General features: G+C 70.5%; 54 protein-coding genes, 1 pseudogene and 1 riboswitch (2 of these 56 cut by a window edge). Of the genes and pseudogenes, 27 read left to right on the plus strand and 28 right to left on the minus strand.

Annotation, left to right across the window (positions count from 1 at the left end):
• Positions 1–72, plus strand: the 3' end of a protein-coding gene (gene pssA, locus HCA44_RS10135) for a CDP-diacylglycerol--serine O-phosphatidyltransferase (RefSeq protein ID WP_346764662.1). 807 nt of this gene lie to the left of the window's left edge; only the last 72 of its 879 coding nucleotides appear in the window; its start codon lies beyond the left edge, outside the window; its stop codon occupies positions 70–72.
• A 54-nt stretch (positions 73–126) separates the two neighbouring features.
• Entirely contained in the window at positions 127–2,328 is a 2,202-nt protein-coding gene (locus tag HCA44_RS10140; RefSeq protein ID WP_169648435.1) for an AAA family ATPase, read from the plus strand.
• 308 nt (positions 2,329–2,636) lie between these two features.
• Here HCA44_RS10140 and HCA44_RS10145 read toward each other — a convergent pair whose 3' ends face one another.
• Positions 2,637–3,311: a TetR family transcriptional regulator gene (locus HCA44_RS10145; protein ID WP_169648436.1), complete on the minus strand. Its 675-nt coding sequence runs from the start codon at positions 3,309–3,311 to the stop codon at positions 2,637–2,639.
• A gap of 110 nt (positions 3,312–3,421) precedes the next feature.
• Here HCA44_RS10145 and HCA44_RS10150 point away from each other — a divergent pair, with 110 nt between their 5' ends.
• Both HCA44_RS10150 and HCA44_RS10155 read left to right on the plus strand, forming a co-directional pair.
• Positions 3,422–4,345 (plus strand): oxygenase MpaB family protein, encoded by a 924-nt coding sequence (locus HCA44_RS10150; RefSeq protein ID WP_169648437.1) that lies wholly within the window; start codon positions 3,422–3,424, stop codon positions 4,343–4,345.
• 49 nt (positions 4,346–4,394) lie between these two features.
• Positions 4,395–5,783, plus strand: a complete 1,389-nt coding sequence (locus HCA44_RS10155; RefSeq protein WP_169648438.1) for a hypothetical protein — start codon at positions 4,395–4,397, stop codon at positions 5,781–5,783.
• Here HCA44_RS10155 and HCA44_RS10160 read toward each other — a convergent pair.
• On the minus strand, positions 5,736–6,146 hold the full coding sequence (locus HCA44_RS10160) for an NUDIX domain-containing protein (RefSeq protein ID WP_169648439.1): 411 nt from the start codon (positions 6,144–6,146) through the stop codon (positions 5,736–5,738). The genes HCA44_RS10155 and HCA44_RS10160 overlap by 48 nt on opposite strands.
• A gap of 234 nt (positions 6,147–6,380) precedes the next feature.
• On the opposite strand from HCA44_RS10160, the gene HCA44_RS10165 reads away from it, so the two are divergent.
• The 6 genes from HCA44_RS10165 to mnhG are packed head-to-tail and all read left to right on the plus strand — an operon-like array spanning position 6,381 to position 12,621.
• The gene (locus tag HCA44_RS10165) at positions 6,381–9,212 is read left to right on the plus strand and encodes a Na+/H+ antiporter subunit A (RefSeq protein WP_169648440.1); all 2,832 of its coding nucleotides are present in this window, start codon (positions 6,381–6,383) and stop codon (positions 9,210–9,212) included.
• On the plus strand, positions 9,209–9,784 hold the full coding sequence (locus HCA44_RS10170) for a Na(+)/H(+) antiporter subunit C (RefSeq protein ID WP_169648441.1): 576 nt from the start codon (positions 9,209–9,211) through the stop codon (positions 9,782–9,784). The genes HCA44_RS10165 and HCA44_RS10170 overlap by 4 nt, the downstream gene beginning before the upstream one ends.
• Complete coding sequence (locus HCA44_RS10175) at positions 9,781–11,394, plus strand: Na+/H+ antiporter subunit D (protein ID WP_169648442.1); 1,614 nt, start codon at positions 9,781–9,783, stop codon at positions 11,392–11,394. The genes HCA44_RS10170 and HCA44_RS10175 overlap by 4 nt, the downstream gene beginning before the upstream one ends.
• A complete protein-coding gene (locus HCA44_RS10180) occupies positions 11,391–11,957 on the plus strand; it encodes a Na+/H+ antiporter subunit E (protein WP_169648443.1) in 567 nt (188 codons plus the stop codon). Before HCA44_RS10175 ends, HCA44_RS10180 begins: the two co-directional genes overlap by 4 nt.
• Positions 11,954–12,280 carry a monovalent cation/H+ antiporter complex subunit F gene (locus tag HCA44_RS10185; RefSeq protein ID WP_169648444.1) on the plus strand — a complete coding sequence of 109 codons (327 nt, stop codon included), beginning with the start codon at positions 11,954–11,956 and terminating at the stop codon, positions 12,278–12,280. Before HCA44_RS10180 ends, HCA44_RS10185 begins: the two co-directional genes overlap by 4 nt.
• Positions 12,277–12,621, plus strand: coding sequence for a monovalent cation/H(+) antiporter subunit G (mnhG, locus tag HCA44_RS10190; RefSeq protein WP_169648445.1), 345 nt, complete (start codon positions 12,277–12,279; stop codon positions 12,619–12,621). The genes HCA44_RS10185 and mnhG overlap by 4 nt, the downstream gene beginning before the upstream one ends.
• On the opposite strand, the gene HCA44_RS10195 is transcribed toward mnhG, so the two are convergent.
• From HCA44_RS10195 to HCA44_RS10215, 5 genes are all read right to left on the minus strand, one after another.
• The gene (locus tag HCA44_RS10195) at positions 12,584–13,930 is read right to left on the minus strand and encodes a DUF5933 domain-containing protein (RefSeq protein ID WP_346764663.1); all 1,347 of its coding nucleotides are present in this window, start codon (positions 13,928–13,930) and stop codon (positions 12,584–12,586) included. The genes mnhG and HCA44_RS10195 overlap by 38 nt on opposite strands.
• A 67-nt stretch (positions 13,931–13,997) precedes the next feature.
• Complete coding sequence (locus tag HCA44_RS10200) at positions 13,998–15,119, minus strand: glutamate--cysteine ligase (protein ID WP_169648446.1); 1,122 nt, start codon at positions 15,117–15,119, stop codon at positions 13,998–14,000.
• Between the two features lie 99 nt (positions 15,120–15,218).
• Entirely contained in the window at positions 15,219–15,923 is a 705-nt protein-coding gene (locus HCA44_RS10205) for a superoxide dismutase family protein (RefSeq protein WP_169648447.1), read from the minus strand.
• A 177-nt stretch (positions 15,924–16,100) separates the two neighbouring features.
• Complete coding sequence (locus tag HCA44_RS10210) at positions 16,101–16,649, minus strand: LytR C-terminal domain-containing protein (protein ID WP_346764664.1); 549 nt, start codon at positions 16,647–16,649, stop codon at positions 16,101–16,103.
• Between the two features lie 60 nt (positions 16,650–16,709).
• The gene (locus HCA44_RS10215) at positions 16,710–17,024 is read right to left on the minus strand and encodes a DUF3263 domain-containing protein (protein ID WP_169648448.1); all 315 of its coding nucleotides are present in this window, start codon (positions 17,022–17,024) and stop codon (positions 16,710–16,712) included.
• Positions 17,025–17,211: 187 nt separating this feature from the next.
• Here HCA44_RS10215 and HCA44_RS10220 point away from each other — a divergent pair, with 187 nt between their 5' ends.
• From HCA44_RS10220 to HCA44_RS10230, 3 genes are read left to right on the plus strand one after another with little or no spacing between them, the layout of a single operon-like run.
• Positions 17,212–17,805, plus strand: coding sequence for a peptide deformylase (locus tag HCA44_RS10220; protein ID WP_169648449.1), 594 nt, complete (start codon positions 17,212–17,214; stop codon positions 17,803–17,805).
• Between the two features lie 60 nt (positions 17,806–17,865).
• Positions 17,866–18,840, plus strand: coding sequence for a GNAT family N-acetyltransferase (locus tag HCA44_RS10225; RefSeq protein ID WP_169648450.1), 975 nt, complete (start codon positions 17,866–17,868; stop codon positions 18,838–18,840).
• A gap of 44 nt (positions 18,841–18,884) precedes the next feature.
• Entirely contained in the window at positions 18,885–19,685 is an 801-nt protein-coding gene (locus tag HCA44_RS10230; RefSeq protein ID WP_169648451.1) for an exodeoxyribonuclease III, read from the plus strand.
• Positions 19,686–19,704: 19 nt separating this feature from the next.
• Here the strand turns inward: HCA44_RS10230 and HCA44_RS10235 are convergent, their stop codons facing one another.
• On the minus strand, positions 19,705–20,085 hold the full coding sequence (locus tag HCA44_RS10235; RefSeq protein ID WP_169648452.1) for a GNAT family N-acetyltransferase: 381 nt from the start codon (positions 20,083–20,085) through the stop codon (positions 19,705–19,707).
• A gap of 172 nt (positions 20,086–20,257) precedes the next feature.
• Here HCA44_RS10235 and thiD point away from each other — a divergent pair, with 172 nt between their 5' ends.
• The gene (gene thiD / locus HCA44_RS10240; protein ID WP_169648453.1) at positions 20,258–21,100 is read left to right on the plus strand and encodes a bifunctional hydroxymethylpyrimidine kinase/phosphomethylpyrimidine kinase; all 843 of its coding nucleotides are present in this window, start codon (positions 20,258–20,260) and stop codon (positions 21,098–21,100) included.
• 3 nt (positions 21,101–21,103) lie between these two features.
• Here the strand turns inward: thiD and HCA44_RS10245 are convergent, their stop codons facing one another.
• The 7 genes from HCA44_RS10245 to thiO all read right to left on the minus strand — a co-directional run bounded on the left by HCA44_RS10245 (position 21,104) and on the right by thiO (position 27,438).
• Positions 21,104–21,829: an adenylate/guanylate cyclase domain-containing protein gene (locus tag HCA44_RS10245; RefSeq protein ID WP_169648624.1), complete on the minus strand. Its 726-nt coding sequence runs from the start codon at positions 21,827–21,829 to the stop codon at positions 21,104–21,106.
• A 123-nt stretch (positions 21,830–21,952) separates the two neighbouring features.
• Positions 21,953–23,407 (minus strand): M28 family peptidase, encoded by a 1,455-nt coding sequence (locus HCA44_RS10250; RefSeq protein ID WP_169648454.1) that lies wholly within the window; start codon positions 23,405–23,407, stop codon positions 21,953–21,955.
• A 49-nt stretch (positions 23,408–23,456) separates the two neighbouring features.
• Positions 23,457–24,251, minus strand: coding sequence for an ABC transporter permease (locus tag HCA44_RS10255; protein ID WP_169648455.1), 795 nt, complete (start codon positions 24,249–24,251; stop codon positions 23,457–23,459).
• Entirely contained in the window at positions 24,251–25,195 is a 945-nt protein-coding gene (locus HCA44_RS10260) for an ATP-binding cassette domain-containing protein (protein WP_169648456.1), read from the minus strand. Before HCA44_RS10260 ends, HCA44_RS10255 begins: the two co-directional genes overlap by 1 nt.
• Positions 25,196–25,339: 144 nt before the next feature.
• Positions 25,340–26,077 carry a thiazole synthase gene (locus HCA44_RS10265; protein WP_346764677.1) on the minus strand — a complete coding sequence of 246 codons (738 nt, stop codon included), beginning with the start codon at positions 26,075–26,077 and terminating at the stop codon, positions 25,340–25,342.
• Positions 26,078–26,114: 37 nt separating this feature from the next.
• Positions 26,115–26,339, minus strand: a complete 225-nt coding sequence (thiS, locus tag HCA44_RS10270) for a sulfur carrier protein ThiS (protein WP_169648457.1) — start codon at positions 26,337–26,339, stop codon at positions 26,115–26,117.
• A gap of 4 nt (positions 26,340–26,343) precedes the next feature.
• Complete coding sequence (gene thiO, locus HCA44_RS10275; RefSeq protein ID WP_169648458.1) at positions 26,344–27,438, minus strand: glycine oxidase ThiO; 1,095 nt, start codon at positions 27,436–27,438, stop codon at positions 26,344–26,346.
• A riboswitch (TPP riboswitch) is annotated at positions 27,439–27,550 on the minus strand.
• 24 nt (positions 27,551–27,574) lie between these two features.
• Here thiO and thiE point away from each other — a divergent pair.
• Positions 27,575–28,276 carry a thiamine phosphate synthase gene (gene thiE / locus HCA44_RS10280; RefSeq protein WP_169648459.1) on the plus strand — a complete coding sequence of 234 codons (702 nt, stop codon included), beginning with the start codon at positions 27,575–27,577 and terminating at the stop codon, positions 28,274–28,276.
• A gap of 9 nt (positions 28,277–28,285) precedes the next feature.
• Here thiE and HCA44_RS10285 read toward each other — a convergent pair whose 3' ends face one another.
• The gene (locus HCA44_RS10285) at positions 28,286–29,014 is read right to left on the minus strand and encodes an NUDIX hydrolase (protein ID WP_169648460.1); all 729 of its coding nucleotides are present in this window, start codon (positions 29,012–29,014) and stop codon (positions 28,286–28,288) included.
• Positions 29,015–29,208: 194 nt separating this feature from the next.
• On the opposite strand from HCA44_RS10285, the gene HCA44_RS21005 reads away from it, so the two are divergent.
• From HCA44_RS21005 to HCA44_RS10305, 5 genes and pseudogenes are all read left to right on the plus strand, one after another.
• The gene (locus HCA44_RS21005; RefSeq protein ID WP_346764665.1) at positions 29,209–30,555 is read left to right on the plus strand and encodes a hypothetical protein; all 1,347 of its coding nucleotides are present in this window, start codon (positions 29,209–29,211) and stop codon (positions 30,553–30,555) included.
• A complete protein-coding gene (locus tag HCA44_RS21010; protein ID WP_346764666.1) occupies positions 30,552–31,556 on the plus strand; it encodes a glutamate ABC transporter substrate-binding protein in 1,005 nt (334 codons plus the stop codon). Before HCA44_RS21005 ends, HCA44_RS21010 begins: the two co-directional genes overlap by 4 nt.
• The gene (locus HCA44_RS10295) at positions 31,553–33,895 is read left to right on the plus strand and encodes a serine/threonine-protein kinase (protein ID WP_169648462.1); all 2,343 of its coding nucleotides are present in this window, start codon (positions 31,553–31,555) and stop codon (positions 33,893–33,895) included. The genes HCA44_RS21010 and HCA44_RS10295 overlap by 4 nt, the downstream gene beginning before the upstream one ends.
• 105 nt (positions 33,896–34,000) lie before the next feature.
• Entirely contained in the window at positions 34,001–35,872 is a 1,872-nt protein-coding gene (locus HCA44_RS10300) for a hypothetical protein (RefSeq protein WP_169648463.1), read from the plus strand.
• A pseudogene (locus tag HCA44_RS10305) lies at positions 35,869–36,909 on the plus strand (acyltransferase); the annotation flags it as partial. The gene HCA44_RS10300 and the pseudogene HCA44_RS10305, both read left to right, overlap by 4 nt.
• A 72-nt stretch (positions 36,910–36,981) precedes the next feature.
• Here the strand turns inward: HCA44_RS10305 and HCA44_RS10310 are convergent.
• The 4 genes from HCA44_RS10310 to HCA44_RS10325 all read right to left on the minus strand — a co-directional run bounded on the left by HCA44_RS10310 (position 36,982) and on the right by HCA44_RS10325 (position 42,103).
• The gene (locus tag HCA44_RS10310; protein ID WP_169648464.1) at positions 36,982–38,175 is read right to left on the minus strand and encodes an acetate kinase; all 1,194 of its coding nucleotides are present in this window, start codon (positions 38,173–38,175) and stop codon (positions 36,982–36,984) included.
• The gene (gene pta, locus HCA44_RS10315; RefSeq protein WP_169648465.1) at positions 38,172–40,274 is read right to left on the minus strand and encodes a phosphate acetyltransferase; all 2,103 of its coding nucleotides are present in this window, start codon (positions 40,272–40,274) and stop codon (positions 38,172–38,174) included. The genes HCA44_RS10310 and pta overlap by 4 nt, the downstream gene beginning before the upstream one ends.
• A 60-nt stretch (positions 40,275–40,334) precedes the next feature.
• A complete protein-coding gene (gene fgd / locus HCA44_RS10320) occupies positions 40,335–41,348 on the minus strand; it encodes a glucose-6-phosphate dehydrogenase (coenzyme-F420) (RefSeq protein WP_169648466.1) in 1,014 nt (337 codons plus the stop codon).
• A 410-nt stretch (positions 41,349–41,758) separates the two neighbouring features.
• Complete coding sequence (locus HCA44_RS10325) at positions 41,759–42,103, minus strand: DUF202 domain-containing protein (RefSeq protein ID WP_169648467.1); 345 nt, start codon at positions 42,101–42,103, stop codon at positions 41,759–41,761.
• Positions 42,104–42,199: 96 nt separating this feature from the next.
• On the opposite strand from HCA44_RS10325, the gene HCA44_RS10330 reads away from it, so the two are divergent.
• From HCA44_RS10330 to HCA44_RS10345, 4 genes are all read left to right on the plus strand, one after another.
• Positions 42,200–42,967: a sulfite exporter TauE/SafE family protein gene (locus HCA44_RS10330; RefSeq protein WP_169648468.1), complete on the plus strand. Its 768-nt coding sequence runs from the start codon at positions 42,200–42,202 to the stop codon at positions 42,965–42,967.
• Positions 42,968–43,067: 100 nt separating this feature from the next.
• Positions 43,068–43,514 (plus strand): DUF6325 family protein, encoded by a 447-nt coding sequence (locus tag HCA44_RS10335; RefSeq protein WP_169648469.1) that lies wholly within the window; start codon positions 43,068–43,070, stop codon positions 43,512–43,514.
• A gap of 32 nt (positions 43,515–43,546) precedes the next feature.
• A complete protein-coding gene (locus tag HCA44_RS10340) occupies positions 43,547–43,843 on the plus strand; it encodes an SHOCT domain-containing protein (protein ID WP_346764667.1) in 297 nt (98 codons plus the stop codon).
• A gap of 121 nt (positions 43,844–43,964) precedes the next feature.
• Positions 43,965–44,729: an HAD-IIA family hydrolase gene (locus HCA44_RS10345; protein WP_169648626.1), complete on the plus strand. Its 765-nt coding sequence runs from the start codon at positions 43,965–43,967 to the stop codon at positions 44,727–44,729.
• Positions 44,730–44,735: 6 nt separating this feature from the next.
• Here the strand turns inward: HCA44_RS10345 and HCA44_RS10350 are convergent, their stop codons facing one another.
• The 3 genes from HCA44_RS10350 to HCA44_RS10360 are packed head-to-tail and all read right to left on the minus strand — an operon-like array spanning position 44,736 to position 46,911.
• Positions 44,736–45,959: an O-succinylhomoserine sulfhydrylase gene (locus tag HCA44_RS10350; protein ID WP_169648471.1), complete on the minus strand. Its 1,224-nt coding sequence runs from the start codon at positions 45,957–45,959 to the stop codon at positions 44,736–44,738.
• Positions 45,960–46,017: 58 nt separating this feature from the next.
• Entirely contained in the window at positions 46,018–46,434 is a 417-nt protein-coding gene (locus tag HCA44_RS10355) for a rhodanese-like domain-containing protein (protein ID WP_169648472.1), read from the minus strand.
• Positions 46,435–46,476: 42 nt separating this feature from the next.
• Positions 46,477–46,911 (minus strand): hypothetical protein, encoded by a 435-nt coding sequence (locus HCA44_RS10360; protein ID WP_169648473.1) that lies wholly within the window; start codon positions 46,909–46,911, stop codon positions 46,477–46,479.
• 240 nt (positions 46,912–47,151) lie between these two features.
• Between HCA44_RS10360 and HCA44_RS10365 the strand changes: the two genes are divergently transcribed.
• On the plus strand, positions 47,152–48,573 hold the full coding sequence (locus tag HCA44_RS10365) for an FAD-dependent oxidoreductase (protein WP_169648474.1): 1,422 nt from the start codon (positions 47,152–47,154) through the stop codon (positions 48,571–48,573).
• A gap of 67 nt (positions 48,574–48,640) precedes the next feature.
• Here HCA44_RS10365 and HCA44_RS10370 read toward each other — a convergent pair whose 3' ends face one another.
• From HCA44_RS10370 to HCA44_RS10390, 5 genes are all read right to left on the minus strand, one after another.
• Positions 48,641–49,975: an HNH endonuclease signature motif containing protein gene (locus tag HCA44_RS10370; RefSeq protein WP_169648475.1), complete on the minus strand. Its 1,335-nt coding sequence runs from the start codon at positions 49,973–49,975 to the stop codon at positions 48,641–48,643.
• A gap of 274 nt (positions 49,976–50,249) precedes the next feature.
• A complete protein-coding gene (locus HCA44_RS10375) occupies positions 50,250–51,596 on the minus strand; it encodes a bifunctional adenosylcobinamide kinase/adenosylcobinamide-phosphate guanylyltransferase (protein ID WP_169648476.1) in 1,347 nt (448 codons plus the stop codon).
• Positions 51,596–52,384 carry an ABC transporter ATP-binding protein gene (locus HCA44_RS10380; protein ID WP_169648477.1) on the minus strand — a complete coding sequence of 263 codons (789 nt, stop codon included), beginning with the start codon at positions 52,382–52,384 and terminating at the stop codon, positions 51,596–51,598. The genes HCA44_RS10375 and HCA44_RS10380 overlap by 1 nt, the downstream gene beginning before the upstream one ends.
• Positions 52,381–53,409 carry an iron ABC transporter permease gene (locus tag HCA44_RS10385; RefSeq protein WP_169648478.1) on the minus strand — a complete coding sequence of 343 codons (1,029 nt, stop codon included), beginning with the start codon at positions 53,407–53,409 and terminating at the stop codon, positions 52,381–52,383. Before HCA44_RS10385 ends, HCA44_RS10380 begins: the two co-directional genes overlap by 4 nt.
• On the minus strand, positions 53,406–54,407 hold the full coding sequence (locus HCA44_RS10390; RefSeq protein ID WP_169648479.1) for an ABC transporter substrate-binding protein: 1,002 nt from the start codon (positions 54,405–54,407) through the stop codon (positions 53,406–53,408). Before HCA44_RS10390 ends, HCA44_RS10385 begins: the two co-directional genes overlap by 4 nt.
• 130 nt (positions 54,408–54,537) lie before the next feature.
• Between HCA44_RS10390 and HCA44_RS10395 the strand changes: the two genes are divergently transcribed.
• Together HCA44_RS10395 and HCA44_RS10400 are read left to right on the plus strand one after the other, a co-directional pair.
• Positions 54,538–55,371, plus strand: a complete 834-nt coding sequence (locus tag HCA44_RS10395) for an amidohydrolase family protein (RefSeq protein WP_169648627.1) — start codon at positions 54,538–54,540, stop codon at positions 55,369–55,371.
• Positions 55,368–56,198 carry the 5' portion of an NAD(P)/FAD-dependent oxidoreductase gene (locus HCA44_RS10400; RefSeq protein WP_169648480.1) on the plus strand. 642 nt of this gene lie beyond the right edge of the window, so 831 of the gene's 1,473 nt are visible here — the first part of the coding sequence; the start codon lies at positions 55,368–55,370; its stop codon lies off the right edge, out of view. The genes HCA44_RS10395 and HCA44_RS10400 overlap by 4 nt, the downstream gene beginning before the upstream one ends.

Below are 56,198 nucleotides of genomic sequence, written 5' to 3' on the forward strand. Positions count from 1 at the left end.
GGCGCACGGTCGGCGTCGCGTATGGGCCTTCGCCGGCCGTCGGCTCGCACGTTCTCCCGCGGCCGCCGCTGACTCCGCGACGCAGCCGTCCGTAGCGAGCCCCGGCACCGCCGTACTGTGGGGACCGTGACCTCCGCCGAACTCGCGCTGACCGTCCGGCTCAACACCTCTGCGGCCGATGCCCGCCGCGGCATCGCCCGCCTGCACCCCGAGGCGGTCGCCGCGCTCGGGCTACGCGAATGGGACGCGATCGGCCTCGTCGGGGCACGGCGCACCGCGTCGGTCGCGGGCTTGGCGCCCGCGGGCTCACCCACCGGCACGATCCTGCTCGACGACGTGACCATGTCGAATGCGGGCCTCACCGAGAACGCGACGGTGCTCGTGACCGCGACCTCGGTGCAGGGCGCGCGCACGGTCGCGGTGCGCGGATCGTCCCTCGCGGAGAACTCGATCGACGGCCCGACGCTGCGCAAGGCTCTGCTCGGCAAGGTCCTCACCGTCGGCGACGCCGTGTCGTTGCTCCCGCGCGACCTCGGGCCGGGCACGAGCACGGTCGGCACGAGCCGCGACCTGTCCCGCACCTTCGGGGTGTCGTGGACGTCGGAACTGCTGACCGTCGCCGCCGTCGACCCCGCGGGCACGGTGAGCGTGCAGCCGAACACCGCCGTCGAATGGGGATCGGGCGTCACGCCCGGCGCCGACTCACCGCCGTCCCCGGCAGCGCCCGCCCCGACACCGGTCGCCGAGCGGCCGGTCCGGCACACCACGACGCCCGGCACCCCGGCACTCGACGACCTCGTCGGAGTCGCCGGGCAGGCCGCGAAACTCACCGAGTGGCTCGGACTCGCCCTCGACGAACCCGAACTGCTGCACCGCCTCGGCGCGTCGACACGGCTCGGCGTCCTGGTCACCGGCCCCGCAGGCGTCGGCAAGATGACCTTCGTGCGGGCCGTCGTCGCGGGCCGCCCGCTCGTCGAACTCGACGGCCCCACCGTCGGCGCGACCGAGGCGAGCGATCGGCAGGGCCGGGTCCGTGCCGCCGTCGACGCGGTCGCGGACGGCGGCGGCATCCTCGTCGTCTCCGACGTCGACGCGCTGCTCCCGGAGACACCCGAACCGGTCGCGTCGCTGATCCTCGACGAACTACGCCGCGCCGTCGCATCCCCCGGCGTGGCGTTCGTCGCCACCGCGGCGCACCCGGAATCCGTGGACGCGCGGCTGCGCGACCCGCACCTGTGCGACCGCGAACTCGCGATCCCGCTGCCTGACGGCAACACGCGTCGCGCCCTGCTCGACTCGTTCGTGCGGCACGTCCCCACCGACAACCTCGATCTCGCCGCGATCGCGTCGCGCGCACCGGGATTCGTTGCGGCCGATCTCGCGGCTCTGTGCCGCGAGGCCGCGCTGCGCGCCGCATCGCGCAGCCGAACCGGCAGTTCCGAACCCGTGCTCACCCAGCAGGACCTCGAAGGCGCACTGTCGGTGATCCGGCCGCTGTCCCGTTCGGGCACCGAGGAACTCGCCGTCGGCAGCGTCACGCTCGACGACGTCGGCGACATGCACGAGACCAAACAGGCTCTCACCGAGGCCGTGCTGTGGCCGCTGCAGCATCCGGACTCGTTCGCACGACTCGGCGTCGAACCGCCACGCGGTGTCCTCCTGTACGGGCCGCCCGGCTGCGGCAAGACCTACCTCGTGCGGGCCCTCGCGAGCAGCGGGCACCTGAGCGTGCACGCCGTGAAAGGCGCCGAGCTGATGGACAAGTGGGTCGGCGCGTCGGAGAAGGCGGTACGCGAGCTGTTCCAGCGCGCCCGCGACTCGGCACCGTCGCTCGTGTTCCTCGACGAGGTCGACGCACTCGCGCCGCGCCGCGGTCAGAGTTCCGATTCCGGGGTGTCCGATCGGGTGGTGGCCGCGTTGCTCACCGAACTCGACGGCGTCGAACCGCTCCGCGACGTCGTCGTGCTGGGGGCCACCAACCGGCCCGACCTGATCGACCCGGCGCTGCTGCGGCCCGGGCGGCTCGAACGTCTCGTGTTCGTGCCACCGCCCGACGCCGACGCGCGTGCGGCGATCCTCGCGACCGCGGGCAAGCACGTGCCGCTCGCCGACGACGTCGACCTCGACGCCCTCGCACGCGATCTCGACGGCTACTCGGCGGCCGACTGCTCGGCGCTGTTGCGCGAAGCCGCCCTCGCCGCGATGCGCCGCAGCATCGACGCGGCCGCCGTCACCTCCGCCGACGTCGACGTGGCGCGGGAGAATGTGCGACCGTCGCTCGACGCGGCGCAGGTCGAGCACCTGCGCGAATACGCCGACCGGCACTGAATCCGGCCTCGATCGCGAAACGACACCCTCGGCAGCACCCTCGCGGTGGCACACCCCCGTCGGAGAACTTCAGGCGTTCGCCTGGTGGCGGCGGGGGCGGCGGGCTGTTCGGCGGCGGAGGCGGCGGAGCCCACGACACCGACCCGTTGGCCGGGGGTGGTGGCGGCGGCTCGTCGATGAGCCTGACCGGCAGCACGCCGGGCCTGGCCGAGGACCGGACGCCCGCCTCGGTGACGATCACCTACCGCACACCGCAGTGCGTCGGATCGGTCTGCTTCGACAGCTGACCCGGCGACACCCGGTCCTGGTCAGAGCGTGGCACCGGCGAGGAGCAGCCCGGCGACGAGCTCGATCAGTTCGTCGCGATCGGCCGAGGTGTCGCCGCGCAGCCACGCCGACACGAGCTCGAGGGTGCCGCTGACCAATGTGTAGGCGACGAGATCGACATCGAGGCTCGCTTCTTCCCTGCCGTCGTGTTCGTCGCGCACCTGCCGCACGACGGCCGCCATCGCCTGCGCGATCGTGTACTGCGTACTCAGCCGCGCCCGTTGCAGCGACTCGGTGGTGTGCGAGCTGAGCAGCAACGCCTGACGCCGCGGATCCGCCTCGAGGAAGCCGAGCGCGGCGTCGATCGCCGCACGCATGCGGCGTCCCAGGTCGGGGCCTGCCGCGAGGGTCGCGGCCACCACCGCCTCGACGCCGCGTGCGGTCTGCTCCTCCGCGAGCACGTCGAGCAGGGTGTCGCGGCCGGCGAAGTGCTCGTAGAAGTACCGGTCGTTGAGCCGCGCCCGGGCGCACACCGCGCGCTTGGTGACCGCGCCCGCTCCCCCCTCGGCGAGGACGTCCAGCGCGGCTTCGAGCAGTGCCGAGCGCCTGCGCGCCTGCCGCTCGTCGGCGGTGACACCGCCGTACGGGCGCGCCGCGCCGGTTCCCGCCGTCTCGGTCGTCCCGGCCGACTCGGCCGTCTCGGAGTTGCCACTCATGTGTTGACCTTCGCTCAAATCTGGTGCACGCTGACCCCACACTCACTCTGGTGTCACGCGACACCAGAAGAGCGGTACCCACGATAGGCCGCCGATCGAGAAAGTGACCCATGACCTGCCCCGTGCCCCGGTCCGACTCCACCCCCGTAGACGCCACCACCGGCACGCGTCACGCCGTCGAGCAGTTCGAGAACTTCGGCGGCTCGGTGTTCTTCGCGATGTTCAGCCTCGGGCTGTTCGACCAGACCATGCTGCCCGCGGTATCGGCCGCGCTCGATGCGACCGGCCGTATCCGCGAGCAACCATGGGGGCGCGCACTGCGCACCGCCGCGTCGGATCAGTTGTCGCTCCTCGGCAACGACGCCGACCGCCTCGCGGAAGCCGAACGGCTCGTACGGCTGCACCGCGACGTCAAGGGCGTCGGGCACGACGGGGTGCGGTACTCGGCCCTCGCACCCGAATCGTGGAACTGGATCCTGATCTCGACGTTCTTCGTGCACCGCGGCGCCTACATCGCGCTCACCGGCCACACCCCCACCGACGCCGAGAACCAAGCAGTGTGGGACTGGTTCCGCGATCGGCTCGACGCGCTGCAGCTGCCGGGCCGCTCCCGGCTGACCGCCGACTACGCCGAACTCGCGCGCTACTACGACGACATGGTCGCCACGAAACTGACGACCACGATCACGACGCGCGACGCGACCGCGACCGTCCTGCGCGGACCGCGCCCCGACTTCGTGCCCGTCGTGGCCGCGCCGTTGTGGCGGCTCGCCGCACCACTCATCTCCCGCGTCGTGGTCGTCCTTGGCTGCGGCATCATGCATCCCGGCGTGCGCGCCCTCATGCCGGTGCCGTGGACACGACGTCACGACCGCGAGTTCCGCGCGCTCACCGCACTGCTGCGGGTCGCCTACCGCACCCTGCCTCGCGCGGTCACCGACACTCCCCTCGCCCGCAACCGCAGGCGTTATCGCGAGCTCACCGCCAAGTACCACGCTACCGGCCTGACGTCCTTCGCTGCGGAGGCACGCTGACGGCGCACCGCGCCCCCGCGGGGTCGGGCCCACTCGGTACCGTACGGACATGGATCCGCGCGAGTTCGTCGCGGCCGCGGCCGCCCTGTGTTCCGGCGCGCTCGCCGCATTCGTCCTCACCAATCCCCGTACCGACGCGTGGGCGGTCTACGCGTCCGATCGCGAACTCGACCGCTGGCTCAGCAGCCAGCCGACCGGAGTCGTCGTCGGCGCGATCCTCGCGGTCCTCGTGGTCGGCTCGCTGCAACGTGCGGGTTCACGACGTCGCGCGTGGTTCGGTGCGCTGGTCGCCGTCGGCGTCCTCGCGCTCGCTCGATGGGCCGTCACGCACGTCGGTTCGATCGACAGCCTCATCGCGCTGCATCTCGCCAAGACCGCCGCGGCCGGCGCGCTGCTCGGCTGTGCGATCGCCGCGGTGTGGACGCGCGACCCGCGCGGGACACGGGGGCTCGCCCGGCTCGCCGCCCCCGGACGCGTCGCGGTCACGGTCGGCACCGCAGGGACCTTCCTCGCGGCGGTCGCCTACCGCCCGTCGGGCGCCTCCTTTCCGGAGCCGGCGCGGCTGAGCACGTCGGCGCTCGGCGAGCCGCCGGTGTGGCTGCTCGTCGCGAGTGCGACCGCGACGGTCGCAGCGCTCGTCGTGTGCGGTGGCAGGGTGCAGCATCCAGCTCGCCGCACGCTGCGATTCTGTCTGCTCGCGGTGCTGGGTCTGACCGTCGTGCACCGCGTTCTCGGCTCGTGGATCGAGGGCCGAGAGTTCTCGTCCACCACGACGCTGTGGGTCGTGGTGGCCATCTCGCTTGCGGTGCTGTGCGCGGCGACCCTCGTCGCGGCCCGCGCGGTGGGCCGGGCGGACGGGCGGTTCGTCCTCGTCGCGACCGGCGTCGCGGCCGCCGCTTTCCCGGTGGCACACGACCTACGGGGACCGGGCGAGGGACCGCACTTCGCGCTCGTCGCGGCGGTCGGTTTCGTCGCGGTGGCCGCAGGTGCCGTCGCGGCACTGACACTGCCCCGGGTGCGCGCCCAGTGGGGTCTCGCACTCGCGGCGGTCGTCCTCGCCGTCGCCGCGATCGCTCCCGACTTCGGCTCCGACGGGCCGCTGCTGCTCACCCGGCTGGCCGTGGTGGGAGTGGGTGCGGGCATCGCGCTCGCGGCGACCTTCCCCGGCGGTGCGGCGGTCGCCGCATTCGGGCTGGCACTGCCGTTCGCGTCGTTCGCGCTCGCCGCGGTCGCGTCGGTGCCGCGTACCCGCGTCGTCTACGAAAGCGCGTACAGCCCGATGCCGTACGCACCGCTGACGGACTCACCCGTGCCGACGAGCACGCTCACCGACCACCTCGTGCCGGTGGCGATGCTCGTCGTGGTGGCGTTCTGCGCGTACTACTCCTCGTCAGTCCACCAGGCCGAGTTCATGGAGCCGGTCGAAGACGAGCAGTGAGCCCGGCGCGACGTCGCCGCTCGCGCGGTACTCGTCGCGCGTGAAGTACCGCACCTCGGCGATCTCGCTCGTCGCGGTGGGTTCGCTGCCGAGTTCGCCGAGGAAACAGGTGATCTGCACGTCGGTGCCCTCGGCATGGCCCCACGCGGGAGCCTCGAACACGTCGAGCAGCGCGAGCGTGCCCGGGACGACGGCGGCGTCGAGTTCTTCGCGGATCTCGCGGTGCAACGCGGTCTCGGCGTCCTCGCCCGGATCGAGCTTCCCGCCCGCCATGTAGAAGGCGGCCTTGCCGTGCGAACGTGCCTGCAGCAGACGTCGGTCGCGGATGTGGGCGAGGGCTGCGGTACGAATCACACGGGACATCCGCTCACTTTATCGAGTGACGATCGGCCGCCCGGGAGCGATCGTGTGCGCGCGTGCGTCCGCGCGAGTACACCACGTCGGCGTGCCTACGGTGCGTCGGTCTCCGCATCGGGCCTCGTCGTGGGCCGGTAAGATGTACGCGAGTCCCAAACGTCCGGTTTCGGGCACCCGGGTCTCGGTCGTTTTCTCCGATTCGACATTTCCTCCGCCCACGCAACCCGACGGAGTGTGCCCTTGCTTGCGATTCTGCTCGCTCATGCAGCTGCTGCCCTCGTGGCTCCGCTCGTGGTGCGCGCGTGGGGTCGCAACGCGTTTCTCGTCCTCGCTCTCGTACCGGCCGCCAGCCTCGGGTGGGTCGTCGCCCATTGGAACACCGAGCAGCGAGTCGCGCTCGAGTGGGCCCCCGGTTTGTCGATGGACATCGATCTCCGGTTCGATTCGCTCGCGGGCATCATGTCGCTCGTCGTGCTCGGCGTCGGCACGCTCATCCTGCTGTACTGCGCGCGCTACTTCGAGGACGACGAGCCGCGTCTCGGCATCTTCGCGGCCGAAATGGTCGCCTTCGCCGGCGCGATGTTCGGCCTCGTCACCAGCGACAACATGCTGGTCCTCTACATCTTCTGGGAACTGACCACGGTCCTGTCGTTCCTGCTCGTCGGCCACTACGCCGAACGCGCGTCGAGCCGACGCGCCGCGACGCAGGCCCTGCTCGTCACCACCGCGGGCGGCCTCGCGATGCTCGTCGGCATCATCGTGCTCGGCCAGGTCGCCGGCAGCTACAACCTGTCCGAGGTCGTCGAGGCGGCGCCGCGCGGCTGGCTCGCAGGCGTGGGCCTCGTGCTCGTCCTGATCGGCGCGCTGTCGAAGTCCGCGATCGTGCCGCTGCACTTCTGGCTGCCCGGCGCGATGGCCGCACCCACACCGGTCAGCGCCTACCTGCACGCCGCGGCGATGGTCAAGGCGGGTGTCTACCTCGTCGCGCGGCTCGCGCCCGGGTTCGCCGACGCGGGCCCGTGGCACCCCACGATCCTGATCTTCGGCCTGCTCACGATGCTCGTCGGCGGCTGGCGCGCGATGCGCGCGTTCGACCTCAAGCTCGTGCTCGCGTTCGGCACGGTCAGCCAGCTCGGCTTCATCATCGCGATCGTCGGCATCGGCACACGCGACGCGATGCTCGCGGGCCTCGCACTCATGGTCGCGCACGCACTGTTCAAGGCCACGCTGTTCATGGTCGTCGGCATCATCGACCACTCGACCGGCACGCGCGACATGCGCAAGCTCGCGCATCTCGGCGCGCGCAGCCCCGTTCTCGCGGTGGTCGCGGGCCTCGCCGCGGCGAGCATGGCAGGTCTGCCGCCGATGATCGGGTTCGTCGGCAAGGAGGGCGCACTCGACGCGGTCCTGCACAACGACGTCCTGGCCGACCCGGCAGGCGCCGCGACCGTCGTGGTGCTCGTCATGGGCCTCACCCTCACCTTCGCGTACGCGCTGCGCTTCATGGTCGGCACCTTCGGCCGCAAGAAGGTCGACCAGCCGAGCGCGGCGGTCGCCGGGATGCACAAGCCCGGACCGCTGTTCCTGTTCGCCCCGGTGGTGCTGTCGGTCGCGGGCGTCGTCGCAGGTATCTGGTCGCCGTCTTTCGAGAAGCTGCTCACACCGTTCTCGCAGACCGTGCCGAATCCCACCGGCTCCGACTACCACCTCGCACTGTGGCACGGCCTCAACACCGCACTGTTCCTCACGCTGCTCGTGTTCGTCCTCGGCACCGGCCTCTACCTCGCGCACCGCTACCTGGCGCGTATGCGGTTCGAGCGTTCGCCGCTCGGCAACGCCGACCGCATGTACGACGCGACACTGCGCGGTATGGACACGCTGTCGATGCGCTTCACCGGTGCCACGCAGCGCGGTTCGCTGCCGCTGACGCAGACCGTCATCCTCGTCACGCTCGTCGTGCTCCCCGCCGTCGTCCTCGCGGCAGGCACGGACACCGGCATCGAGGCTCACCTGTGGGATTCGCCGCTGCAGTTCGCGATCGGGCTCATCGTGATCGCCGCCGCGATCGGCGCGGCCGTCCTGCGCAACCGGCTCGGCGCCGTCATCCTCGTCGGCCTCACCGGTTACGGCTGCGGCGCGATCTTCGCGCTGCACGGCGCGCCCGATCTCGCTCTCACCCAGTTCCTCGTCGAGACACTCACGCTCGTGGTGTTCGTGCTGGTGCTGCGCAAGCTGCCCGCCGAGATCGACGAGACCAAGGGCATCGGCCTGAAGATCCCGCGCGCCATCCTCGCGGTCGCGGTCGGGCTCACCGTCACGGTGGTGGGCGCCTTCGCGATGAACGCGCGCACCGCCACGCCGATCTCCGAACTGCTGCCCGACGCCGCGTACCACCTCGGCGACGGCAAGAACGTGGTCAACGTCCTGCTCGTCGACATCCGTGCATGGGACACGCTCGGCGAGATCTCGGTGCTGCTGGTGGCGGCGACGGGCGTCGCGAGCCTGGTGTTCCGCAACCGCCGGTTCGGCAGCGCGCCGCGCGTGTCCGACGCCCCCGCGTCCCGCTCGGGCGGCAACGGCTCGTTCGACACGACGTGGCTGCTGGGCGGCGAGCTGATCGATCCGCGCTACCGCTCGCTCGTGCTCGAGGTGACGACGCGGCTGATCTTCCCGACCATCATGGTGATGTCGGTGTTCTTCTTCTTCTCCGGCCACAATGCGCCCGGCGGTGGCTTCGCAGGCGGTCTCACGGCCGGCCTCGCGTTGGTGCTGCGCTATCTCGCGGGCGGCCGGTACGAGCTCGGGGAGACGGTGCCGGTCGACGCGGGCAAGGTGCTCGGCGCCGGCCTGCTGTTCGCGGGCGGCACGGCGCTCACGTCACTGTTCCTCGGGGCTCCGCCGCTGTCGTCGGCCACCTTCGAGTTCACGCTGCCGCTGTTCGGCGACGTCAAACTCGTCACCGCCCTGTTCTTCGACCTCGGCGTCTACCTCATCGTCGTCGGGCTCGTCCTCGACGTGCTCCGCAGCCTCGGCGCGCGTCTCGACGCACAGATCGAGGTGACCCGGCGATGATCGCGAATATCGGCCTGCTCGCCACGATCGGCGTTCTCGTCTCGGTCGGCGTGTACCTGCTGATCGAGCGCAGCGTCACGCGCATGCTACTCGGGCTGCTGTGCTTCGGCAACGGCATCAACCTGCTGCTCATCGCGGCGGGTGGACCGTCGGGCTCGCCGCCGATCGTCGGTCGCGAGTCGTCGGTGCACGACACGATGGCCGACCCGCTCGCGCAGGCGATGGTGCTCACCGCGATCGTCATCACGATGGGCATCGCGGCATTCGTCCTGGCCCTCGCGTACCGATCGTTCACGATCAACACCGAGGACACGGTCGAGGACGACCCCGAGGACACCAAGGTCATCAAGCGCCGCTCGCCCGCCGAGGCGCCCGACCGAGACCGCTCTGACGACCCGGTCACCGGCGCGCCGCGGTTCGAGGGCGACGCGTTCGACAAGCACGGCAACCCGATCCCGATCGACAAGCTGCGCAATCTGGAAGACCTCGAAGGCTACGAAGACCTGCACGAAGGCGACTTCGACGACGACGAGCACGCAATCGACCGATTCGACGACGGGAGCAAGTCGTGACCCTCTCGCCGAATCTGGTGACCGCGCTCGCGCCACTGCCGGTCCTGATCCCACTGTTGTCGGCCGCGGCCACCCTCGTGCTGGGTCGTCGGCCGCGGGCGCAGCGCGCGATCACGATCCCCGCCCTCACCGCAGTGCTGCTGGTGTCGTGCCTGCTGCTCTATCTCGCCGACCGCGACGGCACCACCGCGGTGCAGGTCGGCGGGTGGGACTCCCCGATCGGTATCACCCTCGTGGTCGACCGGTTGTCGGCGCTCATGCTGGTGGTCGGCTCGATCGTGCTGCTCGCCGTCATGGTGTACGCGATCGGCCAGGGCATCTCGGACGGCAGTGACGACCAACCGGTGTCGATCTTCCTGCCCACCTATCTCGCGCTCGCCGCGGGCCTGTGCAATGCGTTCCTCGCGGGCGACCTGTTCAACCTGTACGTCGGTTTCGAGGTGCTGCTCGCCGCGAGCTTCGTGCTGCTCACCCTCGGGGCGAGCGCCGACCGCGTCCGGGCGGGTGTGTCATACGTGATGGTGTCGATGGTGTCGTCGCTGATCTTCCTCGCGGGCATCGCGTTCGCGTACGCCGCGACCGGCACTCTCAACCTCGCCGACATGGCGCTGCGGATGGACGAGGTACCGAACGGGGTGCGCACGGCCATCTTCGCGGTTCTGCTGGTCGCGTTCGGCATCAAGGCGGCGGTGTTCCCGCTGTCGATGTGGCTGCCCGACTCGTACCCGACGGCACCGGCACCGGTCACGGCGGTGTTCGCCGGCCTGCTCACCAAGGTCGGTGTGTACGCGATCATGCGTGCGCATGCGCTGCTGTTCCCGGGTGGCGAGCTCGACGGCGTGCTGCTGGTCGCGGGTCTGCTCACGATGCTCGTCGGCATCCTCGGTGCGATCGCGCAGAGCGACATCAAACGACTGCTGTCGTTCACCCTGGTGAGTCACATCGGGTACATGATCTTCGGTATCGCGTTGTCGACCATGGCCGGCCTGTCGGGCGCGATCTACTACGTCGCGCACCACATCATCGTGCAGACCACGCTGTTTCTCATCGTGGGCCTCATCGAACGGCAAGCCGGCTCCGCGTCGCTGCGCAGGCTCGGCGGTCTGGCCGCCGCGAGCCCCGTGCTCGCGATCGTGTTCCTGATCCCCGCACTCAACCTGGGTGGCATCCCGCCGTTCTCGGGCTTCATCGGCAAGGTCGCGCTGTTGCAGGCGGGCGCCGCGGACGCGAGTGTTCTCGCGTGGGTCCTCGTCGCGGGTGGCACGCTCACGAGCCTGCTCACGCTGTACGTCGTGGCCCGCGTGTGGTCGAAGGCGTTCTGGCGTGCCCGCGCCGACGCCCCCGAAGGTGCGCTCGCCGACGTCAGCCCGTCCGCGCTGCTGGACGAGTCGAACGCCGACATCCCGTTCGACACGCGCGCCGACGTCGGCCGCATCCCGCCGATGATGCTCGCGCCCACCCTCGCGCTCGTGGGCGTCGGGCTCGCCCTCACCGTGTTCGCGGGCCCGCTCATCAAGATCTCCGACCGCGCCGCCGAGAACCTCCTGGATCGCTCGGTCTACATCACCGCCGTCCTCGGCGACCACACCGGCGAGGAGGCACCACGATGAACCGCCGCGCACTCCTGGTCCGCCTGTTCGCGCTGCTGTGGCTGATGTTCGTGTGGATCCTGCTGTGGGGCAACGTCAGCGCGGGCAACATCCTCGCCGGCCTCGGTGTCGGCCTCGCGATCACCTTCCTGCTGCCGCTGCCGCGCGTGCCCGTCGAGGGTCGCGTGCATCCGCTGTCGCTGTTGCATCTGATCGCCGTCATGTTCTGGGAGATGGCGAAGTCGAGTGTGCAGGTCGCGTGGCTCGCGATCCGGCCGAGCCCGCCGCCCGTCACCGGTGTGCTGCGCCACCAGTTCGCGATCCGCTCCGATCTCGTGCTCACGTTGTGTGTCGACGTGCTCAACCTGATCCCCGGCACGATGGTCCTCGAGATCGACCAGGTGCGCCGCATCTGCTACATCCACGTGCTCGACGTCGGCTCGGACCGCGCCGTCGACCAGTTCCACCGCACGGTCGAACGCATCGAGCAACTGTTCATCGCGTCGTTCGAGCGGCCGGCCGACTGGCAGCCGAGTCCGTACAGCCAGTCCCGTCTCGATCACGATACGGAGGCCTCGTCATGACCGTCGTACTCGTCGTCTCCGGCGTCTTCCTGATGATCGCGGCCGGGCTCACCGCATTCCGGCTGCTCCACGGCCCCGGCTCGCTCGACCGCCTCGTCGCGATGGACACGCTCATCGCCGTCATGATCTGCGGTCTCGCCGTGTGGGCCGCGTACAGCGGCGACACGACGGTCGCACCGGGCATCGTCGCGCTCGCGCTCGTGAGCTTCGTCGGCTCGGTGTCCGTCGCCCGGTTCCGGGTGCGCGACCGCGACGACACGGGCCGGCTGCCCGAACCCGACGACATCGTCGTTCGTGAGGCCCCGCGGAGGGAGGACCGATGAACACCGCACTGCACGTACTGGCCGCCGCCTGCTTCCTCGTCGGCTCGGGTTTCGCGCTCACCGCGGCCATCGGCATCGTGCGCTTCCCCGACACCCTGCGCCGCATGCACGCCGCCACGAAACCTCAGGTGGTGGGCCTGCTGCTGGTGATGGTCGGTGCGATCGTCGAGCTGCGCGGCAACGTCGACATCTGGATGCTCGTGCTCGTCGCGGTGTTCACGCTCTTCACCGCGCCGGTCATCGCGCACAGCGTGGGCCGCATCGCGAACCGCGAACAGCAGGCACTCGACGGGCTCATGGCGATCAACGAGCTGGAGAATCCTCCTCGGGACGCGGACTGACCTCGCCGGTCCCGACTGCTCCCGCCTCGCCCTCCGCCTCGATGCCGCGGCGCTGCGCGAAGAACGTGAGGTAGAACCCCGCGACGTAGGCAGCGAACGCACCGAGCAGTGCCGCCCCGCCGAGCACCGGCTCCGACGCGAGGGCGTCCGCGAGATACCGGTACGTGAGCAGCAGCGCCGCGAACAGTGCGGCGCCGCCCGCGACGAGGCGCACCCGGAACCGGCCCCACCCGCGCTCGGGGTCGCGCAGCGCGGACTCGATCGTCAGACACAGCACCGCGCCCGCGATGAGGTCGACGCCGTAGTGGTAGCCGAAGCCCAGGGTCGCGGCGAGCGTGCACACGAGCCAGAACGCGCCGCCCCAGCGCAGCCACGCGGGACCACGCCGGGTGTGCACGAAGATCGACAGCGCCCACGCGGTGTGCAGACTCGGCATGCAGTTACGCGGCGTCTCGTCGTCGAACGGGACGGCTTCGAGCACGCCGAACTCCGGCAGCGTCTGCGGCCAGAAGTCGCCGAGCGAGTACGCACCGCCGTCGGTACCGAACGCGAAGACGGGGCCGACGACCGGGAACAGGATGTAGAACACCGGCCCGATCAGGCCGATCGCGAGGAAGGTGCGCACGAGATGGTGCGCGGGCCAGCCGCGCCGGAGCTGGTAGAGCGCGACCACGATCGCGGCGACCGGCAGTTCGATGTACACCCAGTGCAGCACGTTGTCGACGACCGGACCGAGCGCGTCGAGCCACTGCCCCACGAGCCACGACGGATTGCCCAGCGCATGGTCTGCGCGGGCGGCGTACTCGTCGAGGACGTCGGGTGCGGCAACCACGGTGATGTGCAACCACACGTCGCCGAGCTTGGTGGCGACGACGAGCAGCGCGCCGAGCGCGATGCCGCGCAGCGCCGACGTGCGTGCCTCGCCCCGCGGACGCACCGCCGCGACCACCGCGAGCGCGAGCAGCACCCACGTGGGGCCGTTGCCTGCCGTGACGGTGCCGCTGACGAGGAAACGGATCAGCCCGACCACGACGTCGATCGCGACGGCTGCGGCGACGGCTACCGCACGGTGACGCCACGTGAGGCCGACGAGCGCGAGCGCGAGCGCGGCCCACGGGACGGACGCCGACTTCGGGACGGACACGAAGTCGTGCCACAAGCTGACGAGGGGACCCTCGTAGCCACCGTGGACGGCCATGATCTGCGAACCGCACAGGGCCGCGACGACCACCGCGACCGCGGCGGCGGCGAGTGCGCTACGGGCGTGTGCTCGCCACGTCCGCACCCGGGGATCGACGCTCTCGAGCACCGACTCAGTGTAGACAGCGAGTGAACAGGGAATGGACTGACCTGGTCCAGTGGATGACGAGGTGTGCTCAGGTACCCAGTTCGCGCACCAGCGAATCGACGACGGCGACGAGATCGCCGCCGGTGTCGTCGGCGACGCGTCGCTGCCGTTGGTACGACGCGCCGCGCACCGGGATGTCCGCGACGGCGGCGAGTTCGTCGGTGCACCCGAGCCGCACCGCGGTGGGGGTGAGCCTTTCGAGCAGCTCGTGCAGGTCGTCGGTGACGAGCCGCTCGTTGCTGTCGGAGTCGACGATGATCTCGGCGTCGAGCCCGTACCGCGCGGCGCGCCACTTGTTCTCCTTGACGTGCCACGGCTGCAGTCGCGGCAGGTTCTCGCCCGCCGAGAACCGGCGTTCGAGGTCGACGACGAGGCAGTGCACGAGCGCGACGAGCGCGCGCAGTTCCGAGCGCGTGGACACCCCGTCGAACACGCGGACCTCGATCGTGCCCCAACGCGGTGCGGGCCGGATGTCCCAGTGCATGCCCGGGATCTTCGAGATGACGCCCGTCTTCATCTGGTCGTCGATGAAGCCCTCGTACTCCTGCCAGTTCGCGAACTGGTACGGCAGGCCCGCGGTGGGCAGTTGCTGGAACATCAGCGCGCGATTGCTCGCGTATCCGGTGTGCACCCCTGCCCACATGGGCGACGACGCGGACAGCGCGAGCAGGTGCGGGTACTGGTGCAGCATCGCGTTGAGGACCGGGAACACCTGGTCGGACGACGGGACGCCGACGTGGACGTGCACACCCCAGATGAGCATCTGTCTGCCCCACCACTGGGTGCGCTCGATCAGCTCGTCGTAGTCGGGGGTGCGGGTGACCAGTTGCGACGACCACTGCGCGAACGGGTGGGTGCCCGCACAGCACAGGTCGACACCGAGTGGGTCGGCGGCGCGGCGCAGCATCGAGAGCGATTCGTCGAGGTCGTCCATCGCCTCGGCGACCGTGTCGTGGACGCCGGTGACGAGCTCGACCGTGTTGCGCAGCAGTTCCTTCGTGATGTGCGGCGTGTGTCCCGCCTCGGACTCGACCGCCGCGAACACCTCGGCGGCCGTGTTCGAAAGATCTCGGGTGACCCGGTCCACGAGTGCGATCTCCCACTCGACGCCGAGCGTGGGCCGCGGCGAGCCGGGGAAGGGAACTACCACGTGCTCGATCCAACCACGAGACCGCTCTGCGCACGGGCGCGACGAGACGCGAAACACGTGTGGCCCGCTCGAGGCGGGCCACACATGCGAGAGGGAGAGTTACTCGGCGCCGACGACACCGCACGCGACGCGGCCGCCCGCGTCACCCGTGCTCATCGTCTCCTGGTCGGGGGCAGGCGCGTAGCGGGTGGGGATGTTCGCGAAGTTGTCGGCGTTCGCGTGCACCATCAGCGCGGTGCCGGAGCCACCGTTGCGCAGGTCCTCGACGGTGAACGAGCTGGTGGTGGTGGTCAACTCGGCGGTGCCGTCCTCACGCACCTGGAGCGACGTGAGGTCGCCCGAGGCGGGGTGGCCGGTGTGCCCTTCCACCTGCAGGTGGCCGCCTGCCGACAGGAACGCGCCGGGCGCACCGCCGGTGGGCGCGGTCGAGTTCGCCTCGCACTTGCCCACCTGGTGCACGTGCAGTCCGTGGAAGCCCGGGGTGAGGCCCTCGACGCTGACGGTGACCTCGACGTGGTCGCCCGACTCGGTGAAGGTGGCGGTGCCGACCTCGGCGCCCTGCGGGTCCTGCAGGGTCGTGGTGAGCGCGCCCTCGGACTCGGCGGCGCCGCTGCCGTGGCCGCTCTCGCCCGCACCGTGGCCACCCGCGCCGGGGTCCGCCGCGCCCGTCCACACCGGGGGCGTGGTGCCGGGCTCGTCGGTGGCTTCCTCGCTGTTGCTGCACCCGGTGAGCGCGACTGCGGCGAGCGCGACGAGAGGCGTTGCGTAACGCACGAGCTTGCGGCGGGGGGAACCCTGGTACATCGAACCGCTCCTTAGGAATGGGTTGCCGGGTGGTGGGGTGCCGGTGGAGTTGCAAGGCACGGGGCCCGCCCGGAACGGCCCGCTCCGAGCGTCCTGATCATAACTATCGGTGTTCGCCACGAACCCGCGACCGCCGGACCCAGGCACCGGCCCTGCACCGTCACTGGCTCTGCACCGTCACTGGCTCTGCACTACGACGACGATGCTGTCGGGGGTGCCGGGCAGCCCGTCGATGCGCGGGGCGACGCGTGCGTCGCCGAGGTCGGCCGCAATCTTCTCTGCCGCCGCCTGCTGTGCGGGGTCGGTCCCGTAGTAGACGGTAGTGCGCGCGAGCGCGACGGCGGTGAAGTTGCCCGTTTCGGCCACTTCCCAGCCTGCCGACGTGAGCGTCGACGCGGTTTCCGCGGCGAGTCCTGCGACCGAGCTGTTGTTGTACACACCCACCGGCACGTCGGCCGCGGCGCCGGATGCGGCCGCGCCCGATGTCGTCTGGGTGCCCGAGGTCGCCTGGGCGGCGCCCGCGGTGCCCGATGCGGTGCGCTGGGCCGTGGTGATCGCGGCCGCCGAACTCGTCTGGCTGCTCGTCTGTGCGCTGGAGGCCGTGTCCTCGTCGTCGCCGCCCATGGACGCGAATCCGAGGCCCGCGAAGACGATCGCGAACGCGATCAGCACCATCGCGGTGGCACGTAGCGGCAGTCCGCCGGGCGGCTGCTTGGGATTGCTCACGCTGACGACCCTAACGACCGCGACGCGGCGCGGGCACTGCGCACGCGGCGCACCGGCCGGTCACTTGATGTCGAAGCCGAGCCGGCGGGCCGCACGCGCCTTCTGCCTGCTCGCGCGGAGGCGGCGCAGCCGCTTGACGAGCATCGGGTCGGCTCGGAGCGCTTCGGGGCGGTCTACCAGCGCGTTCAGGATCTGGTAATAGCGCGTGGCCGACATGTCGAACAGCTCTTTGATGGCGTCTTCCTTGGAGCCCGCGTACTGCCACCACTTGCGTTCGAATGCGAGGATCTCCGTTTCGCGGCGGGTCAGCCCCTCGGCCTCGGGTGCGTGCAGTTCCCCCGTCTCGCTCTGGTTCTGCGCTGCGGCGCCGTCCATGTCACTCCTCGACTGCTCGAGTTCTCTCGCCGATGACCGGCGTGCCACCGTCCCCCTGCCGGCACTTCCGCGCCGTGAATACGACCGTCGTGCCGAATAACACCGGTGTACTTCCGCGACCCATTCAACCACGCAAGCGCTGCGCCCCGTGCGAATCGGGCCGGGCGTGCCGCACTATCCTGGACGAATGGCCATCCTTCCCATTCGTATCGTCGGCGACCCCGTGCTGCACGAGGCGACGCAGCCCGTCACGAAGTCGCCCGACGAGATCGCCGAGCTCGTCGCCGACATGTACGAGACGATGGATGCCGCGAACGGAGTGGGGCTCGCCGCGAACCAGGTGGGTGTGCCGCTTCGACTGTTCGTGTACGACTGCCCGGATGTCGGCGCCGACGGCAAGGCCGTGCGCAGGCGCGGTGCCGTGGTCAACCCGGTGCTCGAGACGTCCGAGATTCCCGAGACGATGCCGGACCCCGAGGACGACTACGAAGGCTGCCTCTCGGTGCCCGGCGAGCAGTTCCCCACGGGCCGCGCCGACTGGGCGAAGGTCACCGGCACCGACCCCGACGGCAATCCGATCGAGGTCGAGGGCCGCGGCTTCTTCGCGCGCATGCTGCAACACGAGACGGGTCATCTCGACGGCTTCCTGTACGTCGACGTCCTCGTCGGGCGGAACGCGCGCGCGGCGAAGAAGACGATCAAGCGCCAGGGGTGGGGCGTGCCGGGGCTGAGCTGGGTGCCGGGCGAGCAGGCCGACCCGTTCGGTCACGACGACGACTGACTCACGCGACGACCGACTGACGCAACGACCGACTGACGCAACGACCGACTCACGACCGGGATGACGACCGACATGGATCTGCCTGCCGCGGGGGCCCGCGTCGTCCTGCGGTACACGCTGCCGCCCGGCTATTCGCATCCCGTCACCGACGTCGTCGGGACACTCGAGTCCACCGACCCGATCGTGGTGCGCGCCGCCGACGGACGTGTCGTCCAGGTGCGCCGCGACGAGGTGGTCGCCCTCAAGGAACTCGGCAGCGGGCGGCCGATCCGCACGTCCGAGATCCGGTTCCTCGAGGTGGCCGCCGCGCAAGCATGGCCGGGCCTCGAATCGACGTGGATCGACGGCTGGCTGCTGCGCGCGGGTCGCGGGTTCAGCGGGCGCGCGAACTCGGCCGCCCCGCTCGGTATGCCGGGCGAGCTCGCGCCGTGGCACGAGGTGTCGGAGCGGATCACCGACTGGTACCGCGCACGCGACCTCACGCCGCGGCTGCTGCTGCCCGATCGGCTCGCGGCGATGCCCGCGGGGTGGGCGGCGTCCGGCGAGGACGTCGTCGTGATGGCGGCCGACCTCGACATGCTCACGCTTCCGTCGGGCCCGCGCACCACGACCGTCACCGAGGCGCCCGATACGCACTGGTTCGCGCGCTACGAACCACGCACCTCCGATCTCGACACCGAGACCGCCGTGCTCACGAGCGTCCTCGGCGACAGCACAGCCCTCGGACGGCTCGGTTTCGGGAGAATCGGCACCACCGACAGCGCGGTGCTCGCGATCGCGCGCGGCGCGGTCACGACCGGACCGGACGGCCGCGCCTGGCTCGGGTTGAGCGGGGTCACCGTCGCCGCGGGCCACCGGCGCCGCGGCCTCGGCACGCTGCTGTGCGGCGAGATGCTCGCATGGGGCCGCGAGCACGGCGCGACGCACGCATATCTGCAGGTCACCGAGAGCAACTACGGTGCCCGCGCGATGTACCGGCACCTGGGCCTGATCGACCACCACCACTACCGGTACGCACTCCCCGACCGGCGGTAGCACTCCCCGGCCGGCCCGTCGGCGGTGACCGATAGGCTGGTGACGTGCGCATCGCAACCTGGAATGTGAACTCCGTCCGTGCCCGAACCGACCGCATCGTCGACTGGCTCCAGCGCACCGACACGGATGTCCTCGCGATGCAGGAAACCAAATGCAAGGACGACCAGTTCCCGCACGAACGCTTCGAAGCGCTCGGCTACCAGGTCGCCCACGTGGGCATCAGCCAGTGGAACGGCGTCGCCATCGCGTCGCGTGTCGGACTGGAGGACGTGCAGATCGGCTTCGAGAACCAGCCCGGCTTCCACAAGGATCCCGAGGTGGCTCCCGTGCAGGAGGCGCGCGCGCTCGGCGCCACGTGCGGCGGCGTCCGGGTGTGGAGCCTGTACGTGCCCAACGGCCGCGAGCTCGCCGACCCGCACTACACGTACAAGCTCGACTGGCTCGCGACGCTTCGCGACGACGCGCACAAGTGGCTCGACGCGGCACCCGAGTTGCCCATCGCGCTCGTGGGCGACTGGAATGTCGCTCCCACCGACGACGACGTGTGGGATCCCGCATTCTTCGAGGGCAAGACGCACACGTCGCAGCCCGAGCGCGACGCGTTCGCGGCGTTCGCCGACGCGGGCTACACCGACGTCGTGCGTCCGCACGCCCCCGGTCCCGGTGTCTACACGTACTGGGACTACACGCAGCTGCGGTTCCCCAAGCGGCAGGGCATGCGCATCGACTTCGTGCTCGGCTCGCCGGCTTTCGCGGGCCGCGTGCAGGCCGCGTCGATCGATCGCGACGAGCGCAAGGGCAAGGGCGCGAGCGACCACGCACCCGTCGTCGTCGATCTGGCCTAGCCGCTCCCGGACCGAGCGGTCACGCGGCCACCAGGTCCTCGTCGCCCGGGTGCTTCGCGCGATAGTGCTGCACGTAGGTGCACAGCGGCTGGACGTGCTGATGGCGCCGACGCGCGGTGTCCAGCGCCGCCCGCACGAGCAGCGCCGCGAGGCCGTGCCCGGAGTACTCCTCCTCGACCACGGTGTGCAGCAGAACGACGACGCCCGCGGACCGGCCGGTGGCGCCCACCTCGCCTCGTGTGCGGTACCCGAGGATGCCGACGAGCTGGTCGCCGTACCAGAGGTCGAATCGTTCGCGATCGGGGTTGTCGCGCACCGACGCCCGCGACACGTCCAGGGAACGTGCCGCATGCCTCGACCGAGCCGTCGATCCGCGTGAAATGTGACTCACGACACTCATGAAACCAGTATCCCCTCGACATCGACAGCAGGAAACCGAGCAGGTGTGTGGAAACGGGAAGAATCGGGTGTGAAAGCGGCGCCGATTTCGTCGTGTGATCCCCCGTGTCCCACGGTGCCGGAGGGGGCGGCACCACGCAAGCGCCGACATGTGAATCTGTAGTGTCACCTGTGTGAACTTGTTGCCGCTGACCCCCGACGGCGAGACGCCGGTACGCGCCCTCACGATCGCCGGTACGGACTCGGGCGGCGGCGCGGGAATCCAGGCCGACAGCAGGACCATGGCGATGTGCGGCGTGCACGCGTGCGTCGCGGTCGCCGCCGTCACCGTGCAGAATTCGGTGGGCGTCAGCGGCTTCCACGAGATCCCTGCGGAAACGGTCGCCGACCAGGTGCGTTCGGTGGTCGGCGACATCGGGGTGTCGGCCGCGAAGACGGGGATGCTCGCGTCCACCGCGATCATCGAGGCGGTCGCCGGGGTGTGCGACGAGGTCGGCATCGGGCGCGATCACGAGATCCCGCTCGTGGTCGACCCCGTGTGCGCGTCGATGCACGGCGACCCACTGCTGCACGCGGAAGCACTCGAAGCCGTGCGCACCACGCTGCTGCCGATCGCGACGGTCGTGACCCCCAATCTCGACGAGGTGCGCCTCATCACCGGCATCGAGGTGGTCGACGACGCGTCGGCACGGCGCGCGGCCGAGGCGCTGCACGGACTCGGTGCACAGTGGGCCGTCGTGAAGGGCGGGCACCTGCGCACCTCGGAGTTCAGCACCGACCTGCTGTTCGACGGCGACACGTTCACCGAGTTCACGACGCCCCGCATCCACACCGGCAACGACCACGGCGGCGGCGACACCCTGGCCGCGGCGCTCGCGTGCGCGCTCGCCCACGGCCGTTCCGTGCCCGAGGCGCTCGCGTTCGCGAAGGACTGGGTCACGAAATGCCTCGCCGCGTCGTACGACCTCGGCGCGGGCCACGGCCCGGTGTCGCCGCTGTGGCGACTGCACGCCTGACCTTCAGGTGCGCTGCACGCGCCAGATCGACAGGTCGGCGGGCACGCCGGCAGGCATGGGGGCGAACAGTCCACGCCGCCACGGCCGCACGGTCGCGCCGATGCGGTCCAGGGTGCCGTCGGGTAGCGCGTCGAGCGTCGCGGACGACGCGATGACGTGGCCGTCGCCGCCGAGTTGCATCATGCGCGCGGCGACCGTGACGTCGACGCCGATCCAGTCGTCGCCGATGCGCCGCGGCGTGCCGGTGTGCAGCCCGACACGCATCGTGGGCACGTAGCCGTCGACGTCGACCGACGCGACCGCGTCGTGCGCGTCGAGTGCGGCGGCGAGGGCGCGTGCGGGACTCGAGAACACGGCCATGACGCCGTCGCCCATACGTTTGACCACCTGCCCGCCGCCTTTGCCCAGTGGCGGCTCGACCGCTTTCGCAACCTTGCGCAGCAGGGTGAGGGTGGTGGCGTCGCCGGCGTCGAGCGACCACGTCGAGAATCCGACGAGGTCGGTGAACACGACAGTGACCTCGGCTTCCCCCTTGCCGCGGCCGACGCGTTCGAGCGCGGCCTGCCACACCTGAAGCGTGCCGAGGCCCAGTTCGCGTGCGACCGCGGGTTCGTCGTCGCGGACGCGGTCGGCGATGCGGGCGAGGGCACGAGCGCTGCCGGCACCGGCCGTCGAGAGGGGGTCGCCGAAGCCGGGGTCGCCGGGCAACGCGCGACGCAGCTTGCGCATACTCGCGACCGCACGTTCGCTGCGGTTGACACCGTCGAGCCACGACAGCACGCGCCTGGCCGCGGGCAGCTCTTCACTCACGACGGAGAGTGTAACTGCACGTCACACATAATGGCGCGAGCATCACTCGGTCGTCCGCGCATGTGCGCGCGCGTCGCCCACCGGGACGCCGTTCTCGCCCTCGACCGAGTTCGCGTACGTGCCGACCGCGTACGCGACCGCCGACGCCCCCACACCGAGCGCCTCGGCGTCGACATTCGCCAGCGTGTCGTCCGGCGAGTGGTAGTTGCGGTCGAACGGCTGGTCGGCGTCGCCGCCCCACTTGCGCGCCTGCTCGGCGGACTTGACGTCGTCGGCGCCGCTGAACACGCCGCCCGACGGAATGCCCGCCTCGATGAACGGGCCGTAATCGGAGCGGCCGTCGAAGTCGGTGCCGTCAGCCGAGATGCCCTGCGCGGCAAGATAGTCCACGAAAGTGCGCTCGATGCCCGCCGAACCCTCCGGCCCCGGACCCGAACCCGCACGATCCGAATCGTCGCCGTCGTACGAGAGGTAGCCCGCATTCTCCGAGCCGAGCATGTCGAAGTTGAGGTACAGCGCGATGTCGTCGCGCTGCGCGTCGTCGAGGCCCGCGACGTACGCGTCCGACCCGAGCAGACCCAATTCCTCACCGCCCCAGAATGCGAACCGCACAGCGTTGGCGGCCGGCGGTGTGGGGCCGAGCGCGAGCGCGGTCTCGAGCACCGCGCCGACGCCCGTGCCGTTGTCGTTGACGCCCGGCCCCTCCGGAACACTGTCGAGGTGCGCGCCGGCCATCACGACGTCGTCGGTGGATCCGGTCCGGGTCTGCGCCACCACATTCCGTGTGCGCAGGGTGTCGGTGATCGTGTCGAGCACGAGCGTCGCCTCGCCGGGTGACGCGGCGAGCGCGGCGCCGTCGGCCTGCCCGACGCCACCCACGGGGATGCGCCCCGCGCCCGCGTCGCCCAGCGTGCCGCCGGTGAGCGGCTCGGGCGAGTTGTTCGCGACCAGCAGTGCGGCCGCACCGCGGTCGGCGGCGACGGCCTGCTTGTCGGCGAAGGTGCACGAACCGCGGTCGACGAGGGCGATGGCACCGGCGACGTCGAGTCCGTCGTAGTCGGTGGGCTCGCAGCCCGGTGTGTCGTCGGCCGGCACCGGGACCACACGGCCGCGGACACCGTCCGGACCCGACGACGGCGAATACGTGAGCGCGACGATCTCGGGCGCGAGCTCGCCCACTCGCAGGCTCTGCGAGTGGACGTCGAAACGGTCGAAGGCGAACTCGGGAGTCTGGACGTCGAAGCCCTTGTCGCGCAGAATGCGTGCCACGTAGTCGACGCTCGCGTCGTAGCCGGATGTGCCCGCCGCACGGTTGCCGTCGTGTGCCGCGGCGATCTGTTCGAGTTCCACGAGGTGTCCGAGGACGGCATCGGTGGTGACGGCCGCCGACAGTGCCTGTGCGTCGACACCGCCTGCCGCTCCTGCATCGGACGACGAACACGCCGTGAGTGCCAGCATGCCCGCGACAGCACTCGTGACCACTCCCCGAAGCCGCATTCGGGCACCGTACCTCGAGGTCGGTGCCCGAATGCGGAAGCGAGACCGGTCAGGCGTCGCGCCGGTTCACCACGAACAGCGAGATGCCGAACACGACCAGCACGAACGCCGCGAAGTACACCAGGCTGCCCCACGGACCCCAGTGGAAGTCGACGCCGCCGGGCATGCCGAGGAAGTTGTTCGCGTTGAGGAACGGCAGGAACGGCATGACCTCCCGCCCGAACGACCCGAACAGGTTGAACAGGCTCTCGATCAGGAGCGGCCACAACAGCAGCAGCGCGATCGCGCCCGCCGACTGCCGCAGCAGCGCACCCACCGCGACCGCGAGGATCACGCACAGGAAGGCGTAGAGCGGAACCCCGTAGATCGCCCGCCAGTCGGTCTCGGACGTGAGCGTGAGCGCGGCGCCCGCCTTGTCGCCCGCGGTCGCCTTCGCGATCGCGTACGCACCGAAGGTGAGCACGAACGTGAGCACCGCCGAGAACACGCCGATCAGACCGGCCTTCGCGACGAGCACCGACGAGCGGTTCGGAATCGCCTGGAAGGTGGTGCGGATGAGGCCGAAGCGGTACTCGCTGGTGACGGACAGCGCCGCGAGGATCATCAGCACGAGTACGCCGAATCCGGACACACCGCCCACGGCGTCCGCGAGCGTCGGCAGGAAGGGTTCGAAGTCGGGCTGGTTGCCCTCCGCGAGCTGATTCTCGAACGAGTTGAGACTCGCCTTCGCGCTCAGCCCGATGACCCCGGCGAGGCCGAGACCGAGCGCGATGACGATCGCGGTGCACCACCACGGAGAACGGGTGGTGGTGAGCTTGATGCGTTCGGCAGTGAGAACGGCCATCAGAGAGCGCCTCCCATGATTTCCTGCACGCCCTCGGCGTGGTACTGGACGTCTTCTCCGGTGATCTTCATGAACGCGTCCTCGAGCGAACCCTGCTTCGACGCGAGTTCGTGCAGCACGATGCCGTTCTCGCCCGCGAGGGTGCCGACCTGGTCGGTCGTGGTGTCGATGACGAGCAACGCGGCCGTGCCGTCGGCGCCGCCGTCCTCACGCACCGTGAGGCCCGCACTCGTGAGCGCGCTGCGCAGCGCGTCGAGCTGGGGGCTGCGCACGCGCACGGTCGATTCGGACGACTTCGCGACGAAGTCGGCGACCGTGGTGTCGGCGATGAGCCGGCCTCGGCCGATCACGACGAGACGTTCGGCGGTGAGCGCCATCTCCGACAGCAGGTGACTCGACACGAGCACCGTGCGGCCCTCGGACGCGAGCCGCTGCATGAACTTGCGGATCCACACGATGCCCTCGGGATCGAGCCCGTTGACCGGCTCGTCGAACAACAGCACCTTGGGATCGCCGAGCAGCGCGCCCGCAAGGCCGAGCCGCTGCGACATACCGAGCGAGAACCCGCCCGCCTTCTTGCCCGCGACCTCGCTGAGACCGACGAGGCGGAGCACCTCCTCGACGCGGCTCTTCGGGATGCCGTTCGACGCCGCCATCCACTGCAGGTGTGCGCGCGCGGAACGGTTCGGGTGCACCCACTTCGCGTCGAGCAGTGCCCCGACGGTGGTCAGCGGCTTGTCGAGTTGTGCGTACGGCACACCCTCGACGAGCGCGGACCCCGCGGTGGGCTTGTCGAGCCCCAGGATCATGCGCATCGTGGTCGACTTGCCCGCGCCGTTCGGTCCGAGGAAGCCGGTGACGATGCCCGGCTGCACGGTGAACGTCAGGTCGTCGACCGCCTTGAACGACCCGAAGGTCTTGGTCAGTCCCCTCACTTCGATCATGCAGCCAGCCTGCCCGACCGCGGCCCTCGGCACATCGGCCTGAAGGATGATTTCGCGTGGTACCAGGGTCGGGGTGGCACCAGGGTCTCTTTCCGGGTGCGGCCTCGGCCGTGTCGGGTCCGTCTCGGGGTGAACCCCGAGACCTCAGGAGGAAGCCTGCGCCCAGAACCGCTTCGGGATGCGCCCGGCCCGCCGCGCCGCGCGACCGGCCACGACGGCCGATTTCATCGCACCGGCCATGAGCACGGGATCCTTCGCGCGCGTGACGGCAGTCGCGAGCAGGACGGCGTCGCAGCCGAGTTCCATCGCGAGCGCGGCGTCGCTCGCGGTGCCGATCCCGGCGTCGAGTACGACGGGTACGCCCGCACGTTCGACGATCATCTCGATGTTGTGCGGGTTCGAGATACCCAGGCCGGTGCCGATCGGCGATCCGAGCGGCATGACGGCGGCGCACCCGACGTCCTCGAGCCGGCGCGCGAGCACCGGATCGTCGGTCGTGTACGGCAGGACGACGAATCCGTCGTCGACCAATTGCTCTGCCGCCGACACGAGTTCGATCGCATCGGGCAGCAGAGTGCGCTCGTCGGCGATCACCTCGAGCTTGACCCAGTCGGTCTCGAGCGCCTCGCGGGCGAGCTGCGCCGTGAGCACCGCCTCGGCCGCGCCTCGGCAGCCCGCGGTGTTGGGCAGCAACGCGATTCCGAGGCGCCGCAGCAGATCGAGCACGCCGGTACCCGCCGCCGCGTCGACGCGTCGCATCGCGACCGTCGTCAGCTCGGTGCCGGACGCGACGAGTGCGTCCTCGAGCACCGCGAGATTGGGCGCCCCGCCGGTGCCCATCACGAGCCGTGAGTCGAAGGTGCGGCCCGCGATCGTGAGGATGTCGGTGTCCGTGCGGTTTTCGCGAACGGAGGTCACGTCAGCCTCCCTGCACCGCGGTGAGGATCTCGATCTGCCAGCCGCGCCCGACGGGCTCGTCCCACCGCGAGCGCGGGTGGACGGCGCCGTCGACCGCGACGGCGATGCCTTGCGACGGCAACGACAGTCGCTGCAGCAGTTCGGTCATCGTGATCGGTTCGGCGAACTCGTGCTCTTCGCCGTTGACCGTCACGCCGACCGCGATCGTGGTGTGCGGGTCAGTCATGGATTCACCTCACTGGTGTCGGAACAGTCTGTGGAGAACGACGGAAGCGGCCCGGTGCCGCGCACCGCGCTTCCGGGAGCTCGTCGCCGTCGAGCACGGCCAGCACCGCGTCCGCCGTGACCGGCGTCAGCAGGATGCCGTTGCGGCCGTGGCCCACCGCGACGACGGTGCGTTCGTCGACGCGGCCGACGAGCGGCAGGTTGTCGGGAGACATCGGGCGCAGGCCCGCGCTCGCCTCGTACAGCTCGTACTCGCCGATCGCGGGCATCAGCTCTTCCGCGTCGGCGATCAGGTCACGCACCCCGGCGACGGTGACCTGGGTGTCGGGGGCGTCGTACTGCGTTGCGCCGACGACGATGCCGTCGCCGCGGGGCACGAGATAGGACGGGCGGCCGTGCACGGTGCCGCGCACGGTGCGACCGGGGGCAGGCGTGACTCCGGGTCTGGTGCGCAGCCTCAGGATCTCGCCCTTGACCGGGCGCACCGGCACATCCGGCAGCAGCGCGGACGCTGTCGAGCCGGCCGCGACGACGACCTGGTCGGCGGGCACGGCGGCGACGTCGGTGACGTGTTCGGCGACGAACTCGACCCCGACGTCGACCGCAGCGGTGCGCAGCGCGTCGACGAGGGCGCGATTGTCGACCGCGAACTCGTCGGGCGCGAGCAGTCCGAGCCGGATCCGCGGTCCGAGGGACGGCTCGAGTGCACGCACCTCGGCGCGCGTGAGGACGCGCAGGTCGCGTCCTCGGCCGGACACGAACTCCGCGATCGTCCGCAGGTCTTCGGCGTCGGCGGAGTCGAGGGCGACGGTGAGCGAACCGTGCGACGTGAACAGGGTGGAGCCGGTCAGCTTTTCGAGCTCGCCGCCGAAATCGGGCCACCGGTCGAGCGACGCAGACCCGAGGTCGAGCAGTGCGTCCTCGCCGGGCCAGCCCTCCGACAGCGGCGCGAGCATGCCGCCCGCGACCCACGAGGCGCCGGACGCGATCGCGGGATCGAAGAGCCGGACACGGCGCCCGGAGCGCGCGGCACGCCACGCGATCGACAGGCCGATGACACCGCCGCCGACGACGGCGACCGACTGGTTGCTGGCACCCATCGGGGTGATCACCTCACTTCCTGCGCCGGCATGATCCGGATCAGGTCGGACGGTCGGGCTCGGCGCGAGCCCCTCTCAGCCCCCCGATCCGGGGACTCCCGTGTTGCACGTTCTCCTCAAAGGCTACCGTCATGCCGTGAACGCGACGTACCCGCACGACCGTCTCGACCGCCGCGAGCGGCTGCACGCTGCACGCCTGTACCTGTGCACGGACGCGCGACGCGAGCGGGGCGATCTCGCGGAGTTCGCGGACGCCGCGCTCGCGGGGGGTGTCGACATCATCCAGCTGCGTGACAAGGGCTCGGCAGGGGAACGGCAGTTCGGTCCGCTCGAGGCGAAGGACGAGTTGCTCGCGCTCTCGGTGCTCGCGGACGCCGCGCGCAGGCACGGCGCGCTGCTCGCGGTCAACGACCGCGCCGACCTCGCCCTCGCGGCGGGCGCGGACGTACTGCACCTCGGGCAGGGCGACCTGCCGGTTCCGTACGCGCGCACCGTCGTCGGACGCGACGTCCTGGTGGGCCGCTCGACGCACAACCGTGCTCAGGCGAGCCTCGCCGCGATCGAGGACGGCGTCGACTACTTCTGCACCGGTCCGGTGTGGACCACACCCACCAAGCCAGGACGCGGTGCGGCGGGTCTCGAACTCGTCCGGACGACGGCGGACGCGCAGCCCGCGCGGCCGTGGTTCGCGATCGGTGGCGTCGACGAGGCGCGACTGCCGGAACTGTTCGACGCGGGCGCGACACGTGTCGTGGTGGTGCGGGCGATCACCGAGGCGCCCGATCCGCACGCCGCGGCACGGGCGCTCGCCGACCGGCTGGCCGCGAATCCGGCCTGACCCGACGGCTCAGCCGACGAGCAACGACGGCGACAGCGTGAACACCGAGCTCGGCAGGCGCGCGAGGTCGGCTGCGTTCTCGGACACGACGACGAGCACCGGATCGTCCTCCGGCCGCTCGGACGGCGCGGTGCGGTCGAGCAGTGCGGACCGGTCGAGCAGTGACGCGGGCGCTGCGGTGTCGATGCGCGTGACCCAGCCGAAGCCGTCGTCGGGCAGCACGACCGTGCGCGGCAGTTCGGCGGCGTGCGCGATGTCGGGGTCGACCACGAGGTGGACGTCGAGTGCGCGCAGTCGCGGCCAGCTCGCGGCGAAACCCGAGTGCAGCGGCAGTGCGGTGACGTCGGCCTCGGGCACCCAGCGCAGTTCGAGGCTTTCGCGGTTGGGGACCGTGGCCAGCCGCGTCGACGTGTCGGCGACGACGGTGGTGTAGCTCCACACGTGCGGCACCGCCATCGTGACGAGCTCGGTACGCACGGTGAGCGACGCGTCGTCGATGCCCGCTTCCTCGTGGGCTTCGCGGACGGCCGCCCCGGTGGCGCTCTCGTGGCTGTCGCGTGCGCCACCGGGCAGCGCCCACGTGCCGCCTTCGTGACTCCACGCCGCGCGATGCTGCAACAGCACCGCGGCGGTGCGGTCGGGCAACGGTGCGCGCAGCAGCAGACCGGCGGCGCCGTGCTTGCCCCAGTGACGATCGCCGTCGGGGCCGATGGCCCAACCGTCGCCGTCGCCGCGCATGTGCATCCCCTAGCTGTCCGCGTTCGGAGCTCGTCCGGGTTCGGCCCACACACTAACCCGCGATCGGCCCGGCGAGCAGGGTCGGTGTTCCGGCGGGTCGGTGCTGCGTCGTCCCGGACGCGCACCGCGACGCCTTATATGCTGCGGGGAACCGACACGATCGGAGCCCGGAATCGTCGACGGAGGGTGCGCCCGTGGTCTTGCGCGAGTCACCGTCGATCGAGCCTCGCGGCAGTCACCCGCAGGCGGGCGCGGATGCCGCGCACGCGCGGCGCACCCAGTTCAGCTTCATGGCGCATTCGACACCGGTGCGGCTGTTCGCGGTGGGGCTGCTGGTGTTCGCGTTGATCATCGGGGCGGGCGCGGTCACGGCGGGTGAGGTCGCGCACCGGCAGGAGACTCTGCACCAGTTGCTCGCCGAGCGCGAACCGCTCGCCGACTCGGCGCAGCAGCTCTACAGCGCGCTGTCCGTCGCCGACGCCTCCGCGACCACGGCGTTCCTGTCGCGTGGCGTCGAGCCCGCGGACGTGCGTGACCGGTACCTGCAGGCGATCGGCGTCGCATCGGCCCAGCTCGTGTACGCGTCGGGCGGTATCGCGGGCAGCGACGTCGAGAGCAGACGGCTGCTCACGGAGATCTCGACGGGACTGGCGCAGTACACGGGCCTGGTGGAGACGGCGCGCGCCAACAACCGCGTGGGCTATCCGGTGGGAGCGGCGTATCTCGGCGAGGCGTCGACCACGATGCAGGACCACATCCTGCCCGCCGCGCAGCAACTGCATTCGCGGCAGGAGGGCGCGGTCGCGGAGGTCCAGCGTGACTACTCGCGTGCCCCGTGGCTGCCGATGGCGGTCCCCGCGCTCACGGTGCTCGCGTTGCTCTTGCTGCAGTGGATGCTCGCGCGCCGTACGCGGCGCCGGTTCAATGCCGGTCTGATCGCCGCGACGGTCGCGGTCGGCCTGATGCTCGCATGGCTCATGGGCGCGGGTCTGCTGTCGGCGCTGGCGACGTCACGTGCTCTCGACCAGGGCGCGGGGCCGCTCAGCGAGCTCACCGCGGCGCGCATCACCGCGCAGCAGGCCCGCGCCGAGGAAACCCTCAAGCTCGTGCGCCGCGATTCGAGCGGCACGTACGACGCCGGCTTCGACGAGAAGTCCGAGCGGCTGCGCGAGTTGCTGTCCGACTACTCGAAGGGCGACGACACGGTGGTCGGCGACGACGACGTCGCGCGTGCGATCTCGGCGAGGTCGGCGTGGGCCGCGGCACACGGACGCGTCAACGCGCTGCTCGCGGGCGGCGACTACGCGGGCGCAACGGATGTCGCGGTGGGTACCGGCCCGGACGACGCAGCAACCCAGTTCCAAATCCTCGACGACGCGCTCACCAGCGCGATCAGCGAAGCCCGCGAGCGCGCACGCGCCGAGCTGGGGTCGGCGTCGAACGCGCTCACCGCACTCGCGTCGGGTGCGTGGTTCCTCACCGCGGTGGGTGGCGTCGCGGTCGCGGCGGGCATGTTCCCCCGGCTACGGGAGTACCTGTGAGGGGCGGCGTCCGCGCGGCGCTGGTCGCCGTCGTCGCGGCCGGCCTCACGCTGTCCGGGTGCGCCACCGAGGCGCCGCGCACCGGGCTCACCGACCTCGAAGCCCCCGAGCGCACGTACACGGCGCCGCCGCTGCCGCCCGGGGCGACCGAACTGCCCAGCCCGACGGCCCCGCCGCCCGAGCCCGAGTGCGACGACCCGACCGCGAGCCTCGCCCCGTATCCGGTGGGCAGCAGGCCCACCGAGCCGACCCCCGCGGTCGACCGGATCCGTGCGCGCGGGCGGCTCGTGGTGGGCCTCGACACGGGTAGCAATCTGATGAGTTTCCGCGACCCGGCCACCGGCACGGTGCAGGGCTTCGACGTCGACATCGCGCGCGAGATCGCCCGCGACATCGTCGGCTCACCCGACCGCATCGAGTACCGCCAGCTCACGTCGGCCGACCGCATCAAGGCTCTGCAGACCGAGGCCGTCGACGTCGTCGTCAAGACCATGTCGATCACGTGCGAACGCCGCAAGTCGGTCGAGTTCTCGGCCGAGTACTTCGACGCGAGCCAACGCATCCTGGTGCCGATCGGGTCGGACGTACGGTCCTACGACGACCTCGCCGGACGGCGGGTGTGCGTCGCGAAGGGCACGACATCGCTCGCCCGGATCCAGGAACTCGTGCCGGATGCGACGGTTCTCGCGGTGCCGATGTGGTCCGATTGTCTCGTGGCTCTGCAACAGCACCAGGCGGACGCGATCAGCTCGGACGACACGATCCTCGCGGGCCTCGCGACGCAGGACCCGTACGTCACGATCGTGGGTGCGAGCCTCGGGTCGGAGCCGTACGGCGTCGGCATCCCGTTGCAGTCGCCCGATCTCGTCCGCACGGTCAACGGCACTCTCGAACGCATCCGCGCGGACGGCACGTGGGCCGAACTCTACGAGCGCTGGCTCGGCGTGCTCGGCGCCGCGCCGACGCCGCCCGCGCCCGTCTACCGGGACGCCGGGCGATGACCGACCGCGACCACGACGACGACCCCCCGTCCTCGACTCGACCCGCGGCACCCGAGTTCACCCAGCCTGCGGCGCCGCACTTCACCCAGCCCGCGGCACCGCAGTTCACCGCGCCCGCCGCACCCGAGTTCACCCAGCCTGCCGTCACGCACCGCGACGACACGAGCTCCGGGTCGAGCCGGTCGGGCCCGCTGACGAGCGGCCGGTCGGCACGCATGCGCACCCGTTCGGGCGGTGTCCTGCGGCTCGGCGGCGGTCTCGTCGAGGTGCCCGTCGCGCCGCCACCCGACCCGATGGCCGCGGTCATGACGGTGCCACGGGTGCCCGAGAGCAAGCGTTTCTGCTGGCGGTGCAGCCGGCCGGTGGGCCGCGCGAGCGAAGGTCACGACGCGACCGAGCACGGCACGTGCCCGCACTGCGGTGCGTCGTTCGACTTTCGCCGCGCGCTGCGCACGGGCGACGTCGTCGGCGGCCAGTACGAGGTGCAGGGCTGCATCACGTACGGCGGGATGGGCTGGATCTATCTCGCGATCGACCGCAATGTGAGCGACCGGTGGGTCGTGCTCAAGGGCCTGCTCCATTCGGGCGACGCCGAAGCGCAGTCGGTCGCGGTGGCCGAACGCCAGTTCCTCGCCGAGGTCACGCACCCCGGGATCGTCCAGATCTACAACTTCGTCGAGCATCCGGGCCCCGACGGCACACCGATCGGCTACATCGTCATGGAGTACGTGGGCGGGACGTCGTTGCGCGACGTGCTGTCGACGCACGAGTTGCCCGAGCGCGTCCCCGTTCCCGAGGCGATCGGCTACGTCCTCGCGGTCATGCCCGCGCTGGCGTATCTGCATTCGCTCGGGCTCGTCTACAACGACCTCAAACCCGAGAACGTCATGCTCACCGACGAATCGCTCGTGCTGATCGATCTGGGGGCGGTCGCGGGGATCGGCGGCTACGGCTATCTGTACGGCACACCCGGCTACCAGGCCCCGGAGATCGTGCGCACGGGGCCGACCGTCGCGAGCGACATCTACACCGTCGGCCGCATGCTCGCGGTGCTCACCCTCGACATGCCGATGCGCAACCGGCGGTACCTGCCGGGCCTGCCGGAGGGCGCACCCGTACTCGGCGAGTTCGAGTCGTTCCGCATGCTCCTCGAGCGCGCGACGGCACCCGACCCGAACGCACGCTTCGCGTCGGCCGACGAGATGGCGGACCAGTTGACGGCGGTGCTGCGCGAGGTGCTCGCGCAGCAGACCGGAGTGGAGAAGCCGAGCCTGTCGGCAGTGTTCAGTCGCTCGCGCGCCACCTTCGGCACCACGATCGCGGTCGAGCAGACCGACGTGTACGTCGACGGGGTCGCGCACGACGCGCGGCTCGATTCGCACGACGTCGCGCGCGCCCTGCCGATGCCGATGCTCGACCCGACCGATCCGAACGCGCGCCTGCTCGCGGCGACGGTCGCTGGCGAACCGCAGCAGACCCTCGACGCCGTCGCCCAGGCCCGCGCGAACGGTGTCGAACGCACCACCGGCAGTGCGGCGCAGGGACTTTCGCGCGAACTCACGCTCGCGGAGGTCAAAGCGCACATCGACCTGGACGAGCCGGAGGCGGCGGCCGACCTGCTCGCGACGCTCGATCCGGTGGCCCGTGCGCACTGGCGCACCCGGTGGTACGCGGGCACGGTCGCGCTGCTCACCGACAACTTCGAGGACGCCTTCGGCCACTTCGAATCCGTACTGCGCGCGGTGCCCGGCGAGTCGGCGCCCAAACTCGCACTCGCGGCGGCCGCCGAACTGAACCTGCAGCGCGGTCGCTCGCAGGATCCGCAGACGTGGCGCGATCTCGCGGAGAAGTACTACGACATGGTGTGGCGCACCGATCACAGCGTCGTCAGCGCCGCCTTCGGTCTCGCGCGCTCGCTCACCGCACGACACGACACCGCCGCCGCGGTGCGCGCCCTCGACCGCATCCCGGTGAACTCGCGCTTCTACGCGATGGGCCGCATGACGGCGGCCCTCACGCTGCTGTCCGGCCGGGAGATCGCCGATCTCGGCGAGCCCGCCCTCCGCGAGGCGGCCCGACGCGTCAGCCTGCTCGCGCCGCAGGAGAGTCGCGGCCTGCAGTTGCGGACCGTCGTGCTCGGCACGGCCCTCGACTGGATGCTCACCGGAAACCAGCCCACCCACCCCACTCCCCTCTTCGGGGTCCCGTTCACCGAACCGGGCCTCCGCGAAGGTCTCGAGAAAGCCCTGCGCATACTCGCCCGCAATGCCACCGATCGCACCCACCGCTATCAGCTCGTGGACCTCGCGAACGCCGTACGGCCCCGCAGCCTTTTCTGAACGACGGCCCTTTCCGAACGACAGTCCGTTCCGAACGTTCACACGGGTCTCTCACGAACGTGCGATAGCGTGGCCCGCCGGAACGACGGGCGCGAAAGGACGGTCATGCAGGTCGACACGCAGCCACACGAGCACGCTCGGCGCGCGGGAGCGGTTGCGACACCGGCAGGCACGCACGCGACTCGCCCCGACACCGGGCGCATCGTGCTCGCGGTGGCATTCGCCGCTGTCGCCGCGGCGACGATCCTGCGCGGCGTCCTCGCGTTTCGCGGCAACTTCTACTGGGACGACCTGATCCTCACCGGCCGCGCGGCGCAGCTGCCGATGCTGTCGGGCGACCTGCTGCTGTTCGACCACGACGGGCACTTCATGCCCGGCGCGTTCTTCGTCGCCGACGTCGTCACGACGCTGTTCCCGCTGCAGTGGCCCGCGGCCGCACTGACCCTGATCGTGGCGCAGGTGCTCGCGTCGCTCGCGGTGCTGCGCGTGCTGTGGCTGCTGATGGGCCCGCGGCCACTGCTGCTGGTGCCGCTCGTCTTCTACCTACTCGGCCCGCTCACTCTCCCGTCGTTCTCGTGGTGGGCGGCAGCGCTCAATGCGCTGCCGCTGCAGGCGGCGCTCGCGTGGGTGGCGGGCGACGCGCTGCTGCTCGCACGCACGGGCCGCCGACGGTACGCGATCACCGGCGTCGTCGCGTTCGCCCTGGCACTCGCCTTCTTCGAGAAGTCGGTGCTCGTGCCGTTCGCGGCATTCGTGACGGTCGCGCTCACCCGCCATGTCGACGGCGGCGCACGCCCGATCCGCGACACCCTGCGCCGGTGCGCGCCGCTGTGGTGGGGTTCGGGCGCCGTGCTGGCGGTGTGGGCGCTCGTGCAGCTCCTGGTGGTCGACTCGCGACTCGAATGGCGGCCGCTCGGCATCGCGGCCGGGATGTTCCATCACGGCACCTCCCTCGGCCTGCTTCCGACGCTGCTCGGGGGGCCGTGGCTGTGGGACCGGTGGCCGCCGAGCCCACCGTGGGTGACGCCGCCGACGGTCCTCGTCGTGCTCGGGTGGGTGGCCGTGCTCGCGGCGATCGCACTGTCGGTCGCGGTGAAGCGTCGCGTCGTGCCGGTGTGGTGTGCGGTGGTCGCGTACGTCGTGGTCTCGGAGACGGCGATGGTGCTGGCGCGGGCATCGGACGAGACCGCGTACGAGCTGGCGCAGACCCTGCGCTATCTCGCGGACACGTCGGTGGTGCTGGTCGTCGCCTTCGCGATCGTCGCCCGGGCGCCGCGGCGCGATTCCACCGCGTCACGGGTCCTCGATTCTCTCGGCCGCGACGGCCGAACCGCGGCGACGGTCGCGATCACGCTCGCGTTCGCGGTGTCGAGCGCGTGGTCGACGTACAGCTTCGACCGCACGTGGCAGAACAATCCGACCACCGACTACCTCGCGAACGCACGCGCGTCGCTGGCCGCGCACCAGGACGTGCCGCTGCTCGACCAGCCGGTGTCGATCTGGGTGCTGCTGCCGGTCGCGGCGCCGTGGAACCAGACGAGCCACGTGTTCGCGCCGCTCGACGACCGGCCCGAGTTCGCGCGCTCGACCCCCGAACTACGGCGGCTCGACGATTCCGGCCGGCTCGTGCACGCGAGCGTGAGCGAAGTTCGTGCGATCGGGCAGGGACCGGTGCCGGGCTGCGGCTATCGCGTCGAGGGGGCGACCGCCGACATCCCGCTCGACGGGCCGCTGCTCGACTGGGAGTGGACGGCGGAGTTGCACTACTTCGCTTCCGACGACGGCGCCGTCGCGGTGCGCCTCGACACGGGCGACACGGTCGACGTTCCCGTGCGGGCGGGCTTGAACACGGTCTACGTGCAGTTGCACGGCGGCGGATCCTCGCTGCACGTCACCCCCGCGACCGACGATCTCGCGCTGTGCTTCGGCGCGGGCCCGATCGGCGCCGCCACCACGGGCACGGAACCCGTGCGATGACCTCGGCCGCGCCGACGGCCAGGCGGCACGTGCGCTCGTGGACGGGCGTACGGGCGTTCGCCGCGCTGCTCGTCGTCGGCGCACACGCGGGCTTCTGGACCGGCCACTACACCGACGACATCGCGGGTCTGTTCTTCTCACGGCTCGAGGTCGGCGTCGCGGTGTTCTTCGCGCTGTCGGGTTTCCTGCTGTTCCGGCCGTGGGTCGAGGCGGTGCGCGCCGGCACCTCCGCGCCGTCCGCACGCACGTACGTGTGGCACCGCGTGCGACGCATCGTGCCCGCCTACTGGGTCGTCGTGACCGCCGTGTACCTGCTCTACCAGGTCCGGCCCGACGAGGGCGTCACCGGTCTCGGGTGGGACGGCTACCTGCGCAACATGACCTTCACCCAGATCTACGGTTTCGGGCACCTGCATCAGGGCCTCACCCAGACCTGGAGCCTCGCGGTCGAAGTCACCTTCTATCTGCTGCTACCGGTGTTCGCTTGGCTCACAATCGCTCTCGTGTGCCGCGCACGATGGCGGCCGGGGCTGCTCGTCGCCGCGCTGTGCGCGCTCGCATGCGTGTCGCCGGTGTGGATCGCGCTCACCCACACGACGGACGCGCTCCCGTTCACCGCACGGCTGTGGCTGCCCGGTTTCGTCGCGTGGTTCGCGGGCGGCATGGCGCTCGCCGTCGCGGCGCCGCTCGTGCGCCGCGTCCGCCCGTGGCTCCTGCTGCTGGGTGCGCTCGTGGCGTTCGCCCTCGCGTGCACGCCCGCCGCGGGCGAGGCAACGATCGTGCCCGAGGACGGCGGCGCCGCCGTCACGAAAGTCTTCCTCTACCTGACGTTCTCACTGTGCGTCCTCGCGCCGCTCACCCTCGGCGACCGTGGCGGCCCGACCCGTCGCGTGCTGTCCCATCCGGCGGTCGTGTGGCTCGGCGAGATTTCCTACGAGATCTTCCTCGTGCACGTCGTCGTGATGGAACTCGTCCTGGACCTGCTGGGCTACCAGGTGTTCCAGGGGTCGGTGGTCGGCGTGTTCATCGTGACCGTCGTGCTGTCGATCCCGCCCGCGTGGGCGCTGCACCGCGCACATCGCGCGCTCGTCGCACGCGTCGGGAAGCGGTCAGCCGTCGACGAGCGCCGCGGCGGCACGCGCGATGGCGAGTTCCTCGTCGGTGGGCACGACGAGCACGTCGACGCTCGCCGAGTCGGGCGAGATGCGCCGCTCCCCGCGGCCGGACTCGTTGCGGGCAGAGTCGACCTCGATACCGAACGATTCGAGCCCGGCCAGCACGTCTCGCCTCAGGTCCGGCGCGTTCTCGCCGACCCCCGCGGTGAACGTGACGACGTCGACGCCACCGAGCAGCACGAGGTACGCCCCGAGATACTTGCGGATGCGGTGGACGTAGACGTCGTAGGCGAGCACGGCGTCGGGGTCACCGTTCTCGACGAGGGCACGCAGCGCCCGGAAGTCGTTGACTCCCGCGAGGCCCTCGAGCCCTGACCGGCGGTTGAGCAGGTCGTCGAGTTCGTCGACGCGCAGGCCCGCACTGCGGTTCAGGTGCAGCAGCACGCCCGGGTCGATGTCGCCGCTGCGCGTGCCCATCACGAGCCCTTCGAGCGGTGTGAGACCCATCGTGGTGTCGACCGCGCGTCCGCCGTCGATGGCCGACGCGGACGCCCCGTTGCCGAGATGGAACACGATCTGCTTGAGGTCACCGAGTTCGCGGCCCACGAACTCGGCCGCGCGGCCGGACACGTACTCGTGTGACGTGCCGTGGAATCCGTAGCGCCGGATACCGTGTTCGCGCGCCACGTCCCGGTCGATCGCGTAGGTGGCGGCCGCGGGCGGCAGGTCGTGGAAGAACGCCGTGTCGAACACCGCGACCTGCGGCACACCGGGCAGCTCTTCGCGCGCGACCTCGATACCCATCGCGTTGGGCGGGTTGTGCAGCGGCGCGAGGTCGTCGAGATCCTCGACGGCCTTCAGCACCGCGTCGTCGATGAGGACCGGTTTGTCGAAGATGTTGCCGCCGTGCACGATTCGATGTCCGACCGCGACGATGCCCGCCTGCTGCACGGCGTGCCCGGCCTGCGCCATCATGTCCAGCGCAAGCCGCAGTCCCGCACGATGGTCGGCGATGGCGCCGCTGCGTTCGTCGACCACACCGTCGTGCTCGTAGGACGCAGATCCTTCGGGCTCTCCGATGCGCTCGACGATGCCGGCCGCGACCGCACGGCCCGAATCCGGTTCGACGAGTTGGAATTTGATCGACGACGAACCCGAGTTGACGACGAGCACGCGACGCTTCGTCACAGCCGGCCTCCCTGTTCCCCGGCCGTGCGGCCGATACCCTGTGCCTGGATCGCGGTGATCGCGACCGTGTTGACGATGTCCTGCACGAGCGCACCGCGCGACAGGTCGTTGACGGGGCGACGCAGGCCCTGCAGCACCGGGCCGACGGCGACGGCACCCGCACTGCGCTGCACGGCCTTGTAGGTGTTGTTGCCGGTGTTGAGGTCGGGGAAGATGAACACCGTCGCCTTGCCCGCGACCGCCGAGCCGGGCAGCTTCTTGTCGGCGACGGACTGCTCGACCGCGGCGTCGTACTGGATCGGGCCCTCGACGAGCAGTTCGGGCACACGCTCGCGCACGAGGGCCGTGCCTGCCCGCACCTTGTCGACGTCGGCGCCGCTGCCCGAGTCGCCCGTCGAGTACGACAGCATCGCGACGCGCGGCTCGATACCGAACTGCGCGGCGGTGCGCGCCGACGAGATCGCGATGTCCGCGAGCTGCGCCGAATCCGGGTCGGGCACGATCGCGCAGTCCCCGTACGCGAGAACACGATCGGCGAGGCACATCAGGAACACGCTCGACACCGTCGACACGCCGGGCTCGGTGCGGATGATCTCGAGTGCGGGCCGGATCGTGTGCGCCGTGGTGTGCGCCGCGCCCGACACCATGCCGTCGGCGATGCCCATGTGCACCATCATGGTTCCGAAGTACGAGATGTCGGCGACGAGCTCGCGAGCGCGTTCGATCGTCATGCCCTTGTGCTCCCGCAGCCGCGCGTACTCTTCGGCGAACTGCTCGAGATACGAGCACCGCACGGGATCGAGCACCTGCGCTCCCCCGACGTCGACGCCGAGTTCGGATGCGCGCCTGCGTACCGCGTTCTCGTCGCCGAGGATGGTGAGCCTCGCGACCCCGCGCTGCAGCACGCGCGCCGCGGCCCGCAGGATCCGGTCGTCCTCGCCCTCGGGCAGCACGATGTGTTTGACGTCGCCGCGGGCACGGTCGATCAGCTGGTACTCGAACATCTGCGGCGTGACGACCGACGGGATCGCAAGCTTCATGCGGTCGAGCAGCACCGACGAATCGACCCGCTGTTCCATGAGACTCAGTGCCGCGTCGATCTTCTGCTGTGAGCCCACCGCGACACGGCCGCGCGTGTTCGCCGCAGCCGACGCGGTCTCGTACGTGCCCAGCGACGTCGCGAGGATCGGCAGCGACAGTTCGAGACCCGCCATGAGCCGCGCGATCTGCGGGTGCGGCATGATGCCGCCGTTCATGATGACACCCGCGAGCGACGGAAAGCCTTCCGCTTCATGGGCGTTCACGAGCGAGAGCAGAACGTCCGAGCGGTCGCCCGGCGCGACGACGACGACCCCCTCGGTGAGCCTTTCGAGGATGTGCTCCGCCGTCATGCCGCCGACCAGGACGTCGAGTGCTTCGCGGTGGAGCAGTTCGGGGTCGCCGCTGTAGAGCGACGCCTGCGTCGCGGTGAGCAGTTCGGCCACGGTGGGTGCGACGAGCAGCGGCACCTCGGGCAGGCTCCACGCGGGCACGCCGTTGCCCGCGAGCGCGACCGACACCTCGTCGAGATCGACGGGGTCGCAGCGGTTCGCGACGATCGCGAGCAGGTGCGCGTGCTGCATGTCGAGTTCGGCGCGGCACATCTGCACGACCTGCGCGATCTCGTCGGGTGTGCGGTGCGCGCCGCGCACCGCGAGCAGGATCGGCGCACCGAGGTTGACCGCGATGCGTGCGTTGAAGCCGAGCTCGCTCGGGCTCGCGACGTCGGTGTAGTCGCTGCCGACGATCACCACGGCGTCGCACTGCGCGGCGACGTCGTGGTACCGCGCGACGATCGTCGACAGCGCGCCCTCGGGGTCGCGGTGCACGTCGTCGTACGTGACCCCGAGGGCCTGCTCGTACGACACGTCGGCCGTGGACTGTTCGAGGAGCAGTTCGAGGATGTAGTCGGTTTCGCGCGTCGACCGTGCGATGGGCCGGAACACGCCCACCCGCGCCGCGGACGCACACAGCATCTGGAGTACGCCGAGTGCGATCGTCGACTTCCCGGTGTCGCCTTCGGGAGACGCGATGTAGATGCTCGACGGTTCGGCTGCCATGGCTTCACCCTAGCGACCGAGTCACCGTACGACAGGTGACAGTCGGCACTCCGGTGCGCGTCAGCCGAGCGCGCGCAAGCGCGGTGCCAGATCGCGCTCGAACAGTTCGAGGAATCGCTTCTGGTCGTGCCCGGGTGCGTGGAACACGAGGTGGTTGAGGCCCGCGTCGACGTACTGGCGCACCTGCGCGACGGCGTCGTCGGGGTCGGACGCGACGATCCACCGCTTGGCGACCTGCTCGATGGGCAGGGCGTCGGCGGCGCGCTCCATTTCGATCGGGTCGTCGATCGAGTGCTTTTGTTCCGGAGTCAGCGACAGCGGCGCCCAGAAGCGTGTGTTCTCGAGCGCGAGATCGGGATCGGTGTCGTAGCTGATCTTGATCTCGATCATCTTGTCGATCTCGCCTGCATCGCGCTCGGCCTTCGCCGCGCCCTCCTCGACGGCGGGCAGCAGCTTGTCGGTGTAGAGCTCCATGCCCTTGCCGGACGTGCAGATGAAGCCGTCGCCCGCGCGGCCCGCATACCGTGCGACGACGGGGCCGCCTGCCGCGACGTACACCGGGACTCCACCCTCGGGGACGTCGTAGATCGACGCCCCCTTCGTGTGGTAGTACTCGCCGTCGAAGTCGACGCGATCTCCCTGCCACAGCTCACGCATGAGCCGCACCGATTCCCGCAGCCGCGCGAAGCGTTCCTTGAAGTCGGGCCATTCGCCCTCGTAGCCGGTCGCGATCTCGTTGAGCGCCTCACCTGTCCCGACGCCGAGCATGACGCGCCCCGGGTACAGGCACGCCATCGTGGCGAACGCCTGCGCGATGACAGCGGGGTTGTAGCGGAAGGTGGGGGTGAGCACCGACGTGCCCAACTGGAGGCGCTCGGTACGTTCGCCGACCGCCGTCATCCACGCGAGCGAGAACGGCGCATGACCGCCGTCGTGGCGCCACGGCTGGAAGTGGTCGGACACGGTCGCGCTGTCCATACCGTGCTGCTCGGCGAGAACACCGAGTTCGACCAGCTCACGCGGCCCGAACTGCTCCGCCGAGGCCTTGTATCCGAGCTTCAACTCCCGCGCCACAGTGCACCTCTTCGTGTCGTCGATTCACGTCCTCGGCTCGACACTAGACGGACGTGGCAGCGCACACACCGGCGCGGGGGCCGCGAGACCACCCCTGCTACGACGACGGCCACGCCCGGCGATGCCGGTCGTGGCCGTGTCAGGGAACTGCGTGGGCTCAGCTGAGGCCCTGGAAGAAGCCGAGGCCCTCGAAGATGCTGGCGAGGGCGGAGAAGGCCTCGGAGAGGAAAGCGAAGTCGATCATGATGCACTCCATTTCGGTGTGGCGGCGGGAACGCGGGCGCGAACCTCGAAATCTATGTACCTGACGCCTGTATTGATCGCAAAACGATAACGGCGAAATGTGGAGATTCTCACGCAGACGCGTAGACCCAGGTCAGCGCCACACTGGGGCCATCCGAGCCCTGCCGTCAGGGAATCGCGGTGACGATGGTGGCGACCGCGGCGGCACCCGTGACGACCACGAGCACCGCGGCGAACACCCACAGATCGCGCGGCGACGGCATCGACGTGCCGTCGCGCAACGCACGATCGACCTGCAGCCACCGGCGCAGACCCGCGATCGCGGCGGCGGCGGCCAGCAGGATCAGCGCGAGCCCGAGCGCCGTGCGCACCCAGCCGGTCGAGAAGCCGGGCACGAGGTGGATGATCGCGAGACCGCCCGCGAGCAGCCCGAGTGAGCTGCGCATCCACGCGAGGAAGGTGCGCTCGGCGGCCAGCGTGAAGCGTTCGTCGGGACGATCCGGTTGCGGCACGCTCTCATCCTGCCACCGGTGAACATCACTCCGTGGGCACCTGGGCCGCGGGACTGCGGGATCGAATGACCACGGCGCGTGAGTAACGTCGCCCGGATGGACGCATGGGAAATCGTCGCGATCGCGGCCGCGGGCCTGGGTGCCGGAGCCATCAACGCACTCGTGGGCAGCGGCACCCTCATCACATTTCCCACACTCGTCGCGTTCGGCTTCCCACCGGTCACCGCGACGATGTCGAACGCCATCGGCCTCGTCGCGGGCGGCGTGTCCGGCACGTGGGGCTACCGTCGCGAGTTGCGCGGTCAGCGTGACCGTCTGCGTTGGCAGTTGCCGGCATCGCTGCTCGGTGGCGTCCTCGGCTCGTGGCTGCTGCTGCACCTTCCCGAGGGCGTGTTCACGACGATCGTGCCGGTCCTGCTCGTCCTCGCGCTGATCCTCGTCGTCCTGCAGCCACGCATCCAGAAGTGGGCCAAATCCCGGTCGGGCGTCGACGAGGGCCTCTCGACGGCGCGCATGGTCGCGCTGACCGCGTCGACCTTCGCCGTCGGCGTCTACGGTGGCTATTTCACGGCGGCACAGGGCATCCTGTTGATGGGCGTGATGGGCGCCATCCTGCCCGAGACGATGCAGCGCATGAACGCGGCCAAGAACCTGCTCTCGCTCGTCGTCAATGTCGTCGCCGCCCTCGCCTACACCCTCGTCGCCTTCGACAGGATCAACTGGGCCGCAGCGGGTCTCATCGCCGCCGGCTCACTCGTCGGCGGCGTGGTCGGCGCGCGCTACGGTCGCCGCCTCTCCCCCGCCATGCTGCGCGGCGTCATCGTGGTCGTCGGGCTCATCGGGCTGTGGCGGCTGCTGGCGTGACGGCGCTCGCTCCGTCTGCGAACGAGCCCGGTCGCGGCGGAGCGCGACGTTCTCTCTCAAACGAATCCGTAGGCGCCGCGCGGCTGCCATGCTGATGCGCATGAGTACAGACATCGACATCGGCCCGGTCGAGCTGGTCGTACTGTCCTTCCCTGCCGCCAAAGCCGACCCCGCCGCGATCGCGGAGCTACGGACCACACTCGCGAACGGCGACGCGACACTGCTCGATCTGGTGTTCGTGTCCAAGGACGCCGACGGCACCCTCACCGAGTTCGAGGCGTCCGAGGGCCTCGACGGCACGGCACTCGCCGGCCTCGAGGTCGACACCGTGGATCTCATCAGCGACGACGACCTCGAGATCATCCGCGACGGCCTTGCGCCGGGCACGTCCGCGGCCGTCCTCGTCTACGAGCAGACGTGGGCGCGTCGGCTCGCTACGGCCGTGCGCGCGGCGGGCGGCGAAGTCGATCTGCACGTTCAGGTTCCGCACGACGCGGCGGTGGCCGCGTACGCAGCGGCCCGGCAACCGAGCGGAGGACAGGCATGATCCGGAGAGGCCGAATCGGACGACCGGGGCTGTTGGGCACGATTGCACGCACCGCAGTCGTCACAGGCACAGCGCAGGCGACGTCGAACGCGATGCAACGCAGCTCGCAGCGGCGCTACGCCGAACAGCAGGCGTATCTCGATCAGCAGGCGGCCCGGCAGCAGAACGCCTACCCTCCGCCGCCCGCCGCTCCCCCGCCGCCCCCGCCGGCGGTGCCGGGCGGCGAGGATCTGACGTCGAAGCTGGGCAAGCTCGCACAACTCCACGAGGCAGGCGCGCTGTCGGACAGCGAGTTCGCAGCGGCGAAGGCGCAGTTGCTGGGCGGCTGAGGCCCGCAAACCCGCCGACGCAGGCGCCTCACTCGCGCATACTGAGGCCGTGAGCGACGCGGGCACGACGGAGACGGGTGCGGCGGTACCGGCGGACAACGGGCGGCCGCACTGGACGTACATGATGGACATGGACGGCGTCCTGGTACACGAGGACCAGCTGGTGCCGGGGGCCGACGAGTTCGTCGGAGAGTTGCGCGACCGCGGCATCCCGTTCGTCGTGCTCACCAACAACTCGATTCGCACGCAACGCGACATGCGCGCGCGGCTGCTGCAATCGGGACTCGACATCCCGGAAGGCGCGATCTGGACGTCCGCGCTGGCGACCGCCACCTTCCTGTCCTCGCAGCGCCCCGACGGCACCGCCTACGTCGTGGGCGAGTCGGGGCTGACGACGGCTCTGCACGACGTCGGCTACGTGCTCACCGACAAGAACCCGGACTACGTCGTACTCGGCGAAACCCGCACGTACTCGTTCGAGGCGATCACGACGGCGATCCGGCTGGTCGAGGCGGGCTCGCGATTCATCGCCACCAATCCCGATCCCACCGGCCCGTCGCGCGACGGGGTGCTGCCCGCGACGGGCGCGGTCGCGGCGCTCATCACGCGCGCGACCGGCCGCGATCCGTACTACGTCGGCAAACCGAACGCGCTGATGATGCGTTCGGCGCTGCGCGCGATCGGCGCGCACTCGGAGCACACGCTCATGATCGGCGACCGTATGGACACCGACGTCGTGTGCGGCCTCGAAGCAGGCCTGCAGACGATCCTCGTGCTCAGCGGCATCTCGACCCGCGAGTCGATGGAGGCGTTCCCCTACCGGCCGACGCGCGTGCTCGAGTCGGTCGCCGACCTCGTCGGCAGCACCGACAACCCGTTCGACTGACTGCCGTCAGGCAAGCGCCTGCCGCAGATCCGCCAGCAGATCCTCGGTCTCTTCGAGGCCAACCGACAAACGCACGACGCCGTCGGTGATGCCGATCGCGGCGCGCCCCTCGGGCCCCATCGCACGGTGCGTCGTGGTGGCAGGGTGCGTGACCAGAGACTTGGCGTCGCCCAGATTGTTCGAGATGTTGACCAGGCGAAGCGCGTTGAGGAATGCGAACGCCCGCGCCTTGCCCTCGCCCTCGGGGGCGTCGAGCTCGAATGTGACGACGGTGCCGCCGCCACTCATCTGCTTGCGCGCCAGCTCGTACTGCGGGTGCGTCTCGAGGAACGGGTAGCGCACCCACTTGACGGCCGGATGCTCGTCGAGCAGCTTCGCGATCTCGAGCGCGGTGTGACCGGACTGCCGTACCCGCAGCGGCATGGTCTCGAGGCCCTTGAGCAGGGTCCACGCGTTGAACGGGCTCAGCGCCGGGCCGGTGTGCCGCATCAGTTCGCGCACCGGGCCGTTGATGTACTCATCGGAACCGAGAATGGCGCCGCCGAGCACGCGGCCCTGGCCGTCGATGTGCTTGGTGCCCGAGTAGACGATGACGTCGGCGCTGAGCTGGAAGCCGTGCTGCAGCAGCGGCGTCGCGAACACATTGTCCAGGACGACCTGCGCGCCCGCGGCGTGCGCGAGCTCGGCGACGCGTTCGACGTCCACGAGGGTCTGCATCGGGTTGGCGGGCGTCTCGAAGAACACCGCGGTGGTGGGCACCGACAGCGCTTCTTCCCACTGCGCGAGGTCCTCGCCGTCGACGAACACCGTCTCGACGCCCCAGCGGGGCAGGATCTCGTTGCACACCACGAAGCACGAGCCGAACAGGCTGCGCGCGGCGACGAGCCGGTCGCCGGCCTTCAGCAGCGCACCGAGAGCGGTGAACACCGCGGACATGCCCGACGCGGTGGCGAAACATGCCTCGGCACCCTCGAGGAGGCGCATCCGCTCCTCGAACATCTTGACGGTGGGGTTGCCGTACCGCGAGTACACGAAATGGTCGAGTTCGCCGGTGAACGACGCCTCGGCCGCCTCCGCGCTCTCGAACACGAACCCGCTGTTGAGGAAGATCGCCTCGGACGTCTCCTCGAAGCCGGACCGCATCGTGCCGCCCCGCACTCCGATGGTGCCCTGACCGACGCCGTCGGGCAGCGCGTCCTCGAACGCACCCCCGCGAGGAATTCCACTCACCACTGCTCACTCACGATCGAACCAACTCCGTTTCCGGTCGCACCGCGACCACCAGCACTCACGACTGCCGCCACGGCAGGCCGACGGCACGCCACCCGACCGAGCCGCGGTGCCCCTGCTCGTCGAGGCCACCCTCGAAGCCGTCGAGCACGTTGTAGGACGGGCCGATGCCCGCCGCCGTCGCCGCCTCCGCGGCCCCGATGGACCGCTGGCCCGAGCGACACAGGAACACGACGGGCGCATCGTCGCCACCGGTCACCCCGGCGTCGACGAGCTGCTGCACGAAGTGCGGGTTGGGGACGCCGCCGAAGGCGACCCACTCGACGAACAGCGGCTCGCGGCCGAGCCCGGACGTGTCGGGAACCCCGACGTACGCCCACTCGGGTTGCGTCCGGACGTCGACGAGAACCGCACGCGGATTCTCCTCGAGGAGCTTCCACGCGTACTCGGGAGTGATGTCGCCTGCATAGCTCACGTTTTCAGCCTTTCACATGCGCTGCGCCCGCCAAGGCGCGAGTCAGTTGCACACCAGCCAACGTTCTTCGTCGCGTGCGAAGTGCCACGTGGACTCGCGCACCTCGCCGCCGTCGTCGGCATGCACCTTCACGACGGCGGTCCCGGCGTCGCCGGTGAACACCGGGTCCGTCACCGCGTCGAGGGTGACACTGCCGACGCCGTCGAGCGGCGAACGGTCGTCGGCGAAGTCGGCGCACACGAGCGTGCGTTGCGTGTCGGCGTCGTCGTTGTTGTGGGTCTGCACGAAGTCGGCGACGACGCGCGAGACACGATCCTCGTCGCTGATCTCGCCGCCCGACGGCTGCACGAAGCTGAGGATCAGCACACCCAGCAACACGACCACGATGACCACGAGCGCCGCGATGAACGGCGTGGCCGACGGGCGATCGCGACCCAGTTCGTCGTCGGGGCCGCCGGTGCCCGGAGTGTCGGCCATGTCGTCCTTTCGCCGCGCGTGCGCAGTCTTCCGTCGGCCCAGTTGGTACGGACCGAGTGTATCGACCACCTGCCACAAGCTGAGATTGTGGCCCTCCAAAGCGGGGAGGACTACCCTGGACACTCGCGAACCGGAAGTATCGAACGGCGACTGTGCTCACGGAATCACCACGGGTTAGGCTGGGCTCAGTTCGCTCTCGTTCACACGAACCATCCATGCTCGGAAGGTAGCTCGCTCCAGATGACTGATCAGACCACAGCGGACACTGCAGCCGCGTCCGACACGACCTCTGCCGACCGCCCGCTGCGGGTGGCGATCATGGGTGCGGGCCCAGCGGGAATCTATGCGGCGGACGCCCTGATGAAGTCGGGCGAGAACGTGAGCATCGACCTCTTCGAGCGCATGCCTGCACCGTTCGGCCTCATCCGCTACGGCGTGGCACCCGACCACCCGCGCATCAAGGGCATCGTGACGGCGCTCCACAAGGTGCTCGACAAGCCGCAGGTCCGCCTGCTGGGCAACATCGACTACGGCACCGACATCACGCTCGACGACCTGCGTCGCTTCTACGACGCCGTGATCTTCTCCACCGGCGCCAACGCCGATCGCGCGCTCAAGATCCCGGGCATCGACCTCGACGGCAGCTACGGCGCGGCCGACTTCGTTTCGTGGTACGACGGGCACCCCGACGTGCCGCGCACGTGGCCGCTCGACGCGGAAAAGGTCGCCGTCCTCGGCGTCGGCAACGTCGCGCTCGACGTCGCGCGTGTGCTCGCGAAGACCGGCGACGAACTGCTGCCCACCGAGATCCCGGCGAATGTCTACGAGGGCCTCAAGGCGAACAAGGCGCTCGAGGTGCACGTGTTCGGTCGTCGCGGCCCGGCGCAGGCCAAGTTCACGCCGCTCGAGCTCCGCGAACTCGACCACTCGCCCAACATCGAGGTCATCGTCGACCCCGAAGACATCGACTACGACGCCGCGTCCGAGGATGCCCGCCGCAATTCGAAGCAGGTCGACATGGTCGCCAACACGCTGCAGGACTGGGCGATCCGCGACGTCGGCGAGCGCCCGCACAAGCTCTTCCTGCACTTCTTCGAGTCGCCGCACGAGGTGCTCGGCGACGACGGCAAGGTCGTGGGCCTGCGCACCGAGCGCACCCAGCTCGACGGCACCGGCAACGTCAAGGGCACCGGCAAGTTCAACGACTGGGACGTGCAGGCGGTCTACCGCGCCGTCGGCTACCTGTCGCAGAACATCTCGAAGCTCCCCTTCGACGATCAGGCGGGCGTCGTGCCCAACGAGGCCGGACGCGTCGTCGCCGACGACACCGCCGAGGGCAAGGCACGATTCATGCCGGCCACCTACGTCACGGGTTGGATCAAGCGCGGCCCCGTCGGCCTGATCGGCCACACCAAGGGCGACGCGAACGAGACCGTCGCGAACCTCCTCGAGGACCGCCCGGCCTTCGCACAGCCGGAAGACGCCCGCGAGGACGCGATCATCGAGTTCCTCGAAGAGAAGAACCACCCGTACACGACGTGGCAGGGCTGGTACCGCCTCGACGCGCACGAGCGCGCACTCGGCGAACCCGAGGGCCGCGAGCGCGTCAAGGTCGTCGAGCGTCACGACATGCTCAAGGCCAGCGAGCCCGACAAGGCTTGAGACACTCCCCCGAATCCCCGTTCCGGTCTCCGGAGCGGGGATTCGTCCTTCCATGGGCACGCTTCGCCTACGCGAGCAGTGGGATCGAATTGCGGTGTGCCGGGAGTGGTTCGCTCGGCCCGAGTGGTGTGGGTGGTGGTGTGAACCACGGCATCTTGTCGTCGTCGTGGATATCGACAGTCCAGCCGCTGTGGTGCACGAACCGGTGATGATGCGTGCAGAGCAGCACCAGGTTGTCCAGGTCCGTCGGTCCACCATCGATCCACGGGACGACGTGATGCGCTTCGGTCCACCCGGTCGGGGCACCGCACCCCGGGAAGGCGCAGCCACGGTCGCGCACCCGCAGTGCCCTGCGTTGCGACTGTGTGACCAGACGGGTGGTGCGGCCCATCCACAACGGCACCCCCACGTCGTCGACCACCACCGGGGTGACGCCGGAGTCGCACGCGGTCTTCCGGGCAGCCGCGATCGACAAGGTTCCGCCCCACGGTGTCCACGGCACACGTATCCCGCTGCCACTGCCCCCGCCTCTGTCTCTGCCTTTGGTGTCCTCGGTTCCACCGTCTTCCGACCGAATGTGCACACCCTGCTCACGGAGGTCTCGTTCCCGGATCACCACCGTCAGGTGTGGGCGCTCGCCGGCCTCGTCACCCGTCAGTCCCGCGCCGAGGAACCGACGCACCACCTCGGTCAGGGCGTCGGCGCGGCGCTGCGACGGCGGCCGCGGATCACGGGTCCCGTCCTCGGCAGGACGCGGCGCCGACAGCTTCGACAACGCCGCCTGCAGCAACTCACCCGACTCGGCATCCAAGTCGCCCCGCAGCAGGTAGCGGCCGTTGAGCGTGCGTGACAGGTCGAACCGGTTCAAATCGGTACGTTCACTGTGCCGGACTTCGCCGGTGTCGAACGTCGCGTCCAGGGTGTCCTTCACCCGCCGCATCCCACCCACGGTGCCGCGGATGCCGGAGGCGAGGAAGAACGCCTCCCGGCATTCCTGCCGCGCCTGCGCGAATGCCTCCGGCTCCTCCACCGCATTCGGAAACCCACCGGGCAGGTGTTCGAAGAACGACCACATGATCTGTGCGTGCCGCGCCGACACCGCACCCGACGCCACCGCCTCGGCGCTCTCCGGCTCCCGCAACAACGCCCCCGCCAGAGCGACGATCCCGCGTGCTTCCCCGATCTCCAACAGGGTGTGCGCCGCCAACCACGCGGCACCATCGCGATACCCGGCCTCGACCGCCACCCGGCGGACCTCGACCTCCCGCATCACCGCGACACGCCGCGCCTGCAACCCCGCAATCACTCGCGACAACTCGACCGCCTCCGCGCGCAACTCACCGTCACTCGACTGCCACGGCTCACCGCCAGATGCGTCTACTACTGATTCCCCCGGCCCCATGAACGAACCCTAGTTCGAACACAGTTTCGAAGTCAACGGTTCCGCGCAACAATCTCCAGGAACCACACCCACGCCAACCACACTGCCGCCCAACACAACCCCCACCCCACGGTCACGATGTCACATCGTGTGCACCCAACGCACACACCGTCACATCGTGACCACCTGGCCGTGACGTCCGGATCCACAGAGTGCGCGAAAGTTGCGCAACTCCGCGGTGCTCGTGACGAGTGCGATGCGCTCGAGACGAGTGCCGCGCCGAAACGACACCGGCTCAGGGTCGACGCGACGCGAGGTGCAGCGGCACACCCGCGACGAGCAGCGTGACGACATCGGACGCCGCGGCGACCTGCGTGTTGAGCTTGCCCAGCAGGTCACGGAACAGCCGCCCCGACGCGGTCGCCGGCACCACGCCGCTACCGACCTCGTTGCTCACCGCGACGACCGGCACCGTCGCAGCCTTCCACGCCGCGAGCAGCGCCGCGATGTCGTCGTCGACGGCAGAGGTGTCGCCGCTGTCCCACACGCCGTGCCGGTCGAGCCGCGCGGTGAGCCACGTGCCGAGGCAGTCCACCAGCACGGGGCCGGTCGCATCGGCGAGAACCACTGCGACATCGTCGGTTTCGACAGTGCGCCACGACGACGGACGCCTGTCGCGATGCAGCGCCACCCGCTGCGCCCACTCGGCGTCGCCGTCGCGCGTGCCGCCGGTCGCGACGTAGGTGACGTCGGGAACGCCGTCGAACAGGCCTTCGGCGTGGGCCGATTTGCCCGAACGGACGCCGCCGAGCACGAGTGTGCGCACACCCGACCGTGCGGCGCCGAGGACGACGGTTTCGCCGTCGTCGCCGGGGCGCGCGCCGACGGCGCCGAGCCGTCGGCGCAGCACGGGCGGCGCCGGGTTGTGATGCCCGAGGTGCACCGCGACGACGTCGGTACCGTCGGTGACCGCCTCCACCTCGCGCAGGTGCGCGACGACCTCGCCGAAGGACGCGAGGTCGAGATGCCGTGTGCCGTGCCGCGCGTCGTCGCCGAAGGTCTCTTCGAGGAAGACCGCGTCGAACCGCGCGTCGCGCACGCGCGCGAACCACTCGCGCGGCAGCGGTCCGGTGTCGCACGCCCACAGCAGTCGCGTGCCGTCGGGGCCGGTGATGTCGTACAGCACGGCGTCGCCGTCGCGGAACACACGATGCTCGGCGGGAAGAACCGCGACGCGATAGTCGCCGACCGTCGCGACGTCGCCCGCGTCGACGGGCACGAAGCGCACCGGGTCGCTCGGGCCGACCCACTGCCTGCACGCGTCGAGCGCGTCGGGCGGGCCGATGACGTCGAGTGGCACACCGTCGGCGACCCACGACCGGAACAGCAGCGCCTGCGGGCCGAGGTGATCGGAGTGCGCGTGCGTGAACAGCAGGTGGCGCACACCGGCGAGGCTGCGGCCGTGGCGCAGCGCCGCGCGGGGCGCTTCGGGGCCGCAGTCGAGCATCAGCACGTCGTCGACAAGGGCGGCCGTCTGACCGCGAATCTCGCCACGCGCGAGCGCATCCGAGCACGAGCGGCAGGTGCAGAACGGATTGGGCCACCCGTCGGCGGCGCCCGTACCGAGCAGCAACACCTCCATCAGGATCCACCTCGATCGTGCCGCACCGGCAGCACCGCGGGCGCTTCGCCGGGCCTGCGGACGATCTCGACACGCGCGCCGTACACGGCGCCGATCCGCTCGGCCGTCAACACGTGCGCCGGGGTGCCGTCGGCGACCACCCGGCCCTGATCGAGGAGCACCATACGGTCACTGTATTGCGCGGCCGCGGTGAGATCGTGCATCGCGGCGAGGACCGTGACCTCGCGCTCGCCCCTCAGGTGGTCGACGAGTTCGAGTACCTGCTGTTGGTGGCCGAGGTCGAGCGCGCTCGTCGGCTCGTCGAGCAGCAGCACGCGCGGTTCCTGCGCGAGGGCCCGCGCGAGCACGACGCGCTGCAGCTCTCCCCCGGACAGGTCGGTCGCGTGGCGGTCGGCGAACGGCGTGAGGTCCAACTGCTCGAGCACGTCGTCGACGGCGGCGCGATCGCTCGCGCCCTCGGTGCCGAAGCGCGGGATACGGGGCGTGCGGCCGAGCATCACTAGTTCGGCCACCGTCACGCCGTCCGGCACGACGGGGCGCTGCGGCATGAGTGCGACGGCGCGCGCCATCGCACGACGGCTCGCCCGCGCCGGGTCCTCACCCCCGACGTCGACGGTGCCCGTCGCGTCGAGCAGTCCGGCCAGGACGTGCAGCAGCGTCGTCTTGCCCGCGCCGTTGGGGCCGACCAGGGCGACCCATTCGCCTTCGCCCACCGTGAGATCGACGTCGGCGAGCACGCCGCGCCCACCGCGGGTGACACCGACGGCGCGGCACCGGACGGCGGTCATGCGCGCACCCGGCTACGACGCAGGACGAGCAGGAAGAACGGTGCGCCGATCGCGGCCGTCACGACACCGATCGGCAGCTCGGCGGGCGACATGACGACGCGGGCGACGACATCCGCGAGCACGAGGAAAGCCGCACCCGCCATCAGCGAGACCGGCAGCAGCACACGGTGACCCGGGCCGACGAGCATGCGCACCGCGTGCGGCACGACGATGCCGACGAACCCGATCAGGCCGCTCGCGCTCACGACGGCCGCGGTGCCGAGCGTCGCGAATGCGACGAGCACGAATCGCACGCGCGCGGGATCGATGCCGAGACTCGCGGCTTCGACGTCGCCGACGGCCATGACGTCGAGCACGCGCCGGTACAGCAGGATGACGGCGGTCGAGACGACGACATACGGGAGCACCTCGAGCACGTCGTGCCAGCCGTCGGTACTGAGCCGCCCGAGCAGCCACGAGTACACCTGGCGCAGCGTGTCGTCGTAGAGCTGCTGGACGAATGTCTGCGCTGCGTTCGCGAAGGCCGCGACGGCGACGCCCGCGAGAACGACGACGACCTCGGAGCGCGCACCACCCACCGACCTGCCGAGCGTGTAGGTCGCGGCGACGGCGAGGATGCCGCCCGCGAATGCGGCGATCGGGACGCCCGCCGCGCCGACGACGCCGCCCGCGACGATCGCGAGCGTCGCGCCGAGCCCGGCCCCGCTCGACACACCGAGCAGGTAGGGGTCGGCGAGCGGGTTACGGAAGACGCCCTGGTAGGCGGCGCCTGCAATCGCGAGCATCGCGCCGACGAGGAGCCCGAGCACGACCCGCGGCATCCGGATGTTCCACAGGATCGCGTCCTGCCGGGGCGTGAGCCCCGAATCGACGTCGACGAACGGCAGTGCGTCGACGAACTCGAGCGCCACGCCGCGCACGGTCAGCCCGGCCGGACCGACGAGCACCCCGACGACGACGGCGACGACCAGCACCGCCGCGGTGACCGAGAGGGCGACGGCGGGCCGGCGGAGCGCATGTGTCACCTCGGCGCGGACTCCGCAGGCACCGCCGACACGATCTGCCCGACCTGCCGCACGAGGTCGACGACGCGCGGGCCCCACCGGCTCGCGACGTCCGCGTCGAGCGGGTGGACGTTGCCGTCGCGCACCGCTGTGAGCTCGTTCCAGCCGGGCCGTGCGGCGACCACCTCGGGTGTCACCCCGCAACACTCCTGGTCGGCGAGGAAGATCAGGTCGGGATTCGCCGCGAGTATCGATTCGGCCGACAACTGCGGGTACGCGTCGGGGCCGGGCGCGATCGAACGCAGCCCGAGCATCGCGTACACACCGCCGATGAACGTGGTGTCGGCGATCGAGAAGTAGGTGTCGTCGAGTTCCTGGTAGTACGTGAGCGGCTGTGCGCGCGGCGGCAGGCCTGCGACGACGGCGTCGATGTCGCTGCGCATGGACGCCACCACACCGGCCGCGTCGGCGACGTGCCCGGTGACGGCGCCGACGCGTTCGATCTGGGTGTAGACGTCGTCGAGCGTCGCGGCGGCGGGGAGCAACAGCGTCGGCACCTTCGCCCGCGCGAGACCCGCGACGAGGTCGCCCGCGTCGTCGGAGGCGACGACGAGGTCGGGCTCGTACCCGAGCACGGCCTCCACGTTCGGTGTGTATCCGGACAGCGACGTCGACGGCACGCCCTCCGGGTAGTTCGACTGGTCGTCGACGGCGACGACCTGGTCGCCCGCGCCCACCGCGTACAGCATCTCGGTGGCGCTGGGACTGAGCGAGACGATCGAGGCGGGCTGCGCGTCGATCGTGATCGTCGTATCGCCCGACGGCACGGTCAGCGGGTACGTGCCGTCGTTCTCGATCGTGCCCGCCGGCCGGTCGCCCCCGGTGTCCGACGAACACGCGCCGAGCGTGACCACGGCGACGAGCGCGAGGACGGCCGCGCGAAGACAGGTGACGCGCGAGGGGTTCGGGACGGACCGGGAGATGCGGAACACAGTGCGCCAGCCTATCGGGTGGGACATGTCACGACTCGTGTGCCGCGACGGCGATACCGGCACGATGCGTGACACAATCGACATCAGCGCTCTCTCGTCGGAGAACCCACAGCGAAGACGCCACGAAACACACCGCTCACGAGGCAGGATGAATCCGGTGTTCGACGCCCATCTGCATATCATCGATCCCAGGTTTCCCCTGGTCGAGAACCATGGGTACCTGCCCGAACCGTTCACCATCGACGACTACCGCGCACGCACGGCCCACCTAGGCGTCACCGGGGGCGCCGTCGTCACCGCGTCGTACCAGAACATGAGCCAGGAGCACCTGGTCGCCGCCCTCGAACAGCTCGGCCCGGGCTGGGTGGGCGTCGCGCAGCTGAGCTCCGACGCCACCGACCGCGACATCCTCGAACTCGACCGAGCGGGTGTGCGGGCGGTGCGGTTCAACCTGCGACGCAGCGCGACCGACCTCAAGAAGCTCACCGAGCAGGCTCTGCGCGCGTACGACCTCGCGGGCTGGCATGCCGAGTTCTACGTCGACGCGACGCTGCTGCTCTCGCTCGAGCCGGTGTTCGCGAAGCTGCCCGCGGTCAGCATCGACCATCTCGGCATGTCCACGCGGGGCCTGCCGTACCTGCTCGACCTCGTGGCCCGCGGTGTCCGCGTCAAGGCCACGGGCTTCGGTCGGGCCACCATCGACGACGTCGGCGACGTGCTGCGCCGGATCCACGAGGTCGATCCGCACGCCCTGATGTTCGGCACGGACCTTCCCGGCAGCCGTGCGCGACGTGTCTTCGAGGACTCGGACGTCGACCTGGTGCGCGACGCGATCGGCGACGCCGACCTGCACGCGGTGCTCGAGGACAACGCGCGCACCTGGTACCGCTGCCCTTCCCGGTCGGAGAGTCCTTCCCGTGCGGACGACCCCGTCGACCTGCAGCCGGTGCGGCGGCCTGTGCTCACCGGCCGAGGCGACCACACGCGATGACCCGCACCGCCGTCGTCGTGGGCAGCGGGCCGAACGGTCTCGCCGCGGCGATCGCCCTCGCGCGCGGCGACGTCGACGTGCACGTCGTCGAGGCGGCGGACACGATCGGTGGCGGCGCGCGCACCACCGAGTACCTCGCGCCGGGGCTGCTGCACGACGACTGCGCGGCGTTCCATCCGACCGGCGCCGCGTCGCCGTGGTTCCGCGAACTCGACCGCGAATTCGACCTCGCGGCGCACGGTCTCGAGTGGGCGTATCCGGAGATCGACCTCGCGCATCCGCTGGACCACGGCGACGCCGCGCTGCTGTACCGCGACCTGGACCGCACGTGCGACGGCCTCGGCGTCGACGGCGGCCGGTGGCGGCGGGTGTTCGGACCGCTCGCGCGCAACTTCGACGCCTTGGCCGACGACGTGCTGGCGCCGATCGTCGGGGTGCCGCGTCACCCGCTGCTGCTCGCGCGCTTCGGCGTCGCCGCGGCACTGCCCGCGACGGTCCTCGCCCGCACGTGGCGCACGCCTGCGGCACGCGCCCTGTTCGGCGGGGTCGCGGCCCACAAGTTCGGATCGCTCCGGGGCCCGCTGACGAGCGCCGTCGGCATGCTGCTCACCACGGCGGCCCACGCGCAGGGGTGGCCCGTCGCACGCGGCGGCACGCACGCGATCACCCGGGCGCTCGCCTCGATCCTCACCGAACTCGGCGGCACGATCGAAACCGGCCGCACCGTCGAGACGCTCGGCGATGCCGTCCGCCCCGGCGACGGCCGGCCGGATGCCGTACTGCTCGACGTCACGCCGAGCGGGGCACACCGGATTCTCGGCGACGCG

The organism is Rhodococcus sp. HNM0569 (assembly GCF_012726205.1).
Lineage (GTDB): Bacteria > Actinomycetota > Actinomycetes > Mycobacteriales > Mycobacteriaceae > Rhodococcus_F.

What these genes read in the sequence shown, in the direction of transcription:
- HCA44_RS10370 (WP_169648475.1), bottom strand. Translation starts at nt 49,975, where the DNA reads ATGGGGCCGGGGGAATCAGTAGTAGACGCATCTGGCGGTGAGCCGTGG.
- HCA44_RS10145 (WP_169648436.1), bottom strand. Translation starts at nt 3,311, where the DNA reads ATGAGTGGCAACTCCGAGACGGCCGAGTCGGCCGGGACGACCGAGACG.
- mnhG (WP_169648445.1), top strand. Translation starts at nt 12,277, where the DNA reads ATGAACACCGCACTGCACGTACTGGCCGCCGCCTGCTTCCTCGTCGGC.
- HCA44_RS10365 (WP_169648474.1), top strand. Translation starts at nt 47,152, where the DNA reads ATGACTGATCAGACCACAGCGGACACTGCAGCCGCGTCCGACACGACC.
- HCA44_RS10250 (WP_169648454.1), bottom strand. Translation starts at nt 23,407, where the DNA reads ATGCGGCTTCGGGGAGTGGTCACGAGTGCTGTCGCGGGCATGCTGGCA.
- HCA44_RS10295 (WP_169648462.1), top strand. Translation starts at nt 31,553, where the DNA reads ATGACCGACCGCGACCACGACGACGACCCCCCGTCCTCGACTCGACCC.
- HCA44_RS10380 (WP_169648477.1), bottom strand. Translation starts at nt 52,384, where the DNA reads ATGACCGCCGTCCGGTGCCGCGCCGTCGGTGTCACCCGCGGTGGGCGC.
- HCA44_RS10390 (WP_169648479.1), bottom strand. Translation starts at nt 54,407, where the DNA reads ATGTCCCACCCGATAGGCTGGCGCACTGTGTTCCGCATCTCCCGGTCC.
- HCA44_RS10170 (WP_169648441.1), top strand. Translation starts at nt 9,209, where the DNA reads ATGATCGCGAATATCGGCCTGCTCGCCACGATCGGCGTTCTCGTCTCG.
- HCA44_RS10155 (WP_169648438.1), top strand. Translation starts at nt 4,395, where the DNA reads ATGGATCCGCGCGAGTTCGTCGCGGCCGCGGCCGCCCTGTGTTCCGGC.
- HCA44_RS10345 (WP_169648626.1), top strand. Translation starts at nt 43,965, where the DNA reads ATGATGGACATGGACGGCGTCCTGGTACACGAGGACCAGCTGGTGCCG.
- HCA44_RS10180 (WP_169648443.1), top strand. Translation starts at nt 11,391, where the DNA reads ATGAACCGCCGCGCACTCCTGGTCCGCCTGTTCGCGCTGCTGTGGCTG.
- HCA44_RS10235 (WP_169648452.1), bottom strand. Translation starts at nt 20,085, where the DNA reads ATGAGTGTCGTGAGTCACATTTCACGCGGATCGACGGCTCGGTCGAGG.
- HCA44_RS10205 (WP_169648447.1), bottom strand. Translation starts at nt 15,923, where the DNA reads ATGTACCAGGGTTCCCCCCGCCGCAAGCTCGTGCGTTACGCAACGCCT.
- HCA44_RS10220 (WP_169648449.1), top strand. Translation starts at nt 17,212, where the DNA reads ATGGCCATCCTTCCCATTCGTATCGTCGGCGACCCCGTGCTGCACGAG.
- HCA44_RS10255 (WP_169648455.1), bottom strand. Translation starts at nt 24,251, where the DNA reads ATGGCCGTTCTCACTGCCGAACGCATCAAGCTCACCACCACCCGTTCT.
- HCA44_RS10215 (WP_169648448.1), bottom strand. Translation starts at nt 17,024, where the DNA reads ATGGACGGCGCCGCAGCGCAGAACCAGAGCGAGACGGGGGAACTGCAC.
- HCA44_RS10335 (WP_169648469.1), top strand. Translation starts at nt 43,068, where the DNA reads ATGAGTACAGACATCGACATCGGCCCGGTCGAGCTGGTCGTACTGTCC.
- thiO (WP_169648458.1), bottom strand. Translation starts at nt 27,438, where the DNA reads ATGGGTGCCAGCAACCAGTCGGTCGCCGTCGTCGGCGGCGGTGTCATC.
- HCA44_RS10225 (WP_169648450.1), top strand. Translation starts at nt 17,866, where the DNA reads ATGACGACCGACATGGATCTGCCTGCCGCGGGGGCCCGCGTCGTCCTG.
- HCA44_RS10260 (WP_169648456.1), bottom strand. Translation starts at nt 25,195, where the DNA reads ATGATCGAAGTGAGGGGACTGACCAAGACCTTCGGGTCGTTCAAGGCG.
- HCA44_RS10300 (WP_169648463.1), top strand. Translation starts at nt 34,001, where the DNA reads ATGCAGGTCGACACGCAGCCACACGAGCACGCTCGGCGCGCGGGAGCG.
- HCA44_RS10285 (WP_169648460.1), bottom strand. Translation starts at nt 29,014, where the DNA reads ATGCGCGGCGACGGCGACGGTTGGGCCATCGGCCCCGACGGCGATCGT.
- HCA44_RS10185 (WP_169648444.1), top strand. Translation starts at nt 11,954, where the DNA reads ATGACCGTCGTACTCGTCGTCTCCGGCGTCTTCCTGATGATCGCGGCC.
- HCA44_RS10245 (WP_169648624.1), bottom strand. Translation starts at nt 21,829, where the DNA reads ATGCGCAAGCTGCGTCGCGCGTTGCCCGGCGACCCCGGCTTCGGCGAC.
- pta (WP_169648465.1), bottom strand. Translation starts at nt 40,274, where the DNA reads ATGGCAGCCGAACCGTCGAGCATCTACATCGCGTCTCCCGAAGGCGAC.
- HCA44_RS10160 (WP_169648439.1), bottom strand. Translation starts at nt 6,146, where the DNA reads ATGTCCCGTGTGATTCGTACCGCAGCCCTCGCCCACATCCGCGACCGA.
- HCA44_RS10150 (WP_169648437.1), top strand. Translation starts at nt 3,422, where the DNA reads ATGACCTGCCCCGTGCCCCGGTCCGACTCCACCCCCGTAGACGCCACC.
- HCA44_RS10375 (WP_169648476.1), bottom strand. Translation starts at nt 51,596, where the DNA reads ATGGAGGTGTTGCTGCTCGGTACGGGCGCCGCCGACGGGTGGCCCAAT.
- HCA44_RS10360 (WP_169648473.1), bottom strand. Translation starts at nt 46,911, where the DNA reads ATGGCCGACACTCCGGGCACCGGCGGCCCCGACGACGAACTGGGTCGC.
- thiS (WP_169648457.1), bottom strand. Translation starts at nt 26,339, where the DNA reads ATGACTGACCCGCACACCACGATCGCGGTCGGCGTGACGGTCAACGGC.
- HCA44_RS10330 (WP_169648468.1), top strand. Translation starts at nt 42,200, where the DNA reads ATGGACGCATGGGAAATCGTCGCGATCGCGGCCGCGGGCCTGGGTGCC.